This window comes from Gemmatimonadaceae bacterium (assembly GCA_035606695.1).
Lineage (GTDB): Bacteria > Gemmatimonadota > Gemmatimonadetes > Gemmatimonadales > Gemmatimonadaceae > JAQBQB01.
In genome coordinates, this window is the sequence record DATNEW010000014.1 from 1 (window position 1) to 57,671 (window position 57,671).

The 57,671-nt window shown below is 64.2% G+C and carries 48 protein-coding genes (1 of these 48 running past the window's edge); 28 read left to right on the forward strand and 20 right to left on the reverse strand.

Annotated elements, in window-relative coordinates:
- The 3 genes from VN706_04625 to VN706_04635 all read left to right on the forward strand — a co-directional run.
- On the forward strand, positions 1-3,087 hold a 3,087-nt coding region (locus VN706_04625), incomplete at its 5' end, for a SusC/RagA family TonB-linked outer membrane protein (protein ID HXT14889.1).
- Between the two features lie 23 nt (positions 3,088-3,110).
- Positions 3,111-4,499, forward strand: a complete 1,389-nt coding sequence (locus VN706_04630; GenBank protein ID HXT14890.1) for a hypothetical protein — start codon at positions 3,111-3,113, stop codon at positions 4,497-4,499.
- Between the two features lie 171 nt (positions 4,500-4,670).
- Positions 4,671-5,081, forward strand: coding sequence for a hypothetical protein (locus VN706_04635; GenBank protein ID HXT14891.1), 411 nt, complete (start codon positions 4,671-4,673; stop codon positions 5,079-5,081).
- Here VN706_04635 and VN706_04640 read toward each other — a convergent pair.
- Both VN706_04640 and VN706_04645 read right to left on the reverse strand, forming a co-directional pair.
- On the reverse strand, positions 5,078-6,952 hold the full coding sequence (locus VN706_04640) for a HAMP domain-containing sensor histidine kinase (protein ID HXT14892.1): 1,875 nt from the start codon (positions 6,950-6,952) through the stop codon (positions 5,078-5,080). The genes VN706_04635 and VN706_04640 overlap by 4 nt on opposite strands.
- A 159-nt stretch (positions 6,953-7,111) precedes the next feature.
- Complete coding sequence (locus VN706_04645) at positions 7,112-7,792, reverse strand: DUF4142 domain-containing protein (protein HXT14893.1); 681 nt, start codon at positions 7,790-7,792, stop codon at positions 7,112-7,114.
- Positions 7,793-7,995: 203 nt separating this feature from the next.
- Between VN706_04645 and VN706_04650 the strand changes: the two genes are divergently transcribed.
- Positions 7,996-8,772: a hypothetical protein gene (locus VN706_04650; protein HXT14894.1), complete on the forward strand. Its 777-nt coding sequence runs from the start codon at positions 7,996-7,998 to the stop codon at positions 8,770-8,772.
- 35 nt (positions 8,773-8,807) lie between these two features.
- Here VN706_04650 and VN706_04655 read toward each other — a convergent pair whose 3' ends face one another.
- Complete coding sequence (locus VN706_04655) at positions 8,808-9,800, reverse strand: M23 family metallopeptidase (protein HXT14895.1); 993 nt, start codon at positions 9,798-9,800, stop codon at positions 8,808-8,810.
- Between the two features lie 80 nt (positions 9,801-9,880).
- Here VN706_04655 and VN706_04660 point away from each other — a divergent pair, with 80 nt between their 5' ends.
- Positions 9,881-12,028 carry a hypothetical protein gene (locus tag VN706_04660; GenBank protein HXT14896.1) on the forward strand — a complete coding sequence of 716 codons (2,148 nt, stop codon included), beginning with the start codon at positions 9,881-9,883 and terminating at the stop codon, positions 12,026-12,028.
- Here VN706_04660 and VN706_04665 read toward each other — a convergent pair.
- The 4 genes from VN706_04665 to VN706_04680 all read right to left on the reverse strand — a co-directional run bounded on the left by VN706_04665 (position 11,956) and on the right by VN706_04680 (position 15,636).
- The gene (locus VN706_04665; GenBank protein ID HXT14897.1) at positions 11,956-12,561 is read right to left on the reverse strand and encodes a YetF domain-containing protein; all 606 of its coding nucleotides are present in this window, start codon (positions 12,559-12,561) and stop codon (positions 11,956-11,958) included. The genes VN706_04660 and VN706_04665 overlap by 73 nt on opposite strands.
- Before the next feature lie 276 nt (positions 12,562-12,837).
- Positions 12,838-14,115: a hypothetical protein gene (locus VN706_04670; protein HXT14898.1), complete on the reverse strand. Its 1,278-nt coding sequence runs from the start codon at positions 14,113-14,115 to the stop codon at positions 12,838-12,840.
- The gene (locus tag VN706_04675; GenBank protein HXT14899.1) at positions 14,112-14,744 is read right to left on the reverse strand and encodes a hypothetical protein; all 633 of its coding nucleotides are present in this window, start codon (positions 14,742-14,744) and stop codon (positions 14,112-14,114) included. The genes VN706_04670 and VN706_04675 overlap by 4 nt, the downstream gene beginning before the upstream one ends.
- Positions 14,737-15,636 carry a serine hydrolase gene (locus VN706_04680; GenBank protein ID HXT14900.1) on the reverse strand — a complete coding sequence of 300 codons (900 nt, stop codon included), beginning with the start codon at positions 15,634-15,636 and terminating at the stop codon, positions 14,737-14,739. Before VN706_04680 ends, VN706_04675 begins: the two co-directional genes overlap by 8 nt.
- An 83-nt stretch (positions 15,637-15,719) precedes the next feature.
- On the opposite strand from VN706_04680, the gene VN706_04685 reads away from it, so the two are divergent.
- The 6 genes from VN706_04685 to VN706_04710 are packed head-to-tail and all read left to right on the forward strand — an operon-like array spanning position 15,720 to position 19,166.
- Positions 15,720-16,202 carry a hypothetical protein gene (locus tag VN706_04685; GenBank protein ID HXT14901.1) on the forward strand — a complete coding sequence of 161 codons (483 nt, stop codon included), beginning with the start codon at positions 15,720-15,722 and terminating at the stop codon, positions 16,200-16,202.
- A gap of 50 nt (positions 16,203-16,252) precedes the next feature.
- Entirely contained in the window at positions 16,253-16,648 is a 396-nt protein-coding gene (gene crcB / locus VN706_04690; protein ID HXT14902.1) for a fluoride efflux transporter CrcB, read from the forward strand.
- An 18-nt stretch (positions 16,649-16,666) separates the two neighbouring features.
- Positions 16,667-17,056 carry a DUF190 domain-containing protein gene (locus VN706_04695; GenBank protein HXT14903.1) on the forward strand — a complete coding sequence of 130 codons (390 nt, stop codon included), beginning with the start codon at positions 16,667-16,669 and terminating at the stop codon, positions 17,054-17,056.
- Between the two features lie 34 nt (positions 17,057-17,090).
- Complete coding sequence (locus VN706_04700; protein ID HXT14904.1) at positions 17,091-17,648, forward strand: RNA polymerase sigma factor; 558 nt, start codon at positions 17,091-17,093, stop codon at positions 17,646-17,648.
- Positions 17,645-18,301 (forward strand): hypothetical protein, encoded by a 657-nt coding sequence (locus tag VN706_04705; protein ID HXT14905.1) that lies wholly within the window; start codon positions 17,645-17,647, stop codon positions 18,299-18,301. The genes VN706_04700 and VN706_04705 overlap by 4 nt, the downstream gene beginning before the upstream one ends.
- A complete protein-coding gene (locus tag VN706_04710; GenBank protein ID HXT14906.1) occupies positions 18,291-19,166 on the forward strand; it encodes a DUF4097 family beta strand repeat-containing protein in 876 nt (291 codons plus the stop codon). The genes VN706_04705 and VN706_04710 overlap by 11 nt, the downstream gene beginning before the upstream one ends.
- Positions 19,167-19,170: 4 nt before the next feature.
- Here VN706_04710 and VN706_04715 read toward each other — a convergent pair whose 3' ends face one another.
- Entirely contained in the window at positions 19,171-19,581 is a 411-nt protein-coding gene (locus VN706_04715; GenBank protein HXT14907.1) for a TfoX/Sxy family protein, read from the reverse strand.
- A gap of 129 nt (positions 19,582-19,710) precedes the next feature.
- On the opposite strand from VN706_04715, the gene VN706_04720 reads away from it, so the two are divergent.
- The 3 genes from VN706_04720 (at position 19,711) to VN706_04730 (ending at position 23,953) form a co-directional block, all read left to right on the forward strand.
- Positions 19,711-20,043 (forward strand): PadR family transcriptional regulator, encoded by a 333-nt coding sequence (locus VN706_04720; protein HXT14908.1) that lies wholly within the window; start codon positions 19,711-19,713, stop codon positions 20,041-20,043.
- A 19-nt stretch (positions 20,044-20,062) separates the two neighbouring features.
- Positions 20,063-22,783 (forward strand): ABC transporter permease, encoded by a 2,721-nt coding sequence (locus VN706_04725; GenBank protein HXT14909.1) that lies wholly within the window; start codon positions 20,063-20,065, stop codon positions 22,781-22,783.
- Between the two features lie 132 nt (positions 22,784-22,915).
- Positions 22,916-23,953: a PAS domain S-box protein gene (locus VN706_04730; protein ID HXT14910.1), complete on the forward strand. Its 1,038-nt coding sequence runs from the start codon at positions 22,916-22,918 to the stop codon at positions 23,951-23,953.
- A gap of 50 nt (positions 23,954-24,003) precedes the next feature.
- On the opposite strand, the gene VN706_04735 is transcribed toward VN706_04730, so the two are convergent.
- A complete protein-coding gene (locus VN706_04735) occupies positions 24,004-24,126 on the reverse strand; it encodes a hypothetical protein (GenBank protein ID HXT14911.1) in 123 nt (40 codons plus the stop codon).
- Between the two features lie 55 nt (positions 24,127-24,181).
- Here VN706_04735 and VN706_04740 point away from each other — a divergent pair, with 55 nt between their 5' ends.
- Positions 24,182-25,237, forward strand: coding sequence for an ATP-binding protein (locus tag VN706_04740; protein ID HXT14912.1), 1,056 nt, complete (start codon positions 24,182-24,184; stop codon positions 25,235-25,237).
- Here VN706_04740 and VN706_04745 read toward each other — a convergent pair.
- Positions 25,223-27,709, reverse strand: coding sequence for an ADOP family duplicated permease (locus VN706_04745; GenBank protein HXT14913.1), 2,487 nt, complete (start codon positions 27,707-27,709; stop codon positions 25,223-25,225). The genes VN706_04740 and VN706_04745 overlap by 15 nt on opposite strands.
- Positions 27,710-28,008: 299 nt before the next feature.
- Here VN706_04745 and VN706_04750 point away from each other — a divergent pair, with 299 nt between their 5' ends.
- Entirely contained in the window at positions 28,009-29,673 is a 1,665-nt protein-coding gene (locus VN706_04750; GenBank protein HXT14914.1) for an ankyrin repeat domain-containing protein, read from the forward strand.
- 44 nt (positions 29,674-29,717) lie between these two features.
- Here VN706_04750 and VN706_04755 read toward each other — a convergent pair whose 3' ends face one another.
- Positions 29,718-29,903 (reverse strand): hypothetical protein, encoded by a 186-nt coding sequence (locus VN706_04755; GenBank protein HXT14915.1) that lies wholly within the window; start codon positions 29,901-29,903, stop codon positions 29,718-29,720.
- A 23-nt stretch (positions 29,904-29,926) separates the two neighbouring features.
- Positions 29,927-30,148, reverse strand: a complete 222-nt coding sequence (locus VN706_04760) for a hypothetical protein (protein ID HXT14916.1) — start codon at positions 30,146-30,148, stop codon at positions 29,927-29,929.
- 232 nt (positions 30,149-30,380) lie between these two features.
- Here VN706_04760 and VN706_04765 point away from each other — a divergent pair, with 232 nt between their 5' ends.
- Positions 30,381-31,517 (forward strand): sensor histidine kinase, encoded by a 1,137-nt coding sequence (locus tag VN706_04765; GenBank protein ID HXT14917.1) that lies wholly within the window; start codon positions 30,381-30,383, stop codon positions 31,515-31,517.
- Between the two features lie 55 nt (positions 31,518-31,572).
- Here the strand turns inward: VN706_04765 and VN706_04770 are convergent, their stop codons facing one another.
- Positions 31,573-33,381 (reverse strand): radical SAM protein, encoded by a 1,809-nt coding sequence (locus VN706_04770; GenBank protein ID HXT14918.1) that lies wholly within the window; start codon positions 33,379-33,381, stop codon positions 31,573-31,575.
- Positions 33,382-33,604: 223 nt separating this feature from the next.
- Here VN706_04770 and VN706_04775 point away from each other — a divergent pair, with 223 nt between their 5' ends.
- Both VN706_04775 and VN706_04780 read left to right on the forward strand, forming a co-directional pair.
- The gene (locus tag VN706_04775) at positions 33,605-34,843 is read left to right on the forward strand and encodes an ammonium transporter (GenBank protein HXT14919.1); all 1,239 of its coding nucleotides are present in this window, start codon (positions 33,605-33,607) and stop codon (positions 34,841-34,843) included.
- Positions 34,809-35,654 carry a transporter gene (locus tag VN706_04780; GenBank protein HXT14920.1) on the forward strand — a complete coding sequence of 282 codons (846 nt, stop codon included), beginning with the start codon at positions 34,809-34,811 and terminating at the stop codon, positions 35,652-35,654. The genes VN706_04775 and VN706_04780 overlap by 35 nt, the downstream gene beginning before the upstream one ends.
- On the opposite strand, the gene VN706_04785 is transcribed toward VN706_04780, so the two are convergent.
- From VN706_04785 to VN706_04795, 3 genes are all read right to left on the reverse strand, one after another.
- The gene (locus tag VN706_04785) at positions 35,637-36,698 is read right to left on the reverse strand and encodes a glycoside hydrolase family 43 protein (protein ID HXT14921.1); all 1,062 of its coding nucleotides are present in this window, start codon (positions 36,696-36,698) and stop codon (positions 35,637-35,639) included. The two genes, VN706_04780 and VN706_04785, sit on opposite strands and share 18 nt — an antisense overlap.
- Positions 36,699-36,707: 9 nt before the next feature.
- Positions 36,708-37,166 (reverse strand): hypothetical protein, encoded by a 459-nt coding sequence (locus VN706_04790; GenBank protein HXT14922.1) that lies wholly within the window; start codon positions 37,164-37,166, stop codon positions 36,708-36,710.
- A 100-nt stretch (positions 37,167-37,266) separates the two neighbouring features.
- Entirely contained in the window at positions 37,267-39,303 is a 2,037-nt protein-coding gene (locus tag VN706_04795) for an Ig-like domain-containing protein (GenBank protein ID HXT14923.1), read from the reverse strand.
- Positions 39,304-39,748: 445 nt separating this feature from the next.
- Between VN706_04795 and VN706_04800 the strand changes: the two genes are divergently transcribed.
- The 8 genes from VN706_04800 to VN706_04835 all read left to right on the forward strand — a co-directional run bounded on the left by VN706_04800 (position 39,749) and on the right by VN706_04835 (position 50,131).
- Positions 39,749-40,861, forward strand: coding sequence for a metallophosphoesterase (locus VN706_04800; protein ID HXT14924.1), 1,113 nt, complete (start codon positions 39,749-39,751; stop codon positions 40,859-40,861).
- 178 nt (positions 40,862-41,039) lie between these two features.
- Complete coding sequence (locus tag VN706_04805; protein ID HXT14925.1) at positions 41,040-41,549, forward strand: hypothetical protein; 510 nt, start codon at positions 41,040-41,042, stop codon at positions 41,547-41,549.
- 947 nt (positions 41,550-42,496) lie between these two features.
- Positions 42,497-42,991 (forward strand): nucleotidyltransferase, encoded by a 495-nt coding sequence (locus VN706_04810; GenBank protein ID HXT14926.1) that lies wholly within the window; start codon positions 42,497-42,499, stop codon positions 42,989-42,991.
- A 1,910-nt stretch (positions 42,992-44,901) separates the two neighbouring features.
- Positions 44,902-45,687 (forward strand): hypothetical protein, encoded by a 786-nt coding sequence (locus tag VN706_04815; GenBank protein ID HXT14927.1) that lies wholly within the window; start codon positions 44,902-44,904, stop codon positions 45,685-45,687.
- Complete coding sequence (locus VN706_04820; GenBank protein ID HXT14928.1) at positions 45,684-46,778, forward strand: hypothetical protein; 1,095 nt, start codon at positions 45,684-45,686, stop codon at positions 46,776-46,778. Before VN706_04815 ends, VN706_04820 begins: the two co-directional genes overlap by 4 nt.
- 200 nt (positions 46,779-46,978) lie before the next feature.
- Entirely contained in the window at positions 46,979-48,220 is a 1,242-nt protein-coding gene (locus tag VN706_04825; protein HXT14929.1) for a hypothetical protein, read from the forward strand.
- Positions 48,221-48,751, forward strand: coding sequence for a hypothetical protein (locus VN706_04830; protein ID HXT14930.1), 531 nt, complete (start codon positions 48,221-48,223; stop codon positions 48,749-48,751). It begins immediately after the preceding gene.
- 165 nt (positions 48,752-48,916) lie between these two features.
- Complete coding sequence (locus VN706_04835; GenBank protein ID HXT14931.1) at positions 48,917-50,131, forward strand: hypothetical protein; 1,215 nt, start codon at positions 48,917-48,919, stop codon at positions 50,129-50,131.
- A gap of 18 nt (positions 50,132-50,149) precedes the next feature.
- On the opposite strand, the gene VN706_04840 is transcribed toward VN706_04835, so the two are convergent.
- Positions 50,150-51,478 (reverse strand): DNA cytosine methyltransferase, encoded by a 1,329-nt coding sequence (locus VN706_04840; GenBank protein HXT14932.1) that lies wholly within the window; start codon positions 51,476-51,478, stop codon positions 50,150-50,152.
- Positions 51,479-52,601: 1,123 nt separating this feature from the next.
- Between VN706_04840 and VN706_04845 the strand changes: the two genes are divergently transcribed.
- Entirely contained in the window at positions 52,602-54,008 is a 1,407-nt protein-coding gene (locus tag VN706_04845; GenBank protein HXT14933.1) for a reverse transcriptase domain-containing protein, read from the forward strand.
- A 24-nt stretch (positions 54,009-54,032) separates the two neighbouring features.
- On the opposite strand, the gene VN706_04850 is transcribed toward VN706_04845, so the two are convergent.
- The 3 genes in view from VN706_04850 to VN706_04860 are tightly spaced (each overlapping or abutting the next) and all read right to left on the reverse strand, a layout consistent with a single transcriptional unit that may run on beyond the window.
- Positions 54,033-56,201 carry a hypothetical protein gene (locus tag VN706_04850; protein HXT14934.1) on the reverse strand — a complete coding sequence of 723 codons (2,169 nt, stop codon included), beginning with the start codon at positions 56,199-56,201 and terminating at the stop codon, positions 54,033-54,035.
- Positions 56,198-56,749 carry a hypothetical protein gene (locus tag VN706_04855; protein ID HXT14935.1) on the reverse strand — a complete coding sequence of 184 codons (552 nt, stop codon included), beginning with the start codon at positions 56,747-56,749 and terminating at the stop codon, positions 56,198-56,200. The genes VN706_04850 and VN706_04855 overlap by 4 nt, the downstream gene beginning before the upstream one ends.
- A protein-coding gene (locus tag VN706_04860) for a dsDNA nuclease domain-containing protein (protein HXT14936.1) crosses the window boundary here: on the reverse strand, positions 56,746-57,671 show its 3' portion. The gene runs 403 nt beyond the window's last position; 926 of the gene's 1,329 nt are visible here — the last part of the coding sequence; its start codon lies beyond the right edge, outside the window; the stop codon is at positions 56,746-56,748. The genes VN706_04855 and VN706_04860 overlap by 4 nt, the downstream gene beginning before the upstream one ends.

Genomic DNA, 57,671 nt, shown 5'->3' on the forward strand with positions numbered 1-57,671 from the left:
CAGCAGCCGGCGGCGGCAGCGAGCATCACGGGGCGAGTGACGGTACGCGGGAGCCCGGAGCCGCTTCCGGATACGCGCGTGATCGTGTTAGGGACGTCCATCTTCACGCTCACGAATGCGGACGGCCGATACACCCTCCGGGGTGTCCCTGCCGGCAACGTCGAAGTGCGCGTGCTTCGCGTCGGCTACGTGGAGCAGAAGCGCCCCGTTACCGTGACGGTAGGACAGGCAGCCACGCTCGACTTCGAGCTCGACCGCACCCTCGTGGTCCTGCAGGAGGTCGTCACAACGGCGACGGGTCAGCAGCGACGCAGCGAGCTCGGGAACTCGATCGCGACGATCGACGTGACGAAGAAGGTGCAGGAGTCGCCGATCAAGAACATGGGCGACCTTCTCGTGGCGAAGGCGCCGGGCGTGCAGGTGATGCCCTCGAACATGACCGGTGGTGGCAGCCGCGTCCGCGTCCGCGGGACGAGCTCACTGTCGCTCACGAACGACCCGATCTACGTGATCGACGGCGTGCGCCTAACGAGCCAGGCCGGGAACGCCGCCATCGCGATCGGCGTCGGCGGCACGGCACCGAGCCGCGTAAATGACATCTCGCCCGAAGACATCGAGAATATCGAGATCGTGAAGGGTCCGTCGGCCGCGACGCTGTACGGTACCGATGCGGCGAACGGCGTCATCGTCATCACCACCAAGAAGGGCCGCTCTGGTTCGGCGCGCTGGAACTGGTTCGTCGAAGGCGCTGCCGTGCAGGATCGCAACACGTATCCGTCGACGTACGCGCTCTGGGGCCACACGGCCGCCAAGCCCACGGTCAACACGCGCTGCCAGCTCGCCACGATGTTCACGTCGGCGAACACCGCCGGCACGTGCATCGCGGACAGCCTCACGTCGATCAACGTCGCGATGGACCCGAGCATTCGTCCGTTCCAGACGGGTCACAACACCAATTATGGTTTGCAGGTCAGCGGCGGCAGCGACGCCGTTCGCTACTTCGTGAGCGGCGAGCTGTTCGACGAAGTCGGCACGTACCACATGCCGAACTTCGCGCGGACGTTCCTCGAAGATACGCTGCACACGGCGGCCAAGGACGAGTGGATCAATCCCGAAGCGATGCAGCGCCAGAACATCCGGGCGAACCTGAACGCGTCGGTGACCCCGAAGCTCGACCTCTCGATCAACGCCGGTTTCGGAAAGAGCGATCAGCGCGCGCCGAACGTCGATAACAACATCACCGGCATCGGCGGCTTGATCTATCTCGGCAGCGGCACGGCGTCGTGCAACTTCGACTACAACTGCACGAGCCCCGAGGGCCAGAACCTTCGCGGCTATGCGCGCTTCTCGCCGGCGCAGGTGTTCGAGCAGATCACCGAGGAAGGCATTCAGCGCCTGACCGGAAGCGCCGACGCGCAGTGGCGTCCGCTGACCTGGATGCAGAACCAGGCGACGGTCGGCATCGACTACTCCGGTACGCAGTACATCAACCTCTGCCAGTTCTCGAACTGCCCGGCGTTCAGCACCGACCAGCTCGGATTCATCGAGGACGATCACAATCAGCATCGCGACTTCACCGCGAAGATCGTCAGCAACTCGTCGTGGAACCCGAAGTCGTACCTGAACCTCAAGACGTCGGTCGGCGCGGACTACGTGAACATCGAGTCCGACAATACCCAGGGCAGCGGCCAGACCCTTCCGCCGGGCGCGACGCGCACGCAGGACTCCGCCATCCAGGGTTCCTCGGACCAGCAGGCCACCGCAACCAAGACGTTGGGCGTGTACGTGCAGGAGCAGGGCGGCATTCGCGATCGGCTCTTCCTGACCCTGGCGGTGCGCTCGGACCAGAACAGCGCGTTCGGCACGAACTTCCAGCGCGTCTTCTACCCGAAGGCCAGCCTGTCGTGGATCATGTCCGACGAGAGCTTCTTCCCGAAGTACGATTGGCTGAACATGTTCCGCCTCCGCGGCGCGTACGGCCAGTCGGGCGTGCAGCCGGGCTCCACGGACGCGTTGCGGACCTTCCGCGCCGTGACGGTGAACCTGGCCGACGCGCCGACGACCGGCTTGCAGGAGAGCGCTCTCGGAAACCCGAACCTCAAGCCTGAGCGGTCGGGCGAGCTCGAGACGGGCTTCGAGACCCGCCTCTTCGGCAACCGCGTCAATCTCGACGTGACGTACTACAACAAGAAGACGAAGGATGCGCTCGTCAGCCTTCCGATCGCCACGTCGGCGGCGCCCTCGGCGACGACCGTTCGCTCGAACATCGCCTCCGTCCAGAACAGCGGATGGGAAACGGCGATCAACACGCAGATCGTCGATCGCTCGCAGTTTGGCTGGGACCTGACGATCTCGGGCTCGCACAACTCGAACAAGATCGGAACACTCGGTTTTGATGCGAACGGAAAGCCGAACAAGACGATCGGCACGGGTGCTGCCCGCGACTCCGTCGGCTTCCCGGTGAACGGCCTGTTCCTGCGTCCGTTCACGTTCGCCGACAAGAATGGCGACGGCATCATTCAGTCGAGCGAAGTGACCGTCGATACCGGCGTCGTCTTCGCCGGGTATTCGGCGCCGCGCGATCTGCTCTCGTTGCAGAACGGGTTCGACCTCCTGCGCCGCCGCCTTCGCATCAACGTGCTGCTCGACTACAAGGGCGGCTACGTGAACGAGAACGCCACGGCACAGTTTGTCTGCCAGCAGCTGCCACGGTCCTGTCAGGAAGATCAGGACAAGACGGTGTCGCTCTACCGTCAGGCCCGCGCCGTGGCGAACAGCACCGGCACGATCGTGAACGGCACGCGCATCACGACGAGCCGCGGCTACTGGGAGAACGGCCAGTTCTGGCGCCTGCGTGAAGTGTCGGCGGTGGTGCAGATGCCGAACACGCTGGCGGCACGGCTCCGCGCGAGGGACGCGAACATCACGCTCGGCGCGCGCAACCTGCACGTGTGGACGAAGTACGACGGCGTGGACCCGGAATCGAACTACACGTCCGGCGCCACCGGCACCGCTGACATCCCGGACGACTTCATCACGCAGCCGCCGAAGACGTACTTCACGGTGCGCCTCAACCTCCACTACTAAGACTCCCTCGAGGACGATCATAGATGCTGAATACTTTGAAGCGCGCTCGATGGACGCTGTTGAGCGCCACGTTGACCGTCGCACCCCTGCTTTCGGGGTGCGACGTGAAACAGGAGCTGCTCGCTCCTCAGAATCCGGGTATCATCGACCCGTCGCAGGTGAGCACGCCCGCGGCGGCGACCGCGCTGCGGGTGTCGGCGCTGGGCCAGCTGAAGAGTCGCGCGGCCGGAACGGAAAGCATGTGGATGTACGGCGGGCTGCTCGCCGACGAATGGAAGTCGAGCGACACGTTCTCGCAGCGCAACGAGATCGACCAGCGCAGCATCCAGACGAACAACGCCAACCTCCAGACGGCGTACAACGGCTTGCAGCAAGCGCGCGGCTTCACGCGAACGGCCATCGACAAGTCGTTCCAGTTGACGCCTGATTCCTCGGCGGCGATCGGTGAGATGTACTTCACCCTCGGATTCCTCGAGATGGAGCTCGCCGAGAACTTCTGCAACGGCATTCCGCTCACCTACACGGTGAACGGTGTGCCGCAGTATGGCCCGTCGCTGACGGACGATTCGATCTTCAAGCAGGCATCCGTGCACTTCGACAGCGCGCTGACGCTGGCAGGGAAGGAGCAAAACGACGCGGCTCTCGCGGCGAAGGTCAAGCAGGCCGCGTCGATCGGCAAGGCCCGGGCGCTGATGAATCTCGGCCAGCAGGCAGCGGCCGCCCCGTTCGTCACCTCGGCAGTCGTGCCGACGTCGTTCGAGTACGACCAGACGTTCGACCCGACGACGCAGGATCAGCAGTTGTGGGCGTTGAACATCAGCGCCGGCCGCTACACGGTCAGCGACAGCGTCGACAACGTCACCGGCCGCATTCAGAACGCCACGCCGTTCGTGTCGGCGCACGATCCACGGGTGCCGACCGCCGCGTCGCCAAAGTCCGTCAAGCCGTTCGATGGTGTGACACCGCTGTTTGACCAGCAGGTCTATCCGGGACGCAGCGATCCGGTGCCGCTCGTGAGCGGCATCGACGCGCGTCTTCTCGAGGCCGAGACGCACATGGCTTCGGGCGATTTCGCCGGCATGATGACCATCCTGAACGCGCTGCGTACGTCGAAGCAACAGATTGGTCCGCTGTCCGTGCCGGCGTTGCCGGCGCTCACGACCACGCCGACGACGAAGAGCGATGCGGTCGCGATCCTCTTCCGCGAGGCGGCGTTCTGGCAGTTTGGCCGCGGCGAGCGTGTGCCCAATCTGCGTCGCGAGATCCGACTCTACGGCAAGACGCAGGATCAAGTCTTCCCGACGGGGCAGTTCCACAAGCCGGGTAACTTCGGCACCGACGTCAACTTCCCGGTGCCGGACGGCGAGAAGGCGAACCCGAACTTCAAGGGCTGCATCGACCGCAAGGCGTAAGATCGCCGAACCGGCCATGTAAGACCTGCTACAACCTGTACTGAGTGAACGAAAGCGGTGGAAGGGGCCAACCCTTCCACCGCTTTTCGTTGTTTTCCCGGGACATGAGTGGGGCTTGCGTCCGCGCTTTCCGCGTTCGAGTCTTTACACGACCCTCACCCGATGAACCCCATGCGACGCTTTCTCATTGGATCGCTGATCGTTGCCGCAGTCGCCTGTTGCGGCGGCGGAGCCGGCTCCGCGTCGAGCGCCACGCCGGAGCCGCGACAACAAGCGCGCAACCCGAACCTGATCACCGCCGCGGAGTTCGCGATGAGCGCCGGCGATCTCTACTCCGCGATCGAGCGCGCGCGCCCGGCATTCTTTCAAACGCGCGGCAATGCCAGCTTCGGCAACGGCGCCGGCCCCGAGCAGATCGAGGTGTACGTCGAAGGCGTGCATCGCGGCGGCGTGGAGTCGCTGCGCGAGATCAACGTCGCCGACGTCGCGGAGGTGCGGCGTCTGTCCGCCGCCGAGGCGACGCAGCGGTTCGGGACCGGGCACACGATGGGCGCGGTCATGGTCACGCTGAAAAAGAGCTAGCTGCTGAGACTCGCCTTCGCCGTCTCGCCGGTGTGGACCTGCATCGCACCGGCGGCGCGCGCGCGGGGCAACGTCAGCGTGAAGCACGCGCCGCCGCCCGGCCGGTCGCTGACGCGCAGATCGCCGCCCATGCCGCGCGCCAGGTCGCGGCTGATGGCGAGGCCAAGCCCGATGCCTTCCGTCGTATTCGTCAGCGACCGGTCGAGCTGCACGAACGGCTCGAACACCGCATCGTGCTTTTCGGCGGGAATGCCCGGGCCGGTATCACAAACGCGAATGCTGATTCTCGAATTCTCGAGCGGCGAGGCATCGAGCGAGATCGTTCCACCGGTGGGCGTGAAGCGAATGGCGTTCGAGAGGAGGTTGAGCAGAATCTGCCGCAGCTTCTCGGCGTCGGCTCTCACCGCGAGCGCGGCGTCGGACGAGACGTAGTGCATCTCGAGCGACTTCGACGTGGCTTGCGGCGCCACCAATTCGCCGATGTTCGTCAGGAAGGGCGCCACGGCCAGTGACTCGATGTCGTACGACACGCGTCCGGATTCGATCCGGCTCAAGTCGAGCATCGAACTGATCAAGCCCAGCAGGTGCCCTTGCGCCGCGCGAATGCGCGAGAGATCGCGGCGCTGCGCGTCCGTGATCGGACCGCGCAGCTCCATCTCGATGAGCTCCACGTATCCGCCGATTGCATTGAGCGGCGTGCGCAGCTCGTGGCTCATCGTGGCGAGAAACTCCGACTTCGCGCGATTGGCCTCCTGCGCCTCGCTCGTTCGCTGCTCCAGCTCCGAGCGACTCGCCGAGATCTCCTGGGTCATGTGGTTGAACGCGCTTGCCAGGCGCGCCACCTCGTCATAGTCGCGGGGCTCGGTGCGCGGAGCGTAATCGCCGCGCGCGATCGCTTCGGTGCTCGCCGTGAGCTCGTGCAGCGGCCGCGCCACGCGCCGCGCGACGAGCCACACGAGCAGACTGCCCGTCAACAGCAGAATGATGCTGAGAAGAATGAGCCGGCGAACGACCGCGCGCGGACCGCTCAACACCGCGGCTTCGGGCAGCTCCATGCCGACGATGAGCGGCGTGGCTGCGACGCGCTCCTCTTCGTGCACCGACGGGCCGTCCGGCCGCTCGCCGATCAAGCCGCGAGCCGTCGAATCGAGCCGTGCCGCGGCCAACGGCGCCCCGTCGATGCGCGTCCAGGCCGTGCCGTCGGCGTTGCGGTAGTACGTCGTGACGTCGTTGCCGGCGAGGGCACGCACCGTTTCGTCGATTTGCCGATTCGCCGCGATCCGCCCCTGCCGTGCGATATAGCCGATCGCCCGCGATTGTTCGAGAATTGGTATGAGCGTCCACACATAGCTTCGCGTCCCGACGAGATACAGGCGGCCGATCTGCGCCGAGTCCACCGCGCGGACCGAGTCGACGCCGTCGAAGTGGAGGCTCGGTTTGGTGACGCCGCGGTCGTCGCGCGAGGGCGCGGGCGCCGTCAACCGATCCTGCCCGACGAACGCGATGCGCTTGCCGGTGGCCGTCCACAGCTCGATCGGCAGGCCCGAGTCGGACGGCACACGGAGACGGGTGATCGCCGCCAATGCCGCGGAATCGCTCGCGCCGCGCCGCAGGGCGCGATGCACGGCGGAGTCGTGCGCGACGCCGGCGTACCGCAAGCGCTGCAGCGCGATCGACGTGTCGGCGAGGATAGCCAGCTGGTGCGTCGCGCGCCGTAGGGACGCGCGCGCGTTGTCCCGCGCGGCATGCGCCAGCGTTTCGTAGGTCGCGACCAGCGCGGCCACGAGAATCACCGCCAGAATGGCGGTAATGGTCAGGGGAAGTCGTCGCTCGAGCGAGGCCCGCGTCGGCTGCTCGGGGGGAACGTTCATGGACATATCGTAGATCGACGAGGGAGCGAGCACCAGAGCAAAAAAGGCAAACGGCCGGCAACCCTGTGGGGTCGCCGGCCGTGCTCTTTTCGTGCCTCCGCGCCTGATTGTACGGTCGCCGAGTTACGGCACCAACCGCACTAACGGCACTAAAGGCACTTATGGCATCTTCGCCTGGATGTCCTGCGCCTTCGTCAGATGCGTCTGCACCTTCCCGACCGCCCCCTCGAGCGCCTTCTTCGCGTCGGGATCGGTGGTGTTCTTGGCGGCGTCCTGCAGCTTGTCCAGAACGTCCTTGTGGTCGGACACCATCTTGTCCATGTAATTCTTGTCCCAGTCCGCGCCCGCGGCCTTGTCGGTGAGCTCCTTGAGCTCGTCGCGCGAGTGACCCATCAGGTCGTGCACGTCGCCCATGGTGGTATCGGGCATCGCCTTGATCTTGGTGCCGAGCTTCTTCGTCTCGGCGAGCATGGCCGAGTGATCCGTGACCATCTGCCGCGCGAACGCTTTCACAGCCGCGCTGGTCGCCTTCTTCTCGCCAAGCCGGCCGAGTTGGACTTCGCCTTCGTTCGCGGCGGTGGCGTAGGCGACGATCGCGTTGTTCGACCACTTGTTGGCGGTGTTCGCCGTGTTGGCCGCGGCGGTCGAGTCGGTGGCGGGTGTCGCGGCGGCCGCCGACGGATTACCCGGCGTGCCGGCGGTGTCGAGCCGTCCGGCGGCGCTGTTGGCCGCGGTCGAGTCGTTGTACGCCGTCTGGTTGTGACCCTTGCACGCGGCCAACGTGCCGCCTGTGAGCGCGAGCAACAAACCGAGAGCGGCGGTGCGCTTGATATCTGACATGAGCTCCCTCCCTGGGGTACCGGTTACGGCCGCCGTGAGGGCGCACGTGCCGGGCCGTGGTATTCGGCGGATCACGATTTTCCGGGGAAGACCCAATGCCTCGCTGAACCCTTGGCGAGCTCGGCCGTAAATCAACGTGGGTAAAGCTCAGGCGTAGCACGCCTCGTGCAGCGCGACGAGACCAACTCCTTGGAGAAACTCACGTGCACCTGATTCGCTTTCCCCGCGCCTGCGTGGTGGTTGGTTTTTCGACTGGTCTCATGGCCGTTGCCGCCACGTCGCCGCTGGCGGCGCAGGTTTCATCGTCGGACATCAACAACGCCGCCGCGTACGGTGCGCTGCTGCTCACGCCACCGGGAGCAGTGGCGCCCATCGCGACGAGCACCATTCTCGATCAACGACAGCAGGGCGTGGTGTTCGCGATTCGCTATGGCTACGTCCCGACGAATGGCGCGGTGGGTTTCAACAACCTTGGCGCCACCGCGGTGCTGCCCGTGACACCCGAGGCGACGGTATCGCTCACCGGCGGCACCACGATTCCCACGTGCAGCAGCAACACGGTCGGATGCTCGCCGGGGCTGATGCTTGGGGTAGGCGGCGACATGCGGCTGGCGGCGCTCGGGACCGCACCCGCGACGCGCATCACCGTGTCGGTGAACGGCGAGCTAGGATACGGCAAGCCGCGCAACGTCGATCACGAGTTCAGCGGCATGGTGGGCTTGCCGATCGCGCTGCTGTTCAACGGCGATCCGACGCAGGGGTTGCGGATCGTGCCGTGGATTACGCCGGCCTTCGGCTTCGGGAACGAGCAAATCAGCAGCGGCGCGCCGAGTGCGAGCGGCCAGCGTGCGATGATCGGCGGCGGCATCGCGCTGACCAACGGTCTGAGCAACATCGGCGCGAGCCTTGGAGTGCAACGCATCATCATCACCAACGGGAAGACGATGGTCGGATTGTCGATTACTCTCGGGGGGCGGTGAAGAGCGTTCTCTAACGGAGCGTTCGCAGCACCTTGTTAGCGTCTCGCCTTGCCGCCCGTCGCCACCCCGCCTCCGCCTTTCTCCACAAACGGCGGCCCCAGAGACAACAGATCCGCCGGATCGATTGTCAAAGCTCCAAAGCGCGCGCTCCAGTGCAGATGCGGTCCCGTCACGCGACCCGTCGCGCCGACGAGACCAATCTCCTGGCCGCGCTCCACCGTATCTCCCACGGCGACCTCAGGCTGGCTCATGTGAAAGTACGCGGTCATCAATCCGTCGCCGTGATCGATGTACACCACGTTGCCCGCGAGAAAGAATTCGGCCACGAGCGCGACCACCCCGCGATTGGCGGCGTAGATCGGCTCGCCCACTTTGCCACGATAGTCGATGCCGAGATGGCTGCTGGAGAGACGTCCATTGAAGACGCGGCCGCTGCCGAAGCGACTCGTCACTTTCGACGGCCGTGGTCTCAGAAAGGGCTGCGTCCACATCGCCGGCGTGTCCTGCGCCTTGTGGCCGATCTCGCGCGCCAGCTCGTTCTCGCGCTCGACGCGCGCGTCGTTCTCGGCGTCGCGTTTCGTGAATCTCGCATCGACGCGCAGGCGTCGCGCGCCCGCGGCGCGTTTCGCCACGCTCGCCGGCGCCGGCGCCGGCTGATGCGGATACTTCACGAACAGCCGCGCGGAATCGGTGCTTCCCGACGCACGCTCGACCTGCACATGTGCCACGAGCGAATCCGAAATGCCGATCGGGACGGCGCCGAGTGCTTCGAGTTTGCCGCCCGGCGCGGCGCGGAAATGGAGCGGCTCGCCCGCCATGGTGCCCGTTGCGCCCACGATCGAGTCGCCCAGGTTCCGCGGAGCTCGCTCGATCGTCAATCGAACAAGGGTACCGCCGGCGGCTTGGCCGGGCTCCATCGTCAGGCGTGGGGGCGAGGGCCTTTGCTGCGCGGCGCCGCTCGACGGCGTGATGAGCAGGGCGAACATGGCATATGTTGCCAGTCCCCAGCTCAGCTCGTGAATTTGCATCGCACCAAAATACACCGGAGGCGCCTCCGGGAGCCCGTACGTGGCGCAACTCCTTCGGTGACGCAGTGTATGATTGACTGATGGACGTCGTGCGTCGGTACTCGCTGCTGGCGACCGCGAGCCTGTTAGGCGTTGCGGTGATGATCGGTGCGGTGAACGACCGCCCATCGATGAGCGCGAGCGCGGCCACGCGTCTCGCCCGCGGCACGCGGTACTTCGATTCCACCGTCGTGCTCGCGCGCAACGCCGCGCCGCGTGGCGCGCGCGGCGACGCCCTCACCGTGGGTCTCGGCTACATCGAGCGGCTGCGCATTGGCGCGGGCGACCCATTTCGCCTGGCCGACGAAGCGCTGCACGATCCGCGGATCGATCCGTGGCTCGGCGAGCGGGTCACGTGGGCGCTCCTCGGTAGAACGCTGCGACGCGACGCCTATGTCGTCGATCCGTCCGTGCTCGACGGCATCGGTCCCTGGTCCGCGAGTGGCGTCGGCGCGATCGGCGAGGCGCATCTCGCACTGATCGATCGGGCCGTTCGCTCGGCAAGCGATCCGCGTGCCGGCGAGTTGTCGGTGCGGCTCGCGTATCTGATCGCGGCCGGGAAGGGCACAGTGAGCTCGGCGAGCGTGCCAATTGCGACGCAGGTCGCGGCTCTGGTGCGCGATCGCGAGCTTGCGCTCCGCGATACCCGCGCGCTGCTCGCCGATGCAAGCGAACGCCACGAAGACGTGATGACGATGTTGGTCGATCGGCGCGCATCGCGCTCGTTCGACGTCGAACAACCCACGCTCGCGCCGATGACGTCGTCGTTGCGCGTCGAAGCCATGAACGCGGTCCCCGCGCTCGTGAACGCGCTCGATACGCTCGAGCGCGTGACCGTGACACCGACCACCGGGGCGCGCGTGTCGGTATTGAGCGCGCGATTCGCCGCGCGGCTTGCCACGCTCGGTCGCGAGCAGCCGCCAAAGGCCCAGATCATCGTCACCGAGCGCAGTCAGGGCGTGCAGGCGACCGCCGCGACGAATGATGAAACGCTCGCGGCGACATACGCGCGCGCGCAGGCGGACGACGATTCGATTTCGCGCACCGAACGCCTGGCCCAGCTGGCATCGACGGTCGCGTTGCGCAGCTATTCGCAGAGCGCGCCGTGGTTCGTCGGCGACGCCGGTCCCGACGAGAGCGACCTCGTGTCCGAGTTCGGACTCTCGGGAGTCACGTTCGGCCGATCGGTTCCCTCCTCGTGGCGGCCCTATTTCCGTCGTGAGCTGCAGCTCGCGCTGCGCGACATGGCGTCGGTCTTTCCCTATGCGTCGTTCGCCGGATTACGCGTCGCGTTCGGCACCGCTGACCTGCCCGACTCCGCGCTCGCGATGCACGATCCGCGGACGCGGTCGCTGCAACTGGACGTGTTCACGTCGAGCGGCACGCTGGCGCACGAGCTCTCACACGATCTCGATTGGCAAACGTCGCGCGCGCTGTTCGCGGGAGGCGGGGGCTACAGCACCGACCGCGCGATGTCGTCGCAGCGCGGCGCGCTCGCCGCATCGATGCGTGGTTTGGCGAATGCGCGACTGATGCGGCCCGTCGGTGCGTCGTCAGGAAAAATGTCGGATCGCCCGGCCGAGTTGTTCGCGCGAGGCTCCGATTGGTTCGTGGCGTCGATGCTCGCGCGACAGGGACGCAGCGACGCGTTCCTCACCGCCGTGCAGGACGCCAACATTGCCGGCTATGCGGCGGGGCTGCCGTCGGCCGTCGGGTTGGCCGGGTCCGCATCGTTACTCTCGGCGATCGATCAGATGACGTCGGTGCCGGATTCGCTGCGCGCCGCGTTCGCGTCGCAGTGGGCGGATCCGATGCAAGTCGATCCGACGCTGCTCGTGCGCCGCGTGCTCGAGACGCCTGTCTCCTGGCGGACGATCTGGCAAACCCGCGTGACGCGCGACCGGTTGCCGCTTCCGCCGGTTGCGTCGTGCATCGACGGCGGCAGCGATGAAGCGCATGCGCGCGCGCGATTGTTCATGCTCGCGGTGGACGCACGCGCCGACGGTGCGCTCTTGCGTCGAACGCGCTATCGCCCGATGGGTGTCATCGCCGCGACGGACCTGCGCGATGCGGCGCGCGTCGCGATCATCAGCGAAGTGCGCGCGTCGCTCGCGAATCAGGGCGTGGTGCCGTCCGCGCCCGCCAGCTTCCGCTCGACCGCCTCGAGCTGCTCGGCCATCGCGCGCTGACGCGCATCGATCTGGCCCAGTAGCCCGAGCATTTCGTGATGCCGCTGCTCGTCGTCGGTGGGGTGGCGCTGGATGAAGCTCAGCGCGCCGCCGGTCTCGAGCCGGCACTCCGACACGTGAGCCAGCGAATCGATTCCCTGGCGCCGCGCGGCGGATTCGAGCTCGGACACTGTGATCAACTCCCGCTCCAGGTGGCGCCGAAGCAGGCGGCCGTTGCGAATGAGCACGTCGGGGCGCCCTTCCAGCTTGTCGAGCTTCCCGTAGTGGTACAGCGTGCGCACCAGCACGCTGTTGACGATGAGCAGCACCGCGGCGCCGAACAACCCGCCTGTTAGAGAATTATCATTGCCGATGATGGCGTTCTGCACGGTGTTCGACAGCAGCAGCAGCACGACGAGGTCGAAGGAGTTGAGCTGCGACATCTCTCGCTTGCCGGCCAGTCGCAGTCCCACGAGCAGGAAGACGTAGACGAGCAGGCTGCGGACGATCTTTTCGGTGATCGGAATGCCGGGAGTCAGCAGGTCGTGCCACATGGGGGATGGGTGGGAGCGGGAAGAGGAGACCGTCGGCGTCGTCAGTATGCTACGGGTGGCCGGAGGCAGGGCAAGGATGATTTACTGAACTTTGTTGCACCTCAGCGCGTGTCATCCCGAGCGGAGGCGCGTAGCGCCGCAGTCGAGGGACCCCCGTCCCGACGGAGGGGCCCTCCGCAGGGAAGGGGGTCCCTCGACTCGCCTTCGCTACGCTCAGGGTCGCTCGGGATGACAAAAGAACGCTGCGATACGCTCCCTCGCGCCGACGATGGGGCGCTACTGCCGCCGATCGAGTCTCTCTCGCAAGCTCCGCCGAATCCGCTGCGCCGCGCGCGGACCGACCTCCCACGTGTCGAGATGCCGGAGCAGATAGTCGAGCGAGAACACATGCCGCGTCTCGTCCCGGTCGCGGAGAAACACGACATGCGACCACCCTTTCATTCCCGTCGGCGTGAACCAGTCGCGGCCAATCTGCAGCTTGCGTCCCGAGATCGCGCGAATGAACACCTGCTCGTACCGGCTGCGCGCCAGCGCGCGCACGGGAAAGAGATTCGTCCACGTGCAGAGGCGTCCCACGCTCTCGTACGACGCGGGGCGATCGTCCAGCTCCAGCAGCGACGGTGTGCGACCCTGCATCACGTGCTCGATGAGCCGCAGCGAGCGCCGATCGGCCAGCTTCGCGATCGACGGACGGAAGTAGTTCGTGACGCGCGTTGCCATCTCGCGCAGCGTGAGAAGCTCGCCGCGGCGCGTCTTCCACAGCGGCTCGTTCACGTCGGCGCAGAAGGGGTTCTCGCCGAACGAGGAATAGCGAGCGACCCAGCCTTTGCGCGAGCTGTGCGGCTCCGGCTTGAAGTCGCGCACCACCGGAATGTCGTGCCGGTCGAGCGCCGACAGATCGAACGTCGGCCAGGTCATCACCTCGCGCGCGACTCCGATCACGAACGTCGCCGCGGCGATCATCAGCGCCGCATCCGGCGTGAAGTCGGCCGTGATCTCGATGCGATTGCGCCGCGGACGCACCCCAATGCCCGTCGAGCGACGATTCGCCGAGAGGAGCATCATCGGGAACGGCACGATGTGCGTGAGCAGCAGCGCCAGCTTTTCGACCGTGCGGTTGTCGCCGCGCTCGTGCTCCGGCAGCTCGAAGGACACGTTGTAGTGCGTGCTGAATCCCGCGAGATGCACGGTGTGGCCTTCGCGCTTCTCCCACGCGTCGAGCTCGCGGCGGAGATAGCGAATGTTCTCCCACAGCGAACGGCCGGCACGCGCGGCGCATCCCGGCTCGATCTCGATGACCGGCGTCGCGATCTCGATCACGCCGGTATCGAAATACACGGCGCCTCCGGTCGGCAAATGATACGACCGCCCCGTGCGATGCATCATCGGCACGCGAACGATGCGCGTCGGACTGCCGAACACCTTCTCGGGCTTCGACGGCTTGCCATCGATCACCACAGAGAATTCCGCTTCGAGCCCCACCGCCGCCAGCGCGACCGAGCGTTCGACGCGCTCCTCGCCTTTGTTCGGCTTCACGGCGTCCCGCGTGCTCACGACACTCTCCGCTCGGCGTCGAAGCCGAGGAATTGCTCGGGAGCGTCGTGCGGCATCGACACGACGTAGCCGAAATCAATATGGAGCTGATCATCGGTCTGACCGTGCGCCGCGCCGAAGGGCCGCGTCCATGCGCCGGGCAGCGCCTGTCGCGCGAGCGCCGCGTAGCGCTCGATCGACTCGCGGTCATCGAGAAACACGTCGCCAACCCGGTAGATGTTGACAGCCGTGCCCCAGCTGTGCGGGGTCGCGTTCGTGTTGAGCGAATGCCGCGGCGAGCGATAGCCGCCGTTCGCCGCGATGTGAACGAAGGTGCCGGCTGACTGCCGAAGCTGCTCGAGGCACAGTGCGGTGAGCGTGATCGCGCACGGCACGTAGCGCGGAAACGCGCGAAGCGGCGCCGCCTCGCGCACGTCCGTCTGAATGAACTCCCAGAGCGCGAAATTCGGCGAGAGTTGAACTTTCATCGCGGCTTCCCACGACGGAATCTCGTAGAAATAGCGCGGCAGCCGGCGCGGTTTCCCGCTGTCGTCGTGGATGAGCCGCCCCGGCAGCAGCGCGTCGCGCAACGGCTTTTCCAAACGCAGGCCATCGACGACAGCAAGCGGAAAGCGATGCGCCTCACCCATTCGTCTTGGCCTCCGCGAGCAGCTCGAAGACGGCCCGCGACACCTCCGCGATCGTCTGCTTGCGACCCGTTGCTTCGGGCGACCACTCGGTGAGCACCGCGATCACGTACGGCTTCCGATTCGGCGCGTACACCACGCCGGCGTCGTGCGCGATCGTCGAGATCTCCCCGGTCTTGTGCGCCACGCGCACGGCCGACGGCAGGCGCGCCGGGATTCCGTTGCGGAATTCCTGCGCGTGCAGAATCGTGAGCATCTCGCGCGACAGCTCGGGCGAGTACGCGCGCTCCTCGGCGACGAGTCGCAGCAGCTGCACGAGGCCGTCGGCGGTGACGCGATTGTTGATCGCGCGCTCGAAGGCGCGCTCGTCCTCGACGCCGCGGCGGATGTCGATGCCGTCGATCGACAGCTCGTCGAGCGCGCGCTGCACCGTGTCGAGCCCGACGAGATCGAGCAGCAGATTCGTCGCGAGGTTGCTGCTCGTCGCGATCATGTGCAGCGCCAGCTCCGAGACGCGCATCATCTTGCCGATCGAGTCGTGGACCTCGGAGTTCGCGTCGCGGTCGGCGGCCACGCGAAAAGGATGGCCGTCCACCGCGCTCATGAAGCGGTTGCGAACGTGCAGCCGCGAGTGGGGCAGCAGCCAGCCGTGATGAATGGAGGCGTAGACGCCGAGCAGGATCGCGACCTTGATCGTGCTGGCGGCATGGAACCAGCGGTCGGCGTGGCGCCGGAAACTGGCTTGAGTCTCGGTATCGTAGACGGCGACCGCGAGCGCGCGCGCACCGGATTGACGCTCGAGCGTGTCGAGCCTCAGGTGCAACGCGTCGAGCGCCTCGGGACCGGGTCCGGGGCGCGGCGTGAACGTCGTACTATGCGTCGTTGGGGCGGGCATGGGCGCCCACGAAGAAGGCAAGGGCAATGCCGAGCAGAACAATTGCGGTTGAGGCTGCCAGGGTACTTGAATAGAATCCGCAAATGCCGGCCCACCACTCCCAGGATCGCGAAATCGAGCGAAAGTATTTGCTCACTGGCCGCCCGACACGGCTCGACGATGCGAATTCCGTGGAGATCGATCAGGGATATTTGCCCGGCGCGCGCATCAACGAGCGCGTGCGGCGCATAAAGGACGCGCGCGGTGCCATGACGTACTTTCGCACGGTCAAGGCCGGCTCCGGACTCGAGCGCTTCGAGGCGGAAGAGGAAACAACCATCCAGTTCTTCGAGGCGGTGTGGCCGCTCACGCGGGGCGCACGCGTCCGCAAACGGCGCTACTACGTTCGGGACGGCGACCTGAGGTGGGAGATCGACGAATTCCTCGATCGCCCGGATCTGTGGCTGGCCGAGGTCGAGCTGGAGCATGTGGATCACGCGGTTGCCGTGCCCTCGTGGTTGGCGCCGTGTGTAGTGCGCGAGGTCACGTTGGAGAAAGCGTTCACCAACCACGCGCTGGCGAAGTGACGACGGGTTGACGTCTGGCCCAACCGTCTTGACGGCGTTTCCTTATCGGCATGCGAAACTTGTGGGCAGTCGCGATCGGCGCCGCGACGGGCGGCGTGGCGCGCTACTTCCTGGGCGGAATGATCCAGCAACGCGCCGGCGCTGATTTTCCGTTCGGCACCTTTGTCATCAACGTGACGGGGAGCCTGCTCCTGGGCTTCCTGCTTCGCTATTCGCTGCAGTCCGGTGCGGTGAGCGAGGAGCTGCGGCTCTTTCTCACGACGGGATTCTGCGGCGGCTACACCACATTTTCGACGTTCAGCTACGACACGTTGATGTTGGTGCAGGATCGCGAGTATGGCCGCGCCGGTTTGTATGTCGCGGGCAGCGTGCTGCTGAGTCTCATTGCGGTGGCCATTGGCTTCGCCGCCGCCAACTATGTCGTGACCATGCGCGCCGAGGGCTGACGCGGGGAGCGGTGAATCGTGCACGGTTTCAAGGGCGAGCGCGTCTTGATGCGCGTTCACATCGGCGAGTCGGACCGCTTCGAGGGCAAGCCGACGTATCGGCAGATCGTCGAGCTGCTGCGGTCGCGGCACTACGCCGGCGCCACCGTGTTTCGCGGCATCATGGGCTTTGGCGCCAGCTCGACGCTGCACACCGATCGTTTCGCCGATCTTTCGTCGGACATGCCGATCGTCATCGAGTGCGTCGAGACCGACGAGAAGATTCAGGCCATTCTCCCGGAGCTGGACAAGATGCTCGGCGGCGGGCTGATCACCCTCGAGAAGGCCAACGTGATCATGTATCGCGCCGGTACGCCGGAAAGCGAACGGACCGGCAGCTGGGAAATCGACAAGGGACCCGGCGTGTAAGCGTTTCGACCCCCGGCACCGTCCAACAGTTCGAATGCAGACCTTACTTCATGTTGGGCGGAATGAGTTGACGCACGACGAGCGCGAGGTGGTGAAGCGTGCGCAGCGCGGGGACGTTGCGGCGTTCGAGTCGCTGTACCACGCGCACGCGAGTATGGTGCTCGCGCTGTGCCGGCGCATGACCGGCGACAACCAGGCGGCGCGCGAGCTCGTGCAGGACGTGTTCGTGCGCGCCTGGGAACGACTCGCGTCGTTTCGCGGACAGAGCGCGTTCGGCACGTGGCTGCATCGGCTGGCGGTGAACGTGGTGCTCGAGCGGTTGCGAAGCGACAAGCGGCGACCGCTGGCGACGATCGACGAGGTGTCGCTCATCCCGACACGGCACGAGGCGGGCGCGTCGAGCGACGCGCGCATGGATATCGAAACGGCGCTGTCGCGGTTGCCGCACGGCTCGCGACAAATCTATCTGCTCTATGACGTGTACGGTTACAGCCATGATGAAATCGCGGCGATGCTCGGAATTTCCGCGGCGACGGCGCGCGTGCAGCTGTGGCGTGCTCGGCGTGCCATGCTGAAGGTGCTTGGATCATGACACACGACACTCGGCATCTGACGGAAGCAGAGCGGCAAATGGTTGCCGAAGGTTTGGCCGGCGACGCGTCGGCCGATGTCGCCGCGCATCTGGCGGCCTGCGCGGCGTGCGCCGACGACGTCGCGCGACTCAAGCGACTGGTGACGGAGGCTCGGGCGTTGAAGACGATGGACGAAGGCGAGGTGGCCTCATTGTGGCCGGAGATTCGGACGCGTATCGACACGGCGAAGGTAGCGTCGATCGCGGTTGGCGAGGCCGAACGCCCGCGCCGGGTGGGATGGCCCGTCGCTGCCGCCGCGATGCTTCTCGTAGGCGTTGGAGTCGCGGGTTTCGCGCTTCGCCGCCACACCGCGCAGCAGCCTGTGGTGTCCGCCTCGACGAATGACGTACAACTCACGGCCGCATCGGATTCCGTTCGCCTGTACCAGGACGAAGCGCAGGCGCTCCTGGCGCAGCTCGAGCTGCAGCGCGCGATGCTGCGCCCCGACGCCGTGCGCGCCATCGACCACGACCTCGCGGTCGTCGACTCGGCCATCGCCGAGCTGCAGGATGCGGTCGCGCGCGATCCGCGGAATTCTGCGCTGCGGCAATTGCTCGCGCAGTCGTATCGGCGGAAGGTGGACGTACTTCAGAGAGTTGGTAATGCGGGGTAGCGCGCGCATCGCGACCGCGCTCGCGCTGGCATTGCTCGTGCCGGCCGCCGGCCGTGCGCAACAAGGCGACGGTCCGGTGGTGCGCGCGCGCCGCGTCCGGGCGGACGCCCAGCTCAAGGTCTTTTACGACGCCGGTTCGGTGCGGTTCGTCGGCTGGGACAAAGACTCGCTCGTGATTCGCGGCCGCGTGCGCGCCGGACAGTTCTATCTCGGCGGCGATTCCAGTTCTCTAAAGTTCGGGGTCGAGGACCACAACGGAGGGACCGCGGTCACGTCGGCGGACCTGACGGTCTACCTGCCGCGCGGCGCCCGCGTCGCCGCGCGCACGGTGAGTGCATCCATCTCGGCACGTGACGTATCGGGATGGTTTTACACCGTGTCGGGCGACATCGCGCTCGCCGGCACCGCGACCTCGTTGGATGCGCTCTCGATGAGCGGCGCGATCGAGTTGAGCGCGGTGACGCCGTGGGTGCGTGCGCGGACGGGTGATGGACGTCTCGTCGTTGCCGGCGCACCGGAAGACGTCGATGCATCGACCATCACAGGCCCGCTCGTGATCGCGACCTCGTCGGTGAAGCGTGGACAGTTGGCGACGGTCCGCGGCGACATTCGCTACACGGCGTCGCCGGCACGCGGCGCGGTGCTCGACATGTCGACGCACTCGGGTGCGATCGAGCTGAACCTGCCGCGCACCGCGTCGGCGCGAATGACACTGTCGAGCATCGAGGGGCACATCGAGGCGGGCGGGGTGACGTCGATGCCCACCGCGGCCGGCAATCGGCCGATGACATTCGACGTCGGCGACGGTGCGTCGCGTGTGACGGCGCGAACGTACAAGGGTGTCATTCGCGTCGTGGCGAGATGACGGACTAGCGTTTCTTCGCCGCTTTCTTCTTCGGCGACTTCGCAGCTTTCGCCGGCAGCGTCCCGACGTAACGGGCCGCGCGACCAAACCAGTTCGCGAGCGCCCCGGGATCGTCGATCACCGCGCGCGGAAAATCCACGTACTCCTTCATCGCGCGACCGGGCGACGGCTCGAATGGCTTCGCGCCGGGAATTTTCATCGCCGCCGCGCGATCGGCCTCGGACAAACGCACCATGATGCGGTCCTGAAACACGCACGCCATCATGTTGCCGCCGAGGAAGAGCGACGGATAGCCGAACATCGTTCGGCGCTCGGCACGCTCGACGCTTCCCGTGGCGCGCTCGAATGCGTCGAGCGTGGCGGCGGCGGGCTTGCTGAAGACCGGCATCTTGCGTGGGGCTTTCTTGGGCGGCATGGGGCGGGCCGAAGAGGAAGAGAGGATGGCTTCAATATGCACACCGAAGTGCCCACCATTCAATTCTCCACTTGACGTTCTAGTGGACGGATCACAGATTGGTTCCACCACTAGACGGTCTAGCGAAAAATGCCTCCCGCCCATGCCTCGCTTCTGCAAGGCACTCTCGATCTCATCGTCCTCCAGATGCTCCGCGCCGAGCCGACCAACGGCTACGACCTGAGTTTGCGCATTCAGGCGGTTTCGAGTGACGTGCTGCAAGTGAATGCCGGCTCGCTCTATCCCGCGCTCTATCGTCTCGAGGAGCGTGGTTTGATCAAGGCCGAGTGGTGCGCAACGCCCAAGGGGCGCCGCGCCAAGGTGTACTCGCTCACGGCCGCCGGCCGCAGACACCTCGCCGATCAGCGCGAGCAGTGGGCGCGATTCTCCGGCGCGCTGGGCGCCATTCTCAAGACTACCTGACCGTCGCGCCGAGGTTTCAGTGAATCCGATTGGATGGGCAATGCGGCGCATTCGCGCGCTCGTCGCGCGCCGCGCGCTCGAGCGTGACATGCAGAGCGAGATGGCGGAGCATCTCGAGCGCGCCACCGAGCGCTTCGCCGCCCGCGGCATGTCGCAGGAAGACGCGCGGCGCGCCGCGGAACGCGAATTCGGCAACGTCGGCGTGCTTCAGGAACAGGCGCGCGATGTACGCGGCGGGCGCTGGGCTCACGATGTGCTCGCCGACGCGCGGTTCGCGCACCGCTACTTCGCGCGTCACAAGGCCACGACCGCGATCATCGTTACCGTCCTCGCGCTCGGCACCGGCGCCAACGCGCTGATTTTCTCGCTGATTCAATCGCAGTTCTTCCGGCCCGCGCCGGGCGTCTCGCCGAACGCGGATCAAGTCCGGGTGTGGTCGCAGGAGCGCGCAACGCCCACCGCGCAGTGGCAGCCGCGGCTCTTCACGTACGCGGAGATCACCGCGCTTGCCGAACGTCGAGACATCTTCCATGACGTCGCCGCGTGGACGGAAGACGAAGTCGTGCTGGGCGCCGACAGCACGATCGCATCCGCCGCTCGCAGCATGCAGATGCAGTTCGTGACACCGAACTATTTCCACGCGCTGGGCGTCACGATCGTCGCCGGACCGGGACTCGCGCAACGCACTGATGTGCGCGATACGCCGGACTTGACCGCCGTGATGTCGTATGCCATGGCGGATACGCTGTACGGCAGCGCTGCCGCCGCGGTGGGGCGGCGGATCATCGTGAACGAAATTCCGGTGTACGTCGCCGGCGTCGCGCCGCCGCGATTTCAGGGCGCGCTGCGCAACATGAACGAACCCGAGCTGTGGATTCCGGTGAGTGCTCGGGCGAGCATCGCGCATGCGCCGGTTCGATGGCTGACCGACGACGCGGTGCTCTCGGCTGTCGCGCAACTCGCACCGCAAGTGTCGCGCGACCGCGCCGCCGCGTTTACGCGCCAGGTGATCACGGCATCGCTTCCCGATTCCGCGACACGCGTTGGAATGGCGCGCACGGCCTCGGTCTTCGGCATGCAGGAGGTGGCGCCCGGGAAAGATCATAACGAGATGGTGATGGCGACCACGATGATCATCACGGTGGGCGTCCTCATCCTGCTCATCGCGTGCACGAACATCAGCTCGTTGATGGTCGCCGCCGCCGTCGGACGGCGGCACGAGATCGCCGTGCGCCTCTCGCTCGGCGCATCGCGTGCGCGGGTCTTGCGGCAGCTGATCACCGAATCGACGATTCTCGCGCTCGCCGGAGGCGCGATCGGGCTGACATTCGCCTGGATCGCGCTGCTCTACAATCAGAAAACTGAAATCAACGGCGTGGACGTCACACCCGACGCTGTCACGTTCGCGTTCGTGCTCGTGCTGGCGGTTGCCACCGGCGTGCTGTTCGGTCTGTCGCCCGCGCTGCACGCGACCCGCGGCGACGTCGCGAACGCGCTGCGCGACTCGGGCACCGCGGTGAGTGGACGCGGCCGGCTGCAGCGCGGCTTCGTCGTCGCGCAGATCGCGCTCTCGCAGCCGCTGCTCGTGTTCCTCGGCACGATGCTTTCGCTGGTGATCGCCGAGTATCAGCCGCTGGCGCCGGAGATGAGCCGGCGTGTCGTCGCGATCAATTTTCATCCGCTGGCGTCCGGCGCGCCGGGCCAGCGCGCGGAAGCGGTCGACTCGCTCGTGCCGCGCATTGCCGAACGGCCTGAGGTTGTGAATGCAGTTCCCGAAGTCACCGGCTTCGCCATTCGCGGCGTGTTCGCGCCCGATCGTCGCGTGCGTCATGCACAAACTGATACGGTGCCAACGGTCGTGACGCTCGAGGGCTCGGCGCCGGGATGGTTTTCGGCGGTCGACGTACCGATCGTCTTTGGCCGCGACGTCTCGTTCGCGGATACGCTCCCGATGTCGCTGGCCTATCCCGTCGTGATCGGAAGCGATCTCGCGCGGAAGTTGTGGACGGAGTCGAATCCGGTTGGACGCACGCTGGTCTCGCCGCCGCTGCCCGGGTGGAAGCAGGACTCCATCACGATGACCGTGGTCGGCGTGTATGACGCAACGAGCAGCGCGCCGGGCATGACGTGGAACGGCGGCGCCGCACGTGGCGACAAGCCGGTGCGCGTGTACACGGCGCGCGGCAAGCAGTGGCGGCACGATCGCGTGCTCGTGCGCACGCGCGGTCCCGCGGCGCCCTTCGAGCCTGAGCTGCAACGCTTCGTGCGTGCTCGCGCGCCGTCGCTGCCCGTGACGTCGATGATGACGCTGGCGCAATCGGATGAGCGCGACTACCGGGACATGCTGCAGCAGACGGGGCTGGCCGGCGCCGGCGGTGTGCTCGCGATGCTGCTGGCGTCGCTCGGTCTTTACGGAATCGTTTCACTCGCCGTGCGCCAGCGGACGCGCGAGATCGGCATTCGGATCGCGCTCGGTGCGCAGCCCATGCAGGTGGCGCGCATGTTTCTCGCCTCGGGCGTCCGCGTGAGTGTCGCGGCGCTGGCACTCGGGCTGCCACTCAGCGTCGTGGCGCTCGAGATCGGGCTCAATCAGGGAATTGTGATAGCGCCCGAGGTGAATCCATACCTGATCGGCATCGCGATCGCGTTGCTGCTGCTCGCGGTCGCCGCGGCGGCAACGTGGATTCCGGCGCGCCGGGCGGCGCGCGTCGAGCCGGCGACGACGCTTCGGGTGGAATAGGGCGGTGTAGGCACGCTCGATTGACAGGCGTTGGATCTGGCGATCGCCGGTACCCGGTCGCATACTCAACCCAACTCGTGCCCACTCGGGGTGCCGTCAACGACTCGAACTTCGGAACGCGGGAAGGGTCACGTGCACGCGCGGACGCACAGCCATGCGGCTGATCGTGCGTTGGCGAACGCGTTGCCACAAATCATCTGGACGTGCGATGCGCACGGCCAGTTGGAGTGGGTGAACGACCGCTGGTTCGAGCTGACGGGCCTTACTGAAGACGAGACGCTCAACGGCAAGGGCGCGCTCATCGTTGTCCATCCCGACGATCGCGACGAGCTGGCGCGACGCTGGGACCACGCGCTGGCAACGGCCGAGCCGACCGAGATCGAGTACCGCATTCGAACCGCGGACGGCGAATACCGCTGGCACGTCGGGCGCATCGCGCCGGTCCGAGACGGTAACGGCACGGTAACGCGCTGGCTCGCGGCGGCCTTCGACATGCACGACCGCCGCGCGGCTGAAGATGCGTTGCGCGCGTCCGAGCGAAAATTCGAGACGGTCTTTCATTTGAGTCCGCAACCGCTGGCGATCACGCGCCAGAGCGACGGCGTGTTCTTCGACGTCAACGACGCATTTCTTCGGCTCACGGGGTTTCAGCGCGACGACGTCGTCGGGAGATCCTCGATCGATCTAGGCATCTGGAGCGCCGCGGATCGAGCGGCGTTCATCGCGTCTCCGGGTGCGACGACCCAGCACAGCGTCGAGACGACGCTTCACACGAAGCAGGGAAGAGTCATCAAGGTGCTGCTGTCCAGCGCTCGCATCGAGATCGACGGCGAGCCGTGTTTCGTGAAGGCGTCCACCGACGTTACCGATCAGCGCGCGGGCGAGGATGCGCTGCGCAAGAGCGAACGGCGTGCGCTCGCCCGCGCCGACGAGATCGCGGCCTTGATGGACGCGGTACCCGCGGCCGTGTGGATCGCGCGCGATCCGGACTGCCGGGAGATTCACGGTAATCGCGCCGGCCATGAAACACTCCGCATGCCGATGGGAGAGAATCTGTCGAGGAGCGCGGCCGACGCCGTGCCCGCATGGCCTTTCTCCGTCTGGGCGAATGGTGCCGAGCTTTCTCCCGACGAACTGCCGTTGCAGCGCGCCGCTCGTGGGCGCGATTAGAGAGATTACGAAGAGGAGCTGCGCTTCGACGACGGCCAGGTCACGCATCTCTACGGGAACGCGATCGCGCTGCGCGATCCTGACGGCACTCCGCGCGGCGCCATCGGCGCGTTCGTCGACGTCACGCGCCTGAAGAACGCCGAGGCGGCGCTGCGGCGCGCGGATCGCAGCAAGGATGAATTCCTGGCGCTGCTCTCGCACGAGCTGCGCAATCCGCTCACGCCGATTCTGACTTCGGCACGCCTGCTCGAGCATCGGGTCGACGCCGAGGCGCGTCACGATCTCGACGTGATCGTCCGCCAGGTGAAGCACCTCGTTCGCCTCGTCGACGACCTGCTCGACGTGTCGCGCGTGGCGCGAGGCCGGGTGACGCTGGCGATGACTCGCCTGGAGCTCTCGACCGTCATCGCGCGCGCGGTCGCGGCGACCGCGCCACTCGTCGAGGAGCGCCACCACGATCTCGAGATCTCGGTCCCAGCCGACGGACTCGCGATCGAGGGTGACGAAGTGCGGCTCACGCAGGTCTTCGACAATCTGCTCTCGAACGCCGCGCGCTACACGCCGTTCGCCGGAAAGATCTCCATCGCCGGCGTGCGCGAGGGTGATTCCGTCGTCGTGCGCGTTCGCGACACGGGTGCCGGCATCGATCGGGAGCTGTTGCCCGAATTGTTCGAGACGTTCGTGCAGGGCGCGCGCAGTTCGGATCGCTCACAAGGTGGGCTCGGCATCGGGCTGTCGCTCGTGCGCAGGCTCACCGAGTTGCACGGCGGCACGGTGACCGCGCACAGCGACGGACCCGGCCGCGGCAGCGAGTTCGTCGTGCGATTGCCCGCGGCGACGCAGGAACCCAAGCCCATGGCAGAACCGCCGCTGGCACATGTTCACGCCAAACGTCCGACCACGGCGCGCATACTGCTCGTCGACGATCATCGCGACGTCGCGAACGGACTCTCGAGGTTGCTCGGCTCGATGGGGTTCGAGGTGCGCGCCGCGCTCGACCCGATCAACGCGCTCGCGGTGGCGGAAGTCTTCCGTCCGCAGATTGCGATTCTCGACATCGGACTCCCGGGCATGGACGGCTACGCCCTCGCGCGCGAGCTGCGATCGCGTCTCGGCGATTCATCGCCCGTGCTGATTGCGCTGAGTGGGTACAGCCAGGCGCAGGATCGAGCGCGCAGCGAGGCGTCGGGATTCGCACTGCATCTCGCGAAGCCGATCGACCCGGACGAGCTGGTCGAGGTCCTTGGCAGGTTCGCGGTCGATGAACGCTCACTCGGCCCGTAAGGCTCTCGCCGGGTCGATCGTCGTTGCACGTCGCGCCGGGATGTAGGCCGCCACCGCCGCGATCGCGAGCAGGAGCAGCGATACACCGGCGAGCGTCGGCGGATCGAACGGCGTGACGCCGAACAACATCGACGTCAACAGGCGTGAGCCAACCAACGCGCCGGCAAGGCCGACAATCGTTCCGGCGCCCGCGACCGTGAATGCTTGCCGCAACACCATGTTGCGCACGCCGTTCGACGTCGCGCCGAGTGCCATGCGGATGCCGAGCTCGCGCTGCTGCTGCGCGACGGCGGACGCCATGATTCCATAGAGGCCGACTGCCGCGAGCACGACGGCCGCGAGCGCGAAGATCGAGAGCAGCAGTGCGTCGAACTTCGGCGTCGCGAGCTGCGGCGCGATGAGATCGTCCATCGACTCCGCGCGGATGAAGGTCGCGCCGCCGCCGGCGTCTTCCACCGCGCGGCGCATCGCGCTGGCGGACACACCGGAGCCGTGCGTGCGCACGACGAGATAGCCCTGCGCGAGCACCTGCCGATATGGTCTGAACACCGTCGGCGTGCTCTCTCGATGCTGGCGGTAGTGAAAGTCGCGCGCGACGCCGACGACGGTGATGAGCGAATCCGGCGTTTGATCTTCGCTCTCACGAAGGCGTTTGCCGACGACCGACTGGTACGACTGATTCGGCCAGAGCTGCTTGGCGACTCGCTCGGTGATCACGGCGACGCGCGGCGCATCCTCGTTATCGGCGTCCGTGAACGCTCGGCCGGCGACGATCGGGGCGCCCAGCGCGCGGAAGAACTCCGGCCCCACCGCGTCAAAACCAAACCACGGGTTCGCCTTCGACTCCGCGGTGGTCTGCTCCTGCGCGGCGAAGCGGCCCTCCCAGACATTGGTTCCGAGGAAGGGAGGCACCGCCTCCGGCGAGACGGCCTCGACGCCCGGTACGGCGCGCAGATTCGTCATCACGCGCTCGTGCGCGGTGTAGTTCGTTGTCGAGTAGCACCGGTTCCATCGCACGCTATCGGCCGCGGTCAGCGTTCCCGCGGGTTTGCAATCGCCGGCGTACTGTACCCACGGGAGCGAGAAATTGAGCATTGTTACATGAGCAGTCTCATAACCCAGGTCGAGCGCCGTCAGGCGCGCGAGGCTGCGGACGAGCAGCCCCGCACCGGCGAGCACGATCATCGCGAGCGCGATCTGCGACGCGACGAGCGCCTGCCGTACTCTTCTCAGTCGCCGTCCCTCCGTGCCCGAGCGCGTATCCGAGCGCAGCGGCGACGAGAGATCGAAGCGTACCGCGACGAATGCCGGAATCGCGCCGAACAGCACGGCTGTAGCAGCCGTGACGACGGCACCGGCGAGCAGCGGCGTTCCGGCGACCGTAATGAGATCGGTGCGCGGCAGGCCCGTCGGCGCGAGTCGCACGAGCGCGTCGAGCAGCACGCGTGCGAGGAGCACACCGAGTGTTCCGCCGGCGAGCGCGAGCAGCACGCTCTCGCAGAGCAACTGACGCACGAGGTCCGCCGCCGACGCGCCAAGCGCGCGCCGAACGGCCATCTCTCGAACTCGGCTCGCGGCCCGCAGCAGCAGGAGGTTGCCGATGTTGGTGCACGCGAGCACGAGGAGCAGCGCGACCGCCGCGCCGAGTGCGAGAAGCGCGGGGCGTGCGTCGCCAATCACCATCTGCGTGAGCGTATGCACCTGCGCGCCGAGCGCGCTGCCGCCTTCGTACTTTGCGACGTCGGGATCGTGGGCCAGGAACGCTTGAAATTCCTGCCGCGCGGTTTCCGGCGTGGCATTGGGAGCGAGCCGAGCGACGACGTCCAGACTTCCGTAGTCGGCGGCAACCCAGTACTCGACGCCGCGCGGATAATCGAGGCCTGGCGGCGCGACGCCGACGATCGTCATCGTCCAGTTCATCTTCGGTGAGCGGATGCTGCGGCCGAGGATCGATGGATCGCCGCCGAAATACCGCATCCATGCCGCGTGGCTCAGGACGGCCACCGGTGCGCGACCGGTGATGGCTGCGCCCCACTGCACGGCGTCGCCGGTGTGAAAGAGTCTGCCCGCCGCGGGTCTGGCGCCGAGCACGTTGAAGAACTGGTCGGTGACGACGGCCTCGCGAAGCGAGAGCCGCCGGTCGCCGTCGAGCAACGCGTCGGCGAAGACGCGCCAGTGCGCCATGCCCGCGGCGGCTTGCAGGGTTCGCGATTGATCGCGCAGGCGGCGAAGCTGCGACGGAAGGATCGGCACCTCGCTCGCGGCGCCGCCGGCGACGCCCGAGAGCTCGACGATCCGGTCCTGCTGCTGAACCGGCAGGCGTTCGAGGAGCACGGCGCGGAAGACGGTGAACATCGCGCTGGACATGCCGATCGCGAGGCCCAGGATGAGCACCACGGTGACGCTGAACGTCGGCGAGCGGCGCAGCGTACGCGCGGTGTATGACAGGTCGCGGCGGACGGTGTCGAGCATGCGAAGTCCGGTGGTGAGTCGACTGCGTCGGAAGTTAGAGAGGTGACACCGGACTGGCCCGGTACCCGGGTAGTGAGCCTCCTGCCGCTCACGTCGCGACTCTGACGCGTAGCGAACGCTCTCGCGTTTGACACCGGCGCCGGCCGCCGCGATACTCCGTGGCAGCGCGCCTGACAGGGCGCCTCCGACCCGCGGCCAGGGAAGCATTCCCACCTGTCACAGTTCTGAAATGCGGTGCCGTGCACCTTCTTTCAGCCTGATTCGTCAGCGGGTACAGGCGTTTCGTGAAAGGAGGCGCTATGTCCCACGCACGAGATCTACCCGCGCGTCCGTCGCTCGACTCGCTGCGCAAACAAGCCAAGCGACTCGCCCGCGACGCCGCCGCCGGGCACGGCGAAGCGATCGCCCGCATCCACGCGCAGATGCCGGGAGCCGAGCTCCCACTCTCGAATCGCGACGCGCAGCTCGTCATCGCGCGCGAGTACGGGTTCGCCGGCTGGCCCGCGCTCTCGGCCGAGGTGCAGAAACGCATTGGCGGTGAGATCGATTGGGCTGTGTCGCAGGCACGGGTGGCGATTCACGACGAGAATCACGAGCGCCTGCGGACGCTGTTGGCGGATTACCCGGTGCTCATTTCGTGGCGCGACGAGACGGGTCAGTCGCTGCTCGACGCCACGACCTCCTACGCCATGGATTGCTCGGATCCGGAGCGCGAGCGCACGTACACGCGACCGACCGCGGCCGAGATTCTGATCGACGCCGGCGCGGTCGTCGAACGCACGACGTGGGAGGACGTGATCAAGACGGGCGCGTCGGGCATGCTCCATTTGCTCGCGCGAAGAAACGCGCTGCCGCAAACGCTGCAAGTTCTCGCCGCGCTCGGCGATGATGCGATGGTGCGCGCGCTGCTCGAGGAGTCGCGCGGACCGAGTCGCGCAGAGGAAGTCGCCAATGAGCAAACTCGCATTCATCAGGCGCTCATGACGGCGTGCCGTTTCAGGCATACAGGCGTCGCGCGGCGGCTGCTCGAACGCGCGATCGCGCTCGATCCGGAGCTTGGTCGTCGCATCGACCGCTGGCATTCAGGCGACGGCCGGCAGGCCTTCGTCGATTTTCTGGAGCGGCAGCCGAGCCTCCTGTGGCAGGATCCGCAGATGGTGCCGTGGGAGACATTCGTCGTTCTACAATTGGCGCGCGCACGCGATCGCGGCGATCTGTCCACGTTTCGCCGCTGGCTGGACGATGAATCGTGGGTGCTCCAACCGTCGTTCATTCATGTCCAGGCGGAATTGATGCTGCCCGCCTGCTACGAGAAGGACCGCGAGACGTTCATCGCGGCGCTGCTCGAGCGCGATCCGGCGATCCTGCGCGCCGATCCACCACCGCGCTCGACGCACATCATACAAGCACTCTCATATGGAAATGCGCATATCGTTCCTCTGCTGACGCGCATCTGGCCGCTGCCGAATGACTTGCCGCACGCCGCCGGCCTCGGCGATGCCGCGGCGGTGGCGGGCTGGTTCGACGCGGGCGGCCACCCCGCTCTTGGAGCGCTCGCGCACCACTACCCGGCCAGCGATCCGCAATTCCCCCGCGCCGATCTTCACTGGGGACCGCCGACGACGCAGCAGGTCCTGGACGTCGCGCTTGCGTGGGCGGTGTTGAATCGGCACTTCGACATCGCGACGTTCCTCCTGGAGCGCGGCGCCGACGTCAACACGGATTGGGCGACGCACGAGCCGGCGAGCATCCTGCACGAAGCGGCGATTCAGGGGAACGATGCCGCGGTCAGATTTCTCATCGATCGCGGCGCCGATCTGACGATGACCGATTATCGCTATGAGTCGACTGCCGAAGGGTGGGCGCGGTATGGCTCGCGGGACGAGCCGATGGCGAATTTGTTGGCGGCGGCTGCGGCGAATGGTTCAGCTCAGCGGACGCAACCCCGTCACGGAACGGCATAGGCGGCGCGGGAGAAGTGAGGCTTCGAGGCGCCGTCGTGCGACGATCATTTCTGAATGGCACTCAGCGCGACAAGTTTCTTCGCGACGAGCTCCTGACACAGATACCCGATCACGTACGCCGGCGCGGTGTTTACTGCGACTTCGCGCGACGCCACCAATTCGGTCAGCGTGGCCTCGACCGCCGCCCACAGCGGCGTGTCGCGGTACTCGTCGAATTCGTGTACGGTCATGATCGGTCCTGGTTGGGGATCTGCTACTCGTCCGCGGGGTGCACCCATGTCAGCGGTTCCCAACGGCTGTCGCTGCGCCGTGACAGATTGCGGCCCAACCGCTGCCGCCAATCGGGAAACAATGTTTCGATCGGGTTCGCCGGTGTCTTCACGGGAAACGGCGCGGCCTCGCACGCCACCTGCGCCGGCGTCGCCGTTGGCGAGCGCACGGTCGAGTGCGAGCCGAACGGTTGGGTATTGCTCATGCGCGGAGCGACGAGGTCGCGTTTCGTGCGTCGTTCATGGGGCCTCCGGCTTGTCCACGAGCAGGCTGACCAAGGGGCTCGGGGATCCGGCGCGACGACGCGGCGCACGAAGGCCAAAGGGAGCGAGCGACGCCGCTCACCAGCTATTGTCGTAATATAGCCGCTGCACGCGCAACAGCACAGACCGCTGGTTCCACAGACGCGCCCGACGGCGCATTGTTCCAGTATTAGAATGCCAAACCTATCAAGTTTCATCCGTCAGCACAGCAGCCGCATCCTCACGGAATGGGAAACATTTGCCCGCGCGCTGCCGCTCGGCGAGTCGATGAGCGTCGTCGGGCTCCGCGATCACGCGCGAGCGATGCTCGACGTAATCGCGGCCGATCTGGAAACTCCGCAGACGGCACGCGAGCAGACCGAGAAGTCCAAGGGGCTGGCACCGGCCGAACGACGAGCAACGCTTTCTGCCGCCGCCGAGCACGGGTATGGGCGCGCGGCAAGCGGGTTTACCGTCGGACAGATGGTCGCCGAGTTTCGCGCGTTACGGGCGAGCGTCACGCGACTCTGGACGGCGCAGCAGGACGGATTCGGTCAGGCGGAGCTCGACGATCTCGTTCGCTTCAACGAAGCGATCGATCAAGCGATCGCCGAGTCCCTCGCGCGCTATTCGAAGGCGAGCGACGAAACGAGAGAGCGTTTCCTGGCCGTGCTCGGACACGACCTCCGAAATCCGCTTGGCGCCATTGCGACGTCGGCAGCCTTTCTGCTCGAGTCCAGCGTTCTCGACGCCGAACAAACAACGCTCGTTCGAGCCGTTGAAAGCGCCGAACGCCGAATGAGCCGGCTCGTTGAAGACTTGCTCGATCTAGCCTTGAGCCGGCTCGGCGATGGAATGCCAATCACACCCGCCGCTATGGACCTGGGCGATGTGGTCGGCGAAGTTGCCGATGAAATCCGAGCGTCCTACCCCAATGCGCGAATCGAGACACAGCGGAGCGGAGTGTTGACGGGTTCGTGGGATCGAGCGCGACTCGCGCAGGCGCTCACGAACCTGGTCGCGAACGCCGTGCAGCACGGCGATGCCAATGCCCCAATCTGTGTTGCCGCGCGCGGCGACGAACGTGAAGCAGTCATTTCGGTACACAACGGGGGCCCGCCGATTCCGGCTGAGAAGGTGAGCCGATTGTTCGCGGGCATCGGCCGCGGTGTCACCGGAACTCGCGACCGGCGGCATCTGGGGCTCGGGCTGTTCATCGTCGACAAAATTGTCGAGGGACACCACGGCACGCTCGACATGGAATCCACCGCGGAAGCCGGTACGACGTTCACGATCCGGATTCCGAAATCAGCGGCTGAGAGGAGCGGCTGAGGGGCACGAATCACATGCGCCACCAGGGCCAGCAAGGGTGGAGTAGGCGACGCGCTCAGGCGGGCAGCACGCTCGCCACTCGTTCGACGCCGGGCGCTACGTCCGGCAGGCTCGGCTCGAATGTCTCCACCGTCTGCTGCTCGACGTCCGGCGACTCGTCCATCGGCGCCAACGCCTGATCCATGTAGTCGAACATCCGCGGGTGGAGCATGATGCGCCGGCCCATCCACGCCATGTGAAGAAACCGGAGTCCGAAGCGCAAGCTCACGGCGAGCTGTCTGGGCCAACGCTTCGCGTGGAACAGGATGGGGTTCTCGATCGGCAAGCCGGGCCGTCGATCCTTGCGGACTTTCCGCCGGAGAATGCCGCCCTCGAGTGGATGAATCCCCTCGAACATCACCGCGTGATAGAACGACGTGAGCGGCAGAAACACGCGATTGGGATGCACGCCCCTCGCCGCGGCGCGCCGCATGATCGTCCGGCAGTGCTCCTTCGTGTAGTAGCTGCGCCACGCCGCCCGATACGTCTCTTCCCATTCGGCTTTCGACATCTTGGGATGATCCGTCAGCGCATGATTGAGATCGTACTTGTTCAGGTCCTCGTCCATGCGCACGCCGGCCTTCGCCAGTCGCTGGTGATCGGCCGAACCCGGCAGCGGCGTCAGGAAGAAGAATTCCAGCAGATCGATCGGCAATTCGCGCTTGATCGTCTCGACGTCGCGCAGTACGGACTCCTTCGTGTCGCCCGGGAAACCAATGATGTAACCGCCCCACGTCACCAACCCGTTGCGCTTGCAGTCGAGCATCATCGTCCGGTAGTCGGCAATCTTGTTCTGTCGCTTGTTCGCGGCCTTGAGGTTGTCCGGATTGATGTTCTCCAGACCGATGAACATGTTGATGACGTGCGCCTGACCGGCTTTGTAGAGGAAGCGCGGCAGCTTGTAGCACTGCGTGTCGACCTGGACCCAGTACGTGATCTCGCGATTGCCCGGCTCATTGCGGATCTTGATCAGCCGGTCGAGAATCGGCTCCCAGTCCTTGTTGCGCGCGAAGTCGTCGTCCGTGATGAAGAACCGGTCGTTGCCCTCCGCGAGATTCCGCCGCACCACCTGTTCGATGTCGTCGGGCGTGCGCCGGCGTGATTTCCGGCCCTGCACGTTGATGATCGTGCAGAACGAGCACTGGAACGGACAGCCGCGGCCGGCGTCGAAGCTCATCGTCGCGCCGATCGTTCGCTTCGCCGTGCCGACGGGCAGATGTGGAATCGTGGCGCCGTTGATGCCCGGCAGATCGTTGAGATAATTGTAAACCGGTTCGAGCGTGCCCTTCGCGGCGGCGATGATGATGTCATCGATGCGCCCGTCGGCTTCGCCGGCGTAGAGCGTGATGCCCATCGCGCGCGCGCGTTGCAAACTCTCGTCGACGCCCATCGCCATGCTGCCCGACACGTGAAAACCGCCGAGGATGACGGGGATTCCCGCGTCGCGAAAAGGGCGGGCGATGTCGAGCGCGCGTGGATACTGGTTGGATTGCACGCCGACCAGGCCGACGAATCCGCCGGCGCCCGCGGACTTGATGCGGCGGATCAATGCGTCCGGTCTGATGCGCGTGTTGGCTTCGTCCATCGGCATGACATGGATGTCGACGTCCGGACCAAGCACGTGACGCTCGGCGGCGTCGACGAGCAGCCCATTCATCACGGCCAGGCTGTTGGACGGCATCAACGACCGGAACCACTGGATGACATAACCGTCGTCATCGTAGTGCGACGGCCGGATCAGGATGATCTCGAACCGGCGCCGTGCTGTGGCCCGTGAGGGAGTCGCCTGCCGCGTATCGTCCGCGGAGTTCGTGGGCCGGATCATTTGGATCTCCAGGGGAAGACCGTTCGCGTCACGCCGCGAGGAATATAGGAACTCGATCCATGTCGCCGCGAGTGCGCCCGCCCGCCCCGGGCCGCCGGCTTTGTGCGGGCCTGGGCTGCGGACAGAGCAATAGCCAGGTAGTTTCGGCGGAGCAGTGGAGTCGAAGTTCGTCGCATCGGTAGTCGCCGCAGACCCCTCCCTCCTCGTCCACCGGAGACAAGCGATGCATTGGGACACGGGAAACACCGCGTTCATGCTCCTCTCGACCAGTCTCGTCATGCTGATGACGCCTGGCCTCGCCTTTTTCTACGGCGGTCTCGTTGGGCGCAAGAACGTCCTGACGATCATGATACAGAGTTTCGTGTCGATGGGCGTGACGACCGTGCTGTGGGTTGTCTGCGGCTACACGATGGCCTTCAGCGGCAGTCACGGAAGCGCGACGAATCCCGACATTGGCGGCGTGATCGGCAACTTCAACCTCGCGTTCTTTCGCGGCGTCGATCCGATGATGCCGTTCCCCGGCTCACCGACGATTCCGCTGATCGTGTTCATCGCGTATCAAATGATGTTCGCCCAGATCACGCCGGCGCTGATCACCGGAGCGTTCGCCAATCGTGTGACGTTCAAGGCGTATCTGTTGTTCCTCGTGGCGTGGCTGCTCCTGGTCTACTTTCCCGTCGCGCACATGGTGTGGGGAGGCGGCATCCTGCAGCAGAACGGTGTGCTCGATTTCGCCGGCGGGATCGTCGTCCATGCGACCGCCGGTTTCGCGGCGTTGGCCGCCGTGTTCTACGTGGGCAAACGGCGTGTCGCCGATACGGGACTGCACAGCATTCCGCTCGTCGCACTCGGCACGGGGCTGCTCTGGTTCGGGTGGTACGGGTTCAATGCGGGCAGCGAGCTCAAAGTCGACAGCGTGACGTCGCTCGCGTTTCTCAACACCGACGTCGCCGCGTCTTTCGCCGCGATCACCTGGTTGACGCTCGCATGGATCTACGAGCGAAAGCCGAAATTCGTCGGGCTGCTCACCGGCTCCATCGCCGGCCTCGCGGCGGTGACGCCCGCCGCCGGATACGTGAGCACCGCGACGGCGATTCTGATCGGCATCGTCGCCAGCATCGTGTGCTACTATGCGATTTTCCTCAAGAACAAGATGCAATGGGATGACGCCCTCGACGTGTGGGGCGTGCACGGCGTCGGCGGCGTGGTCGGCGTGCTCTGCCTCGGCGCGTTCGCGTTCAACGCGATGAATCCGGATGGCGGCGCGAATGGGCTCGTCCACGGCGACGCGACGTTCTTCCTGAAGGAAGCGGGGGCGGTGATCGGCTCGGCGGTCTACGCCTTTGTCTTCACGTACGTCATGCTCGCGATCATCAACAAGATCACGCCGGTGATGGTCACCACCGCCGACGAGGAGTTGGGGCTCGATGAATCACTCCATGGTGAGCAGGCGTATCTGTAGACAGGCGATATCGCGCGGCTGGCTCGCGTGCGGGCTGTCCGCGTGGGCGTTCACGGCGTGCGCCACGTTCGGCGCGCCCGGGCCGGTGGTTGCCGATCGTCCGGGGTACACGGACACGCCGACGGCGATGCCGGCGCGCGCGGTACAGCTCGAGGCGGGCGTCACCGACGATCGCGTCGGCGCCGCCCTTGGCGCTCCGGCGACGGAGTACCGGACGTTCGGTGAGACGCTCATTCGATTCGGCGTCGGAGCGCGCACCGAGCTGCGTCTATTCGGGAACTCTTATGCCGCGCGATCGACCGACGACGCGCCGAGTGTTCGCGGCATCGAGGACGCGAAGATCGGCGCGAAGGTCAATCTCCGCGCGGTGCCCGACAGCGTGCATGCGTGGATCCCGAACACGGCGCTTCTCGGCGCGACGACGATCGCCACCGGCGCCACCGGCATCAGCGCGGGCGCGGCGCAGCCGGAGGCGAAGGTCGCCGTCAGCTGGACGACGCCGAGCCCATTTTCGTTGTTCGCGGACGTGGGCTACGGGGCGATCGAGACCGGCACCGGCCGGGCGACCCGCGCGTGGACGAGCGTGGCGGGCTGGTGGGCCGTGAGTCCGCGCGTGTCAGTCTTCGCCGAGGGGTTGACCATCGGCCGCGTGCATGGCAGCGGGCCGGGTACGTCCGGCAACGACGTCGACGGCGGCTTCACAGTTCTCATAACGGACCGCTTTCAGGTCGACGTTCGAGCCGGTCATGGTCTTGGCAGCGAGACCTCGCACGAGCAGTTCATCGGCGCGGGGCTAGCGCGGCGCTGGTGAGCGCCGCGGCGCTGACGAAGAATCGGAGTGCTCGGTCCGTCCGAGTGGGTCAGCCGGTACGCCCTCGCGCGTGATCTTGACCGGCAGAATGAAGCCGCGGTCGTCGAAGCGCATCTCGTCGATGCTCACGGCGCGATGGTTGGGGTCCGTCTCGCCGAGTGGGCGGCGGTGGTACACGATGTACCATTTCCGCGATGCGGGCGATTGTATGACTGAATGGTGGCCCGCGCCGGTCGCCACCGACGAGTCCTGCTGAAGGATCTTGGCCGTTCGCTCGAACGGGCCGAACGGCGACGAGCCGATGGCGTAGGCCACCGCGTAGTTCGGTCCCGTCCACCCGCCCTCGGACCACATGAAGTAGTACTTGCCGTCCTTGCGCAGCATGAACGAGCCTTCGACGTAGCCCGCGGGCGTGATCTCCTTGAACATCGTTCCGTCGGGCAGCGGCACGACGCTCGTGAGATCGTCGCTCAGCCGGGCGATGTTGCAATGCCGCCAGCCGCCATAGACGATGTAATATGTCGAATCAGCATCCTTGAATACGAACGGATCGATCGGCTGCGCCCCATTGTGGAACGCGTCGATCAGCGGATGGCCGATGTAGTCGACGAAGGGCCCGGCCGGAGACCGTGCGCGCGCCACGCCGATGCCGCCGACTTGTTGGTCATTCTGAATGTCGTTCGCGCCGAAGAAGAGATAGTACCACCCGTCCTTCTCGATCACCGACGGCGCCCACACGGCGCGGTGCGCCCATTTGACGTTGGCCGTGTCGAGCACGTGCGGGTGCTTCACCCACGTGATCAGGTCCTTCGACGAGAAGGCGTCCATGAACGTCTGCTGGCCGTAGGGCGCGGAGTACGTCGGGTAGATCCAGTACGCGCCGTCGAACACGTGCGCCTCCGGATCCGCGTACCAGCCGGGAATGATCGGATTTCCCGAACGCGCGACGGGGCTTCGCTGCGCGTCAGTCACGCGTGGAACTGCCGCAACCACGAAGGTGGCGGCGAAACACAACGTGCGTGCCGCACACGCAAGGGATGTCATGCCTCGATCCTAGTCGCCTTTGTTCAACTGCGCCTCGAGGAGCATTACGCAGTGCGCGATCAGTCCGGTCGTGTCGTAGCCGGTTCCGTCATCGGAGCGCCAAATGCACTCGTCGGTGGGACGCTCGACGGGATTCACCACTTCCTGCCGGACCACTTCCGCCGGCTCCGGTGTCTTGCCGGAACCCCGGCGCGAGACGATCCCGCGCCACAGCACGATCTGAAGCTCGCCAACCCTGCCGCGCTCCGCGGCGTCGACGTACCACGTCACGCTGAGCGCCGCATTTGCTCCTTGAAGGATGCAGCCGGTCGGCGTGCGGTGTCTCTGGATCGCCTCCATCGAACGGCCCGCGTGCGCGGAGGTCCTCTCGGGAGCGAGCTCGTCGAGCAATCGGCCGACCTCGCGCTGCACCGCGTTTTTTTCCTTCGACGTGGGCGGGGGATTGCCGGGTGATGTCACGTGGTCCATTCCGAAACTTACTCATGGTTTTCGGGCCGTGCTCGACGCGGCGAGCGCGTCGAGCACGGTGTCCGCGGTCCGTCGCACGCGGCGACGATCGGGGCGCCTCCTACGGCCGGTAAAAGTTGATGTTTCCGGCCCCGCCCGCGACCCGGTTGCTCGTGTTGATGTAGATCAAGACGTAGCTCCCGGGCGTCAACTTCATCTCGCACTCGATCTCCAGGTCGATTCCTCCCTGCTGGCCCCCGCAGGCGAAGATCGCGTCGAAGCCGCCGCCCGTGTAGCCGTTCGCGTACTTCGCCTGATAGGTCTGGAATTGCGCGGCCGTCATCACCGCGAACACCCCGTCCGACCCTTCCGTCTCGATCTCGGCGCGGTAGTCGCTGGTCCCCACCGTGAACCCCTGGCTCTTCCACGCTCCGGGATTCGCGCCCGACAGCGCGAGCGGGACGTTGCTGCTGAACGTCCACTTCGGGAACGTGCCCCATGATACTTCCATAAAGATAGTATTACTATAGCCCGAGAACACGGTCTGGTTCGGCTGCGCAGCGAGAAAATACGTGCCGGCCGGGAGCGTCACGAAGTTCAATCCGGCCTGGCCGAGCGGGGCCAGTTGAAAGCCGTTGAACGCGCTCCCGTTGACGAACGCCTGCGCATTGTTGCGATCGAGCACCCAGAACTGCGACGTGAACTGCTGCGCGGTGAACGCGATCACCGTCGTCGTCTGCGTCAGGGTGAACGGCGTGTTGTCGAGGAAGCGCGGGTTGGATGCCGTGAGCGTAGCGACCGGCTCATCGCTCTCACCGCCGTCCCACGACGTGGTGTGATCGCCCGTCGGTCCGGTTTGCACGGCCCCGGTGGTGAACGTCTTGAATGCCCCGCGCGTGATTCCGCCGGCGTTCTGCGCCACGATGCGGTACGTGTACGTCGTCGACGGCTGCAAGTTGGTGAGATTTTCCGTCCAATTGGTGACGGTGGTCGCCGGATTCGTTCCCGTGCCCGTGGCGGTGAGGGACGTCGTGCTCGTGCCCCACTCGAACCACACCGTCGACGTGCTTCCGTTCGGGTTCACGGTGCCTTGCAGCGTCGCCGAGGTCGTCGACACGCTCGTGGCGTCGTTCGTCGTCGCGGTCGGCGCCACCGCGGGCGCGTTCACTGTGATTGTTGCGCTTCCGGTAATGCCTTCGCTCGTCGCCGTGATCGTGGCCGAGCCGACGCCGGCGGCCGTCACCAATCCACTGGTCGCGTCGACGCGCGCCACGTTCGTGTTCGACGAGCTCCATGTGATCGCGCGCCCCGTGAGCACCGTCCCCGACGCATCGCGGAGCGTCGCCGTGGCCTGCGTCGTCTGGCCGACCGTGATCGTCGTGCTCGCGAGCGACACGGTGACGGTCGCCACCTTGACGACAACGGCCGCCACGGTCAACGACGCGCTGCCGGTGACGCCGCCGATCGTCGCCGTGATCTGCACAGTCCCGGCGGCCACGCCTCGCGCGACGCCGTTCGCGTCCACTGTCGCCACCGCCGCGTTGCTCGACGCCCACGTGATCGGGCGGCCGGTCACGACGCTGCCGGATGCGTCTGTCGCCGTCGCCGTGAACGTTGCCGTCGAGCCCACGTTCACCGATGTCGTCGCCGGTGACACGCTCACGTGCGTCACCGTCGGCGTGGCCGCGGAGCACCCGGCGGCTGCGCACGTCGTGAACGTCTTGAAGGCGCCGCGAGTGGTGCCCCCCGAATTCTGACCCACGATACGGAACGAGTACGTCGTCGACGGCAGCAGGCCGGTCAGCGTCGCCGCCCAGTCGTTCACCACGCCGACCGGATTCGTGGTCGTCGACGTGACATTCAGAGAATTGGTATTCGTCCCCCACTCGAACCACACCGTCGTCTCGGCGCCGCTTGGATCGACCGTTCCGTGGACCGTTCCCGCCGTGCTGCCGACATTCGCCGCGTCGGCCGTGGTTACCACCGGCGGCTTGCTCGGCGTCGAGGGTGTTGACGGCGTCGCGGGCGACGATGGGGTCGAGGGCGTGTCCGTGGTCGGCGACGTGGTCGTGTCGCCCCCGCACGACGTCACCGTCCACGAGAGTGTGACGCACACGAGGGCGGCGACAATGCGCCGTGCGGCGATGGTCGACAACATGATCAACTCCGGGGCGGTCGCGGTGATAGCGCGTGGGAGGCGGGAAACTACGTTCAGGTTCGCGTCTCCGCAGCGGGTCATTCGACCCCCGGGAATTACTGTACGATCGGCACTGCGTCACGTTCGCGTCGCCGAGCTTCGATCGCACGTTGTCCTCGGCGGGCATGGCCTTTGGCTCCTCCGTAAACTGACGATGAAGGACGGAGCTCCGCGCGCGCATCGAGGGCCTCCGCTTGGCGGTCAAGCATCGGTAAGGATTTGCGAACAGCGTTGAGTTTTGGGTTTTTCCGACGTTCTGTAGAGCGCGCGTCAGTTTCGGGCGCATGTGTGCCGCGACCGACAAACATGGCCACGACCGCCACGACGGATACCGATGAGCCGATTCGTTTTTGTTTTTCTCTCCCTGATGGTGCCCGCGATAGTCGCTGCTCAGGGGACACTGAGCGTGACCGTATTCGACGACCACAATGGCAATGGCGTGCGCGACGCCGGTGAACGCGCGATTCCGGGCGTCGTCATCTCCAATCAGCGCGACGTCGCAACAACGGATGCGTCGGGCGTCGCGCGAATCGAGCGAGGTCCGACGGGGATCATCTTCGTTTCGATTCCGAATGGCTATCGAAGCGTCGGCCGCTTCTGGCGCGCGCCGGCTCCCGCGGATTCTCAGCTGATGTTCCCGCTACAGCCTGCGCCGGCGCCGCGCACCTTCAGTTTCATTCACGCGTCCGATCCGCACATCGAGCCGAACAACGTCGGCCGCACGCGGCGCTTCCGCCAACTCGTCGATTCGCTTCGACCTGATTTCACCATCGTCACCGGTGATCTGATCCGCGACGCGATGAGCCAGCAGGAGCCCCAAGCCCGGGCGTACTTCGAGCTCTTCGATGCAGAGACCCGCGGGTTCGCGAAGCCGCTGTGGACGGTGCCGGGGAATCACGATCATTTCGGCATCATCCCCAGCCGCTCGCACGTGCCCGCGACGCATCCACTGTACGATCGTGGGATGTATCGGCTGTATCGCGGTCCGGATTACTACTCGTTCACCTACGGCGGCGTGCACTTCGTGGGACTCAACACGCTGATGGCCGACGATTCGGCGTATTACGGCCGCGTCGACAGCCTGCAGCTCGCGTGGCTGCGGCGCGATCTGGCGACGGTCGCGCCGAGTGTGCCGATCGTGACGTTCAATCACATTCCGATGGCGTCCGCGTGGGAGATGCTGGCGGGATTCGCGGACACGCCGTCGTTCGTCGCGTCGCTCAGGCGGATCGACGGAACGACCACGGATCGTCACACCGTGGCGAACGTCCTGGACGTCATGAGAGCGATGCGCGGACACCGCTGGGTACTCGCGCTCGGCGGACATATGCACGCCGCGGAGAAGCTGGTCTTCGAGACCGAAGGAGGACGCACGCGCTTCGAGCAAGCGGCGGCGGTCGTTGGCCCAAACGGCGGCGGTGATTTGGTCGCGCCGTCGGGCATCACGGTCTACACGGTGCGGAACGGTGTGATCGACGCGGGGCGATTTGTGCGGCTCGATCCGCCGCTCGAGCGCTAGCGGACCTCGCTGCGGCAAGCCGCCGGCGTCTCATTGTTCGCGGTCGACTTGGCTGTAAGGTAATGACTGATCAGGAGATGCCTGATTGTGCGCAGATACTTAACACGTAAATTGTTCTTGCGTTCATCAAGCGGTGGCGCGACGCTCCCACGACTCATCTCCTCCACGAGAAACTCCAATGTTCGCCAAGACCACACTGTCACTCGGTGCACTCGCCACCGCGCTTTTGCTCGGTGCTTGCATGGATTCCACGAGCCCGATTCCCACTTCCAGCCGGGCGGTGCCGGCGGGGGCCCGGATGTCGGGCGGTGGCGGCGGCGGCGGCGGCGGTGGAGTACAGATAATCCCGCAGGTGGCTGGCGTGTGGACCGGCTCGCAGACGTTTCTGCCGGCCATAACCGGCGCCGTGGCGATTACGGTACAAGCGTCGCTGACGATCAACGAGGACGCCGCGGGCAATCTCACCGGAATCGACAACATGAGGCGCATCCCGTTCACCGGGAAGGCATCGACCAACGGAACGATCTCGCTGGTGGACGTCGGGGGATACGGCTCGCGGAGGACGAATCTGACCATCACCGGTTCGGTCGCGTGCTCCGACGGCAGCACCGCAACAGTCCTCGGCGGCACGTTCCAGCAGAAGGAAGGAGGCGGTCCGATCGCGGTGAATAGCTGCCCTGGTGCTTGAGCAGGTGTCGCGGGCGGCGAATGGTGCACGGCGTGAGGTTGGCGACTCACGCCGTGCGCTGTTTTTATGTGTTCGACGTTGCGCGGAGGATGCGCGTAAGCTTCTGCTCCGAAGGACCCGGAAGAGGCGCTAAGCCGCCGTCGTGGAGCGATGGCGATAGAGCTTTGGAAATGACCCGGGCGGGTCTCGAACCCGCGACCTACGGATCAAAAGAGCGGGTCGTCATTGACGGTCCAGCATCGATGAGTATCGGTAAGTCGCATGCCCGGGGTGGTTTCCGCCTCAGGCGATGATCGCTGAACATTGGAGAGGATCGTCCAGCTTCGAGGAGTTTGGGGTTTTTCTGGGGTTCTGGGAAACGGGGGGGCGCGGCCGTGTTTCCGTGGGTAGAAACGTCCTCGCCTCGCCCGCGTAGTACATAAAGGGACTGGAACATAAAGGGGTTGCCGCCAGTCTGGCTGGCCGGCATTATTCGATGATCCGAATACTCGAGGTGCGATGCTGTCGGAACCCATCGGCGGTTTGCTCAAGACGGCCCGGAAGCAACTCAACGTCAGTCGGGAGGAGTTGGCCCGTCGTGGCGGAGTCAGCACGCGGCTCGTGGCCGAGCTCGAGCGCGGCCAACGTCCCAACGTGAGCCTCGAATCCGCTCTCAAGCTGTTGAACGCAGTCGGGGTGTCGGTGATTGCCAGGGCGCCGGACGGCACAGCGGCCGAAATTCGGAGCGCCTCTGGTCCGACATTGGAACGAGCCGCCCGGGCTGCTCGGCGCCGGCAGACATGGACGGGTCGCCAGATCCACCTTCACGACGAGGACGATGGGCCGGCAGCAGGCCGCTTGCGATCGGATCGACTCTCGTCTGTCGCGCAGGTGTCGAAACAGGCATACCTGATTGCGTCGGCCGGTCGGCGTCCCAGCAAGCGCCGGACACGGAAACCGTCCGCCCGGTGAGCAAACGCGCTGGCGGCAACGACAACGACGTTCTGTCGCCGGACTTCCTCGACTTTATCACCTGTCTCAACGAGCACGCCGTCGACGTCGTGCTCGTTGGAGGGTATGCGCTCGCAATCCACGGAGTCGTTCGGGCGACAGGCGATATCGACTTCCTGTACCGCCGGACAAAGGCGGCCGTGCGTCGTCTCTGCGCGGCGATGGAGGAGTTCGGCGCGCCTCCCGACGTTATCGACGAGGACGCGCTCATGACGCCGGCGATGGTGACGCAGTTCGGCATGCCTCCGCATAGAATCGATCTGTTGAGCGCGATCGACGGCGTCACCTTCGAAAAAGTTTGGGCTGGTGCGACGGCGGTCACCATTCAAGGCCAGATGATTCGCGTCATTGGTCTCGCCGAACTTCGGACAAACAAGGCTTCGACGGGGCGATCCAAAGATGCCGAAGACGTACGCCGGTTGGCGAAGCGCCCACGCCGAAAGAAGCGCTGAGTTCGCGTTTTCCGTTGGTCAGTCCTACCACCGACTTACCCCTCATGACCCGGGCGGGTCTCGAACCCGCGACCTACGGATTAAAAGTTAATATACTCATTAAAGTTCTAGCATCATTGAACATCGTTAAGTTATGTCGGCGCCGATGCTTCGCGTGCGCCGGTGGATCGGTGAGATTCGTTGAGATTCGCTCAGATTCGTTGAGTTTGGGCCGTTTTTGGGGTTGAAGAAAGCTCCCATGCGCATTCAGCGTCGGTCGATTCCTCTCCCTCCCGGTCGTAGGCGTAGCCCGAGTAGCCCGAACTCACAGAACGCCTGTCAGTTCGTTCCAGAGTCGTTCGCCACGGCCGGCAAGGCGGGCAGGCGTGGACGTTTGACGGATCTACCCGCGCTCAGCTTCGCCCAGTATCCGCGCGGCGGCACCGGCACCAAGAGACGTTTACAGACCTTCTTCAGAGCGGTACCAGAAATGCCGCATTCCTTAGCGACGGTCGCGACTGGCTTCGACCAAACACGGTCAAAAAGCTCATCACGATTAAGTTCGATCTCATTTCCAGTGTAACGTCCAACCCTGACGGAGCGAGGCACTGGTCGTTTCGGCGTGGCAGGTTGAATCCCCAACCTCTTTAGAACCTCACGCGAGTGAACAGGGCGGAGTTGGTGCCATCGTTCACGCTCGCCACTCGATTCGATGAAGCCGACCTTCTTCATCCGAGCGAGCATCGAAGGTGTCCGTGCGAGCTCGCGGAGGATTTCGGGCGAACAGTGATCCCCTAGAGCGAGCATTCGGACTAATTCTACGAATGTGCTATCGGACGCCTTTAGCAACGATCTCCGAAAGCGACCGATTTCCTCTGGATTGCTCTCATCCCATCGAACACCTAATTCGAAGAGGTGGTTGAGGGTGTCGCGCCGGTGCCATCCTTCGCTGAAGGTTGCCCACCAAAGGTGGTGCTGGATTACCGCGCCGGCATCCGTCGGGAGGCGATGTTTGGCGAGGATGTCCATGACCGCAGAGCTTGACGCAGCACGCCAGAGTTCTTCAAAGTCGTCATGATCGGGATCGGGACGGAGACGTTTGAGAATGTCACCGCGGCCCGTCTGGCACGCCTCGTGGATTGCACTGGACAGGAGCGGTTGATCGTCGGCTTCGGAGTCGCTTTCGTTTGATGTTGCTGTCGTTCCTCCATAGCGCAGGCTCGGTACTGGACGATGGGGATTGGCTCCGGCCCACAAACAAAGTTGCACACCCTTTTCATTTCCCTCGGCGGCATGATGCGCAAGCGCGATATCAAGTTCCTTCTGAAACCGCGGGCTCGTCGCCGCGTGTCGCTTGGCGAAACCCAGCAGTGGGTTGCGCCCCAGTCTAAGAGCAGCGCGAGAAGGTCAAATCGTCGCGCGCTCAAAACGAGATCTAGTGGACTGTAAGCGTCGTTGTTCGCGTCGTACCCATTCGCAAGGAGCAGCAGAGCGAGCGCGTGGTTTCCTGCCTCAAGGGCAATGTTGAGGGCCGACGTTCCACGTCCGTTCGTCACTTCCTGCGCAGCCTGCAAAGGGCGGCCGCTCGCTATCCAGCGCTCGATGTCGTAGAGACGGCCGTTCCGGCATAGTGCGTGAAGTTCTGTCAGCTCGCGCATGTCCAATGTCGTTCGTGGCAGCGGCTTTTCGGCTGTCACGAGCGACTCGACGCGGGGATCAATGAAGATGTGCATCGACTATCCTTGCGTATTGAGTTGACGCCGCGACTGGACTCGCGGACCAACCGAGTGATCGTTTATCAGCGTCGAACAGCGTTCGCGCGGTCACCGCTTGTCGATCAGGATTCCTCCCAGCCCCATTATCTTGCCACGGCCTCAGAGCGAACCGAAGATCGGACACGTCGGCTGGGCAACCTTGCGTATGTTACAGGTATGAAGCGGCATCGCGTTCTTATCTGGCGCGATCCGGCGACGTGGTTTCCGATCGTTCGCCGGGCGTTGCTAGGCGAAAAGCGGCGCCGTAACCTAGAGCGGCTGCCCCGCGCGTACGCTGTCGATGCGATCGCAGATGCGCTCTCGCGATCAATAGGCGCCGTCCGGCTTTTTCACGGGTGTCGGCCCGAGGATGTGAGTCAGTATTACAGCCTCGGTTTTATTCGCCACGCCGACCACATCGTGGACAGAGCCCGACACGTCCTTGGCGTCCGGCTCGGACTCAGTGGTGAGATCCTCGAGCGGGCCATCGCGGACACGCAGCTCGACTTAGATCGTGATCGGATTTTCTTCGTCTTGGATGATCGAGCGCTGCTCCGGTACGCCGGGCACTATCTCATCTACGGCAGCGAATCGATCATGGCTATCGCCGCAACTGCGATTCGTTTAGGCGGACCGAACCTTCAACCGAGGTTAAGGAACATCGGGATACCCACCTTGTTCACCTGCGACGTTCCTTGGACTCTCTTGGATAACGCGCGGCAGTCGGAGATTGCGGACACGCTGTACGACGAGCATCGAGTTACTCGGGGTCGGCAGAAATCGGAATCTGGGCTGCGCGATCACACCGTGATCCTGCGGTGCGACGTTCCTGCGTCCGTGATCGTTTCACATCACCATCCTCCGAGCATTGCGGATTGGCACGAAAGCGGTCGGCCGTATGTTTTTTCAGGGAAAAGTGACCTCACATTTCGCAGATGGCGAGATTCGGGCATGACCGAATGACGTCTGACGCGCCTATCGTAGGGACGCATGACGTTTTCGAGGGCAAGTATCGAGAACGATTTCGCCGCATTTGCTCTGAGCATGGCGAATTCATTGCGTACGAGCGTGACCGGTCGGGGATCGACATCGGCCTTCACCTGACACGGCCCGCCGCTGGCGGCGCCCGCGAAGTCACCACGACTCGGGTATGGTTCCAACTAAAGGGCTTTCATGCGTCGACATTGAGCCGCAGCGCCTTCGAGGCGAAGCCACACGTCGCAGTTCGCGTATCGCTTGCGCTGCTCAGATTCTGGTACGCATCAGCCGAGCCGGTATTTCTCGGCGTTTACGTTGAAAGCGCAGACACGTTTCTCGCAGAATCAGTTCGAGAGATTGTGGAGCGTGAGTGGGGTGACAGCTTCTTCTCGGAAGGCACGTTCCGAGCCGATCAAGAACACGTGTCGGTGCATATTGATCTCACTTCTCTGCTCGATGAGGAGCTTTTCGAACGAATGCACACTCTTGCCGCGATCCCGCTGCAGGGACCGACATTCAGGGGACGCCACCTTGGTCATAGGATCGATCCTCTCCGATCCGTTATCGCGTCACCCCCTTCCGGGCTCTTCCAGGCCATCTGCAAACACATTCTCGAACTACATGGGTACCGGCAAGCGGAACGAATCAACGCAGGAGATTCGGAAACCAATGTCGAGATCTCGGTCGGCAGGTTGTATTCGTCCTTCGAATGGGTATACCAGCTAACGACGCAATTCGGGCTCGATCGTGACGATGACTTCAGGACGGAGGGATCGAGTCAGACCTACCAAGGCGACTGCATCGTATGCATCTGTTCGGAGCAGGCGCCGTTGGCGCGTGATACGTGTCGTCGTATTGCGAGTCTCGCGAGTGACCGACGAATACCACGGGTGCTCGCTTTTCAGAACGGCACCGACTATTCAGCGATCGGAACGTGGTTGGCAGCCGGGCGGGAGTTCAGCGTTGATTGCGCTCCGCTACTTGTGCCGGAGATCACCTACTGCTTGTTGACGTCGACGGCGGCATATGGCCGCTTCCGCGACCAGGTTACGTGGAGTGTTATGAACTACCTGTGAAGCCCCTCGGAGGGCTATCTTGTGAACGTTGATCGGTACCAACGATGGCGATCGGTGGCGCGCTGCTATGCCTTTGGTTTATCGCACGACGCTTCGGGCCGAGGCTTGGAGGCGGCGCTGATTAAGGCTACGGAGCGGCCATAGCCGCAAGCCGCGTCCGTTGACCGTCAAAGGCGAAAAAGGCGACTGCAAAGATAGATATGACCCAACCGCCCCCGACCGAGAGTCCGCAGCCGGGCGATGACTCGCGCCTCGGCGAACGCGACGCGGAGTTGCACCGAATACTCGAAGCGGAGGACCCAGCCCTCGCGGGACTTTTTGTATTTCTGCTGCGGGCGATTCGAGAGATCGAACGTCCTGGGGGCGTCCACATGCTCGGCCACGCGGGACGAGAGCTGAGTTTGGGCGTCCTCAGATGGCTCGCGGAGGATGGGCGCGAGCTGAACGACGAAGAAATGCAAACGATCGGCGACGACGAGAAACATCGGAGCACGATTGCGCGTGCCCTCCGTCTCCAGCCCAATCACCCATCGGTAACAGCCTGGCTCAAGGCGCACAACGAACTTGTCAGATGTGCGCATTACCCGAAGAATTCGGAGAAGGCCGCCCCTGCATCGGTCGCTCTTGCGGCCGCGAACACCCTGCTTGCTCTTCTTTGGGGCCGCACCGGTCCATTCTTCAGTGCCCGACAGGACATCGACGGTTTACTCCGAACAGAGATCCCATCGGTAGACGACACTACGCGCCTCCGTGCCGCGATAAGTCGGCCAGCAGCGCGATGGGACTTCTTCAAGCGGTTAGATCACCCCGGCTGGGTGCGTCCGCTTCTCGATGGCGGCTTCTTTCGGCATCCGCCCGACCTACCGCCGATCGATAAGAATGGCCAGCGAAAGTGGGAAGGTTGGTCCGAAGGCGAGTACCTCAGACGCATGGCATCCAAGGCGCCGGAGGAGGTGCGCGATGCGCTCGCATCGATACCGGAAACGCTTTCCAACCCGTACGTGTGGGACGCAGCGGCCGAAGCGGCGAAAGCGATGCCGGCCGGCGTGGCCGCCGTCCTGGTTCCGCTATTCCGAAAGGCGCTGGCGAACAGTCCGCCGTTCCTGATTCAGGAAACGCTGTGTCAACTTGCCATCAGCCTTGCGGAAGCTGGCCATTCCGAAGCGTTTGGGTTGGCGCGCGACGCACTTCGGGTCGTTGAAGGCGCCACGTCAATCTCCGCGCTACTCGGAGGAGGCGACAGGAAAGACGCGGAATTGTATGGACTCGACGACTACGAAGCGGAACAGATCATTCCGCATCTCGCGTCGGCCCTGCGGGTTGTTGATGCGGACAAGGCTCTCAAGTTCCTCACATACCGCCTCGACGAAGCGCTTCGCATCGAGTGGGCGGCGCCTGAACAAGAACCGGCGTGGGACCCGTCCAAGCATTGGTCATCGTGAATGTTCTCGACGTTCTACCCAGCAATACGCTTGGCGGGCCGATGGTTGACGGGCGATCGCCTTTCGCGTAGCCTACAAAAACCGCATGGCACGACGCCGTATACAACTGAAGGGCAACACCCAGACTTGGAGACTTCGGCAGGATATCGCTCCGGCGCATGCCACGAGCGAATCGAGTCTTCAAGTTTTTTTTTTTGGCCGCAAGCGGAGAAGGGACACATGCTGATCACAGAAGAGATGCAGGAGCAAGCTCGCGAGCGTGCGGAGAAGGCGTTGGCATTTCGGCGTGAAGATGATCGCTGGACGGTGCTCGAGGAGCTGATGGTCCGCGATACCGAGAGACTCCGTGAGGAAGCGATAGAGATGATGACGCTTGAGATCATCCGTGACACGCTCTATCCCGATATCACGCGCGAGCGATGGAAAAAGCTCGGTTGGAGCGCCGCGCGGGAGAGTCACGATGCCGCGCGGAGGTTCATACATAAGCTTCGACTAGCGAAGGCAGTCGGATCGCAAACGGGACGTTTATAGCTGCTCCACGAGGGCGGTCGGCGTAGATGAGGCGTATACCTACACGGCGCAGTTTCGGAGCCGGCCAAGAAGATCGTGGATCACCTCGGAAAGGGTGTTCCATCTTGGGCGGCATACATATCTTGTTATTGCACCGCCTTATCGAGTTCGCTACCGCCCCGGCCAATGCCGCGACACGACTTCACACAGCCGTTCGAGACGTTTCGTGTCAACAGTCGCGACCGCGAACCGTTGCGCGAGTTCATGGAAGCAGCGCTCCGAAAGAGTGGCTGTTCGATGATCCACACCTCGCCTGCAAATGAGGCACCGTTCAGGTTGTCGTTCCTGACGCCGTGGGGAGAGCGGATTGGCATCGTTGCGTATGCCTTCCTGGCCAACTCACGTGCGACGAAGAACCGGCCCCTCGACGAGCACCGCTTTCAAGTGAAGTACGGTTCAAAGGACGGCCAGCTTCACACCTTTTGGCAAGACCCATTTGGACTTTACGTCACGCTTTTTCTCGGCATCAATCCTGAGATGGAGTTTTTCGTCGGTGCAGATCCAGTGCTCAACAGCCCGACGCGTTTTTTCATCTCGAAAGAGTTCAAGCAGTCTGAGGTCGATAGTATCACGCGTGATGGCTGGCATGCTTGGGAGCGTGACCAGCGTCGAGCCGTGAGTGCCGATCCGGTCGAGATTCTCGTCGGAGGAACGGCCGAACACTTCCTACGCTACGTCTTGTTTGAGCGCGAAGCCCGCGGCGAGGAGCAAGGGCATAGACAGCTAGTCGCCGAGCAGATTGCCAAAGCGTCGCTGGGCGCCGGGTTGGTCACCGAGCCCAGCGTTATTTCAACGGCCGCGCCTCTCACAATCTCCAAGAAGCGGCTTCACGCGCTTGAGCGTGAGTTTGATCTCGGTTCGACCGACATCTTGGAGTTGATCGCTCGTGCACCGCGGCTCAAGATGGCCGTGCGCGGATGGGTGGCCGAACGTCACTTGCAGCAGCGCCTCGAAGCGCTTGACGACGTGCGATCTGTTGAAAGCATTGAGGCGGACGGAAAGCCTGACTTCCGTGTCGAGATGCGGCGTGGGAACCGTCCGGTGCTTGTTGAGTGCAAGAACGTGCTCAGAGAGAAGGATCGCCTTGGCCATCCACGACTCGATTTCATGCGAACGCGTGCTGCGATGGGCGATCCTTGCAGCCGGTATTACAGTCCGCGTGAGTTCGACGTGCTCGCGGCATGCTTGCATGCCAACACCGGCAATTGGGACTTTGCAGCTCGCAAGACCAGCGAGATGGCAGCGCACCCGACCTGTGCCGGAAAGCTCTTACATCGGGTAGTCATTGATGACGTCTGGGAGCACGACCTGAGTGCCGTGCTCATGGCAGCATCGATGTGACGAGCGTTCTTAGATCGTCTATCGGCGCGGTGCGATACTGCCTGCGCTAACGCGACGAAGCGCCCCGTAGCCCAAACCCGTGCCAGGGTGAGCCTCGTAATCCCCAACGAGCTTCAGGTATTTCCGGGGAACTTTGGCGATAGGCTCGACCGGAGGCGTGTCGGCTCGACGTTTCGGCAGTAATGACGCGGATACTCCCTTGAACGGTTCTCCGAGAAGTTGGTGCCGAATCTCAAGCGCCAAGGCTCCCGCGAGCGCTGAGGGAACGGCGTTGCCCAACTGCCGCTGTGCCGAACGAAACGAGCCAACTATCTCGTAGTTTTCCGGGAACGTTTGCAACCGCATCATCTCTTTGACGGAGAGACGACGGTTCTTCCAATGGAACGGACCGACGGCCGGTCCTGGCTGCGCCGCAATGGTCCAAGACGGGAGCGGCTTGGCAAGCTTAAGGAGAAAGCTCCAATAGCGACGTCGCCAACCAAAAAGCGGGACGCCACCTCCACGGCTCGTGTGAAACAGGTAGTTGTTTCCCTCGGGAATCGTTGGAAGCAGATCAGCCCACTTTCCCGTCACCGCCAGGGCCGGATCATTGTCTTCTTCGAGATCTCCAATCGCGTCCCAAGCGGACAAGTGTGGTTGACGAGGGCTTGTATCGCTGGCGCTCGGAAATAGTTCAAGACTGCTTTGCTTATCGTCAGGTGCACCCACGTCCGAGGACGGTGGGGCGTGCGTCGGGGCTGGAAATCGAAACAGTTCACCGGTTCGCGAGCCGACAATAAAGACGCGGTGACGATCCTGCGGCACGCCGTACTCTACCGCTCTAAGAAGCGCTACCTCGAACGAATAGTTGGCGCGGGTGTCGCGATTGATAGCCTCAATCGATCGCTTGAGGAACGTGAGACCCTCATCCTTCTGACTGAAGGCCAGGCCAGGAACGTTTTCTAGAAGGAACGCGCGCGGCTGGGCATCGCGCAGGACGCGCAGGTATGCACTGAGGGTCGCCGATCTTGGATCGGCCAAGCGCTTGGCATCGCCGTGCGCCCAATAACCCGATTTACTGAAAGGTTGACAGGGTGGTCCGCCAATCAAGACATCTGCCTCGCCTGCTTTGAGCCGAGCGGCACGAAGTATTGCCTTCGATGACGCGGCTTCGGACTGAACATCTTTGTCTATAACTTCCCAGGACGGCCGATTCTTGCGGAGAGTGGCGATCGCGTCGGGTTCGAGTTCAACGGCGACTCGGGTTTCGAACCCCGCCGCCTCGAAGCCCAGGTCAAGCCCCCCAGCCCCAGTGTATAAGCTGATAGCCTTAAGCGGTTTCATCGACGTTTTCGTGGGCGCTGCCATATTCCGGAATGTAGGCCGAGGAAACGCCTAGCGCATCGCTGGCATCTAGAACCTCCGTGACTCGAATGTATCGGAAATCCGTCGAATCGGACCAATCAAACCGTCGCAACCCGAAGCCAAAGAACGCGGTATCCTCCCCGCGAAGCGAACGGACTATCGCACTCGGTAGTGGCGTGCGAGTCGCGTACCCGCGTCCAGTCAGCGATGCCGCCTCGGCGGCGATGCGCGGGAACCGGAAGCGAGATACGAAGCCAGAACTCGCGGTTCGTCGGCTATTGCACGCCCGCGGATACCGGTATCGTGTGAATGCGCCTATTGTGCTGCTAACCGTCCGGGTGCGGCCGGACATCGTATTCCGTGCTGCCAGGGTCGCGATCTTCATCGATGGGTGCTTCTGGCATGGTTGTCCCAAACACGGGACGCAGCCGAAATCGAACTCGCACTACTGGAGCTCGAAAATCGAGCGGAACATCGCGCGGGACCGGATATACGATCGGGCTTTGCGATCCGCGGGTTGGGCTGTCGTCCGAATTTGGGAGCACGACGATCCGGAGCGGGCGGCGGACCGAATTTCGGCAAGGCTTGCTAAGGCGCGATCATTGATCTCGAAGACCGCTGTATGATCGCGTGACTTTGGCCCATTAGTGCCAAAGTTCGCATACAAGAGCGTTCGCGCGTGCCAGCGCGATTCGCTGAATGGAGGTGATCGAGCCGGTTAGTGCCAGGGTTCCGAGCCCAGGCCGATCCCACTACGAACCCTTGTCCTCTAAACCTACCGGAGAACGCTACGACGCCATCGTCAAGATAGTCAGGAGTGACTATCGCCTCGGGTCGACCGGCAACCCTACGTCGGCTCCGCCCTTCGGCGGCATGGCGGCGAAACCGCCAACGACGTGATGATAATTCGTTCTTGGCCGACGCTCAAGGACAACGTGCTTGACCATGGCCATCGATACGAGCAGCTTTGTCGAGCGGCGAGCGCACCTCCATCGTGGGGTGCCCGGTTGCTGTCCGACCGCCCCAGCCAGGGTAGCGTGCCGCCATCGTCAAGATAGTCAGGAGTGTTTCTTCGACGGGTTGTTTCCGTCAGTCCCCATCAACCTGCGAGCGCTGGGGAACGGCAATGTCGCAGGTTACCTCAACTCCCACGTTCGATGCCGCCTTCTCCCGCGAGGCGCTCGGTGAGGTGTGGAATCGGCTGAAGGAAGCGAAGACTGATCTCCTCGACGACCGGATCAAGATTCCGGCCGGATGGGATGGCTTGACCGTTGCGCGATTTGAGCGTCAACTCCCCCAGCACCTCGCAGCGATCGAGCGGCGTGTTCGATCCGGACGATATCAATTCCGGCCGTTCCTCTTCCACTTCGTTTCCAAGGTGGACGGTGGAGAACGCAAGATCGCGTATTCGGGAATCCGAGACCGGATTGTTCAGGCGGCCCTTCACGACGTTCTGGCGCCCGTCATCAACGCTCGCTTAACCGACAGCGCCTTCGCGTATCGTACCGGGGTGAGCACCTACGACGCAATTCGTCGGATCTACTCTGCGGCGACTTCCGGCCAGCCCTTTTTCGTCAAATCGGATTTCGTCAAGTTTTTCGATCGACTGGACCACGCGCGTCTCAAAACTCTTGTGGATGGCCTCGATGTCGATGCTCGCGCACAGCGGCTTGCGTGGCGTTTCGTGCGGGCAGGGGACATTGCCCGCGCTGTCAATCGGGCGTCGATAACCTTTCCTGCTGGCCGGAGGATCGGCGTGCCGCAGGGCGGGGTGATCTCGGGTCTGCTCGCGAATCTCTATCTGTGTGCCTTCGACGAGGCAGTTCAAGGTGTGTCGGGGACCACACTCGTCCGATACGCGGACGACTTCGTCGTACTCTGTAGAGACGAAAGCACGTGCCAAGTCGCGTTTGACGCCGTGGCGACGGCTGCTCGCGAAGTCCTTCTCGAGCTGCATGAAGGCGAGAAGACCGTCCGGTGCGGCCACATCAACGACGGAATCACATTTGTCGGCTTCCGTCTTCGTGGAACAAAGGTCGCCGTCAAGCCAACGAACGTCGCGAAGTTCAAGCGCCGCATTCAGGCTGTGCTAGCGCTGCACGAAACTCGGCTACGCGACGGTGAGTATGCGAGTCCACGGGAATGCGTTCGGCAAGCGCTCCGACACGTCAACCTGAAGATCATGGGAGTGGAGGTCGATGGCGGGCGCCGAAGTTGGATTGCCTGCTTCCGCATCATCAACGACGTAGATCAGGTTCGGCAGCTTGATCGGTGGGTGTGGAGAAAATTGTCGCTAATGACACGCCGCCTGGGTCTGCCGCATCGAACACGATCGGAAATCTTCGGACTCGGCTACAGAGGGTTACTGCGTGAGTACTGGCGCACTCGACGCCAAATGAGATCGCTAACGCTTCCCTTCCAGGGAATGATACGGACATCCGTCGAGCGGACTGGCGTAGTCGTCGCGGGGCCGGGCGCGTATTCGGTCTTGAAGTCCGTGGCCGACGCGCCCGCTGACGAGATGGTCACCTAACGTTCGTGCGAAGCACGCACCCCTCTACTTGTAGACCGTCGTCAACGCAATCCGGTGCGCCCCCGGAAGGTCCTCGAATGCACGACCGGCAACAATCAGCTGTGTTCGTACGGGCAGCAATGCCGACAAGAGCTGAATGAACGGTACGATGAGATAGTTCTCCTCGTCGGTTAGTTCGCGATCATCCGCCAGAGTAGGAGGGAAGTCAATAATCGCCAGTCCCGGATAATTGCAACCCGCTCGCCCCGAGAGCGACAAGAGGGCGTAGTGGTATGCGTTCAGAAAGAAGCACGCGAGTGTTGCTCCAAGCTTCGTTCGCCAATTCGAGTTAGTTACGGTAATCCAAAAATCGCGCTTACGTAGACGGATCGACACAGGCCCTTCAGGCCAACGCTCCAGTCCATCCTGGTTGAGGGCATTGAAGTAGGAATTGAATCCCTCTTCGAGCATCGTGGCAGCCCCTTCGAAGTTTACATCTCTTGTCTGTGACTCGACCTGAGCTTCCAAGGCCGTCGCTTCAACTTCGATACGATCGATCTCACCATTTAGCGTGTCGCGCTGCGCCAGCGCCTTTGCGATGGCATCGAGCGTACGTAGCCGCTCGTCGATTCCACCAGCCTCTTGATCGAGCAGGCTGAGATCAGGTGGAAGTACGGCCGCTGCTGCGACCTGAGTCGGCCGGATGAGGCCTTCGAGAGATCCGATCGTCTCCTCTATCGACGAGACTCTGTCGGCTATCGCCCTTCTACTGGCCTCGTGCCGATCAATCACTTCGCTGAGTTCCTTACGTTCGACACTCAACTGATCAGCCTCGAAAGCGAGACGTCGTGATCCTAGGACTGGATCGGCAGCGGTGTGGTCGTGCGGCTGTAGACAGAGGTAGCAGCTATGGGCTGACCCTCGTGACTGAGTGACGGCCTGATCACAGACTGGACAGTGCGTCACTTTCAACTCGGCCAGCACCACTCCTGCCTCTTGCGCCCGCTGTAATCGTTCATGCTCGCGCGAGATGGACTCGCGATACTCTTCCAATTCCTTGACGCGAGTGTTGGTCCGTGCGAGTTCATCTTGGAGGCTCTGCCGCCGGGCGCGCGCATCCGCGAGCGCTTGACCATGTTCTTCGAGGAGACTTTGGACTCGAAGACGCTGCTCGCTCTGCGCGTTACTCGCTACGTCCGCCAGTTGCCGAAGAGTCGCCAATCGCCGTTCGCTGACCGTCTGACGCTCTTGCAGAAGCCTCGTCCTGGCCGAGTTCACGGAATCCGCGGTGACGGCTACGGAGAACTCGGCAAATCGCCCGATTTCATTCGTAACTTGGTGAAGCAGTTCCATGTACGATTCCTTGCGGGCGCGCAGCATCTGAACGCTCTTGCGCTTCGCCACGAGGTCGCCGTACTCAACCGAGAACAGCGCTTCGGCGAGTCCAAGGAACTGCATTAAGGCCGCATGCTGCTCACCTTCGAACTGCTTGTCAGCAAGATCGCTCCAGAAGCGTTCCTCGCGGTATGCATGCCGAAACAGCGATCGCCACGATAGTACTGGCCATGCCCGTGGCGCGAATGGGTCGCCCCTTGGGTAGTGAACGACTGGAATGCCGAGGAGCTGTAGGAGGTGGGCGCCGAATTGGTCCGTGGTCATCGCTTCGCCGTCGACAAACACCTTTCCCTTCATGCCCACCTCTTTCCAACGCCGTTCCACAATCAGCACCTGATCGGCCGGCCCAACATCTGTGCCCGGCGGCGCGTCGGCGTCGTCAGGCGGCGCCTCGAGTGAACTGGCTTGGGGTGCGGTCCCGTCAGGGGCCGATGCACCGGTCCTGGTGGCTTCCGGCGTAGGTGGCACGCCGCAGATTCTGATAGTGACGCGTGCGCTCCGGTACTTCTCGGCGAGTTCGGAACTCAAGGTGATTTCGGGAGGATCGCCATCACCGAGGACGAAATCGATGAAGCGAATCCACTTGGACTTGCCAGCATTTGGAGGGCCCGCGAGCAAATTGACGCCGACTTGAAAGGCTAGTTCCTCTGGGTCGCCCTGTTCGGGAACTCGCTGAACACTCTCGATGATGAGGGTGCGCGAAGGCTTCGGTGTGGCTGATGTTGGCTTGTGCCCAGCCGATGGCTCGGTGGCGATGGGAACGTGAACATCGCCGAGGTCTAGCGGCATCTGCCGAGGCGTATCGTCGCGAGGGGTCATCGGATCGTCTCACCCAGTAGACGCTGGGCCACTTCGCGATCGAACTGCTCGTAGATGAAACGCTTGATCGCATCGCCGGATTTGTTGCCGAACACCCTCTTGATATGAGTCATCTGCTCAACGACGCCCGAATGGGCCGGACTCTTTCGCAGTGCGTCGGCACGATCAACGCCCGCCTCTGTTAGCGTGAACTGGTAGCTCCCGTTGGGCTGCGGTTTGACATCAAGAAGCTCAGCTCCCTCGAGAAGGGCGAGCACATGGTAGTACCGCTTATCCCACGGACCGTAGTGATGGCGCACCATTGGGGCTTCGATGCCGACCGTAATCGGCGGAACGGGTTGGCCTCGGGCTCGGCACGCCTCCGCAAAGAACGCCGGATAGCGCGCGAAAAAATCGAGCTTCGCAAGTTTCGTCAGGCCATCGATTCGGTTCTTGATGCCGCAGACTCGATGTAGTAGCAGGATGCGAGCAGCGTGGAATTCGATAAGATCGTCCGCGAGAAGCGCGCGGCTGGCTGGCAATTGCCGAAGGTTACGGATGGATCTCACGCAGCCGCTCCCGGCCCACCGGCCTCCGCTGGATGCCCGGAGGAGGGGCGATCATTGCTCGTCAATCGCGTGAACTGATGTCGGCATCGAGCCGTGATGTCGTACATCATACCCAACAGAATCGACATTTGTGGCTGTACCGGCAGCCCATCACGAAGTTCTCGCAGTGCTTGAATGCACCGGTCATGGAAGGCCGCTGACGTGTCATCGAAGCGGTTCGCATGAAGCGATGCAAGCAGCTCGTGGAGGCGAGCTTGTACCTCGGCCTCGACGAGTTCCCGTTCATCGAGGGTGAGGAACTTCGAGTCAAGCATCGCCTTCCGGTACGCACGTCGAAGTTCCCACGCGCTTTCGATCTGAGCATCCGGCAGGGCAGCCGCTTCCATTTTCTCGCGGAGACGTTCAGCACCCGCCGCTTGGGACGGATGCTCGGCTTTTCGGATTTCGGCTCGCATGAAATCGAGCAGAGCGGCGCGCGCCAACTTCTTGCGCAGCGGGTCGGGGTCCCATGGTGCGTCGGCGGCCTCCTTCGCCTGTGCCAGCAGCTTGAGGTAAAGGTCGTCGCGTTGGTCGATCATTAAGAACCCGCCTTCATTCTCAACGAACTTGTCGAGCGCCCGATAGTTCGAATTCACGACCGCGGTTTGTGATTCCCGCACGTCCCAAACCACGCGCCGTACCCATGAGCGAACATCGTTACCCTTGCTGGACAAGAATCGTCGACCGCCCCTTTCAGCGGATGTTGCGACGGTCGTGACGACATCCTCGATTGCCGAGTGCCCGTCTACACGGTGGTCATGGCGTAGGTGGTATGTGAGAACAACGAGGTCGGGATGCAGTGGCGTGGATGTGACGACGCGAAAGGTGCACGGCTCGGCGCACCTCTCGTGGGCTAGCGACTTTTCAAGCAAGGATTCCGGGA

Excerpts from the sequence above, each read along its gene's own strand:
- VN706_04840 (HXT14932.1), bottom strand. The coding sequence starts at position 51,478 with ATGGCAGCGCCCACGAAAACGTCGATGAAACCGCTTAAGGCTATCAGC.
- VN706_04850 (HXT14934.1), bottom strand. The coding sequence starts at position 56,201 with ATGACCCCTCGCGACGATACGCCTCGGCAGATGCCGCTAGACCTCGGC.
- VN706_04660 (HXT14896.1), top strand. The coding sequence starts at position 9,881 with ATGGACGTCGTGCGTCGGTACTCGCTGCTGGCGACCGCGAGCCTGTTA.
- VN706_04715 (HXT14907.1), bottom strand. The coding sequence starts at position 19,581 with ATGCCGCCCAAGAAAGCCCCACGCAAGATGCCGGTCTTCAGCAAGCCC.
- VN706_04675 (HXT14899.1), bottom strand. The coding sequence starts at position 14,744 with ATGGGTGAGGCGCATCGCTTTCCGCTTGCTGTCGTCGATGGCCTGCGT.
- crcB (HXT14902.1), top strand. The coding sequence starts at position 16,253 with ATGCGAAACTTGTGGGCAGTCGCGATCGGCGCCGCGACGGGCGGCGTG.
- VN706_04700 (HXT14904.1), top strand. The coding sequence starts at position 17,091 with ATGCAGACCTTACTTCATGTTGGGCGGAATGAGTTGACGCACGACGAG.
- VN706_04755 (HXT14915.1), bottom strand. The coding sequence starts at position 29,903 with ATGACCGTACACGAATTCGACGAGTACCGCGACACGCCGCTGTGGGCG.
- VN706_04705 (HXT14905.1), top strand. The coding sequence starts at position 17,645 with ATGACACACGACACTCGGCATCTGACGGAAGCAGAGCGGCAAATGGTT.
- VN706_04775 (HXT14919.1), top strand. The coding sequence starts at position 33,605 with ATGCATTGGGACACGGGAAACACCGCGTTCATGCTCCTCTCGACCAGT.
- VN706_04795 (HXT14923.1), bottom strand. The coding sequence starts at position 39,303 with ATGTTGTCGACCATCGCCGCACGGCGCATTGTCGCCGCCCTCGTGTGC.
- VN706_04815 (HXT14927.1), top strand. The coding sequence starts at position 44,902 with ATGAAGCGGCATCGCGTTCTTATCTGGCGCGATCCGGCGACGTGGTTT.
- VN706_04765 (HXT14917.1), top strand. The coding sequence starts at position 30,381 with ATGCCAAACCTATCAAGTTTCATCCGTCAGCACAGCAGCCGCATCCTC.
- VN706_04785 (HXT14921.1), bottom strand. The coding sequence starts at position 36,698 with ATGACATCCCTTGCGTGTGCGGCACGCACGTTGTGTTTCGCCGCCACC.
- VN706_04655 (HXT14895.1), bottom strand. The coding sequence starts at position 9,800 with ATGCAAATTCACGAGCTGAGCTGGGGACTGGCAACATATGCCATGTTC.
- VN706_04645 (HXT14893.1), bottom strand. The coding sequence starts at position 7,792 with ATGTCAGATATCAAGCGCACCGCCGCTCTCGGTTTGTTGCTCGCGCTC.
- VN706_04825 (HXT14929.1), top strand. The coding sequence starts at position 46,979 with ATGACCCAACCGCCCCCGACCGAGAGTCCGCAGCCGGGCGATGACTCG.
- VN706_04820 (HXT14928.1), top strand. The coding sequence starts at position 45,684 with ATGACGTCTGACGCGCCTATCGTAGGGACGCATGACGTTTTCGAGGGC.
- VN706_04720 (HXT14908.1), top strand. The coding sequence starts at position 19,711 with ATGCCTCCCGCCCATGCCTCGCTTCTGCAAGGCACTCTCGATCTCATC.
- VN706_04750 (HXT14914.1), top strand. The coding sequence starts at position 28,009 with ATGTCCCACGCACGAGATCTACCCGCGCGTCCGTCGCTCGACTCGCTG.
- VN706_04665 (HXT14897.1), bottom strand. The coding sequence starts at position 12,561 with ATGTGGCACGACCTGCTGACTCCCGGCATTCCGATCACCGAAAAGATC.
- VN706_04830 (HXT14930.1), top strand. The coding sequence starts at position 48,221 with ATGTTCTCGACGTTCTACCCAGCAATACGCTTGGCGGGCCGATGGTTG.
- VN706_04770 (HXT14918.1), bottom strand. The coding sequence starts at position 33,381 with ATGATCCGGCCCACGAACTCCGCGGACGATACGCGGCAGGCGACTCCC.
- VN706_04640 (HXT14892.1), bottom strand. The coding sequence starts at position 6,952 with ATGAACGTTCCCCCCGAGCAGCCGACGCGGGCCTCGCTCGAGCGACGA.
- VN706_04790 (HXT14922.1), bottom strand. The coding sequence starts at position 37,166 with ATGGACCACGTGACATCACCCGGCAATCCCCCGCCCACGTCGAAGGAA.
- VN706_04635 (HXT14891.1), top strand. The coding sequence starts at position 4,671 with ATGCGACGCTTTCTCATTGGATCGCTGATCGTTGCCGCAGTCGCCTGT.
- VN706_04805 (HXT14925.1), top strand. The coding sequence starts at position 41,040 with ATGTTCGCCAAGACCACACTGTCACTCGGTGCACTCGCCACCGCGCTT.
- VN706_04685 (HXT14901.1), top strand. The coding sequence starts at position 15,720 with ATGCCGGCCCACCACTCCCAGGATCGCGAAATCGAGCGAAAGTATTTG.
- VN706_04760 (HXT14916.1), bottom strand. The coding sequence starts at position 30,148 with ATGAGCAATACCCAACCGTTCGGCTCGCACTCGACCGTGCGCTCGCCA.
- VN706_04845 (HXT14933.1), top strand. The coding sequence starts at position 52,602 with ATGTCGCAGGTTACCTCAACTCCCACGTTCGATGCCGCCTTCTCCCGC.
- VN706_04630 (HXT14890.1), top strand. The coding sequence starts at position 3,111 with ATGCTGAATACTTTGAAGCGCGCTCGATGGACGCTGTTGAGCGCCACG.
- VN706_04835 (HXT14931.1), top strand. The coding sequence starts at position 48,917 with ATGCCGCGACACGACTTCACACAGCCGTTCGAGACGTTTCGTGTCAAC.
- VN706_04680 (HXT14900.1), bottom strand. The coding sequence starts at position 15,636 with ATGCCCGCCCCAACGACGCATAGTACGACGTTCACGCCGCGCCCCGGA.
- VN706_04780 (HXT14920.1), top strand. The coding sequence starts at position 34,809 with ATGAATCACTCCATGGTGAGCAGGCGTATCTGTAGACAGGCGATATCG.
- VN706_04745 (HXT14913.1), bottom strand. The coding sequence starts at position 27,709 with ATGCTCGACACCGTCCGCCGCGACCTGTCATACACCGCGCGTACGCTG.
- VN706_04710 (HXT14906.1), top strand. The coding sequence starts at position 18,291 with ATGCGGGGTAGCGCGCGCATCGCGACCGCGCTCGCGCTGGCATTGCTC.